We start from the raw sequence: 57671 nt of genomic DNA, 5'->3' as shown, positions 1-57671 counted from the left end.
TAGCGTTTTAATAAAGCTACACTGTTTATTTTACCTAAGGAACAAACCATGTTTTATGATCTAGCTCGCCGTTTTATGTTTACCCGTGATGCGGAGTGGGCTCATGAATTTGCACTTAATAATTTACGTCGATTTGCGCATACTCCATTGAGTGCAGCATGGTCACAAACAGTCCCTAATAAACCTGTTAATTTTCTTGGCTTAGAATTCAAAAATCCGGTGGGTCTTGCAGCTGGGCTAGATAAAAATGCCGAGTGTATTGATGCTTTTTCACAAATGGGATTTGGTTTTGTTGAAGTCGGTACAGTGACACCTCGTCCACAAGCCGGTAATGACAAACCACGTATTTTCCGCTTACCTCAATCAAATGCGATCATTAATCGTATGGGCTTTAATAATAAAGGAGTCGATAACCTTGTTAATAATGTTAAAGCTGCAAAGTATGATGGCATTCTAGGTATCAATATTGGCAAAAATAAAGACACACCTAACGAGCAGGGTAAAGACGACTATATCCACTGTATGCGCAAAGTATTCGAATATGCATCGTATATTACGGTCAATATCTCTTCGCCAAATACGCCAGGATTGCGTGATTTACAGTACGGTGAAGCGCTAGATGATTTATTACAAAGCCTGAAAAATGAACAGTTGGATTTGGCTGCAAAACATAATAAGCACGTGCCAATGCTTGTCAAAATAGCGCCTGATCTTGATGCAGTACAGATTTCACAAGTCAGTGACTCATTGATCAATAATAAGATCGATGGTGTTATTGCGACAAACACCACACTTGAACGTGCAGCAGTTCAAGGACAACAGTATGCAGATGAAGCTGGGGGCTTATCGGGGCAACCTGTACGTGCTCGCTCAACCCACGTCGTTAGTGAGATAAAGCGTCTAACTGAGGGTAAGTTACCTATTATTGGTGTTGGTGGAATTGATGATGCAGAATCAGCAAAAGAGAAGTTTGCTGCCGGTGCAGACCTCGTTCAAGTTTACACGGGTTTCATTTATAAAGGCCCAGAATTGGTAAAAACGATCCTAAAAGGCTTGTAAGGATCGGTTATCTAAGCAATTGATCATTAATAAAATGTTCTAAAAAATCATTTTATTAATGGTCTGCTTTAGTTATACTTATGTGCTAAGTATGCAGGAATTTTTATTTTTAGTAGAGGGAGGAGTCATGTTACAAGCATCAAAGCAATGGAAATGGCTTGCTTGTTCTAAAAATAATCGTCTTTTGGTTGACCTTGACCAAAATATGCAGCTGTGCACGCCTTACAAACTTCGTCAGCTCACTGATGCTGTCTTGTGTGAACCAAATTTTAGCCTCGAAGACGCTGATTTTTACCAACAAGTCTATCAATATCTTGAGACATTCTCGCTCTGGAGCCCTGCGCAGCTTTGCCAAATTGCTTTGAACGCGACTGCGGTTAAATTCCATTTAAAACCAGTGCTTGCTAAAAGTTGGTTTTTTCATGAGTACCATGGCAGTGAACCAAGTGTTGAAGCGGTTGTTAAACTTTGCTCACACGCCCAAGAAGGTGAGTTTTTAATTGTTGATCATTGCAGCGATACGTCTGTGTGTATTAACTTAAGTGAGCACTTTCAGTTAGATGAAAATCTATCGTTGCAGCAATTTGAAGCTATCAAAGTGCTAAACAATCGTATCTTTCCTGTTTATATCCAACAAAAACAGTTTAAATCTGCTTAATATCCCTTTAAATGATGGCGTTTTTGTTCGCTAAGCTATGCTATAATCCTGCGCAATTAGCATTTAAGGGTTTTTACTTTGCAATTTATCGCACTTACTTCTATCGGAATCGAAAATTTACTTGTTGAAGAGTTAACAGAACTTGGCGCAGAAGTCTCAAAGCAAACTGTTGGTTCTGTCCGTTTTGAAGCTGACAGCTTATTAGCACAAAAAATTTGTTTATCGAGTCGGTTTGCGACGCGAATTCTAATGTTGATAGAAGAGAAAGAAGGCGTTAAAGACAAAGACAGCCTGTATAATTTTGCACGATTGCAGCCATGGCAAGAATGGTTTGGGCCAAAACAGACATTCGCTGTTGATTTTACGGGTACGAATGATTGCTTAAAAAACACGCAGTTTTCTGGTTTAGTAATAAAAGATGCAATTGTTGATTACTTTGCTGACTTGTTCGAACAGCGTCCAAATGTTGATAAATACAATGCTAATGTGCGTGTTGTTGCACGATTAAACCGTCATGGTGTGGCGTTGTATATTGATTATTCTGGTCCTCGTTTGTCTGAACGTGGATATCGTCAAGATCAAGGCAAAGCCCCCATAAAAGAACACTTAGCAGCTGCACTTGTAAAACGCAGTGGCTGGCTTGAAAATGTTCAACAACCATTATTCGATCCATGTTGTGGCTCTGGTACTATTTTGATTGAAGCGGCTAGTATGGCACGAAACGAAGCACCTGGTTTATTCCGCGAAGGCTTTGCATTTGAGCGCTTACCTAGTTTTCGAATTCAAAAGTATAAAGAATTAAAAGCAGAGTTAATGGCACAAATTACAGAACCTAAATTGTGGTTAATTGGTCATGATATTGATGCCTCTGTTATTGCAAAAGCACAAGAAAATGCTGAGCGAGCAGACCTTGCAAGCGTGATTAAGTTCAAGCAAAGTGATGCTACAAAATTGACTAGTGTTGCTAAGTTACCCGGTGTTGTGATTTCGAACTTACCTTATGGCGAGCGACTCGGCTCAATGGCTGAGCTGGTTAACTTGCATCGTAGTTTAGGTGTGGGCTTTAAAAAGCACTTTAATCATTGGAAGTTAGCTTTATTAGGCACAGATGAAAGCTTATTTAAATTATTGAAGTTAGTAAAACTCAAACGCTATAAGTTTAAAAATGGCCCATTAGATGTCGTGCTTAATCTCTATCAACTGGACGATAAACAAGTTGAATTAAGTAAAGAAGATAAACCTGCACTTAACTATGAAGGCTCAACAGCATTTGCTAATCGTTTAAAGAAAAATAAGCAGAACCTAAAAAATTGGCTAAAACAAAACGAAGTAAGTTGCTATCGTGTTTACGATGCAGATATTCCTGAATACAACGTCGCTGTTGATGTATATGATAACGCCGCGGTTATTTTCGAATACGCCGCCCCGAAAGAAATTGATGACAGTACAGCGCAAAAACGTTTGCAAGATGTCATAAGTTTAACCGCTGAGCAATTAGATATAGCCGCTGAAAATATTGCAGTAAAAGTTCGCAAAAAACAAAAAGGCGAAGAGCAATACACCAAAGTTTCAAAACAAAATCGCACCCAAGTGGTTGAAGAATTTGGCGCTAAGTTTAAAGTGAATTTGTTTGATTATTTAGATACGGGTTTATTCCTTGACCACCGCTTGGCTCGTCGCTACATTCAGCAAAATGCGAAAGATAAACGCTTTTTAAATTTATTCGCTTATACCGGTAGTGCATCTGTTCATGCTGCATTGGGTGGCGCAAAAGCGATTACCACGATTGATATGTCGAAAACCTATTTAAAATGGGCACAAGAAAATTTTGACCTGAATGGTATTAGTAATACTCGTTATCGTTTTGAACAAGCCGATTGTTTAAAGTGGTTAGAGTATGCGCAGGGCCAATATGATCTTATCTTTTTAGATCCGCCAACGTTTTCGAATTCAAAACGCATGAAAGATGCTTTTGATGTTCAACGCGACCATATTAAATTATTGACTTGGGTAAAGAAAATTCTAAGTCCAAATGGCACATTAATTTTCTCTAATAACAAACGCGGTTTCACAATTGATGAAGTGGGTCTGATGGGCTTAGGGTTAAAAGCAGAAAATATTTCAGCGAATACCTTATCTCCAGACTTTAAGCGTAATAAGCAAATTCATAATAGCTGGCTAATTACTCATGGCTAAGTTTACTTTGTATCACACAGATGGTTGTCATTTGTGTGAATTGGCCGATGAATTATTAGTGGCTGCCAAGGTAAATTTTGTAGCGCACGATATTATGGACGATGAACAGTTAATCAGTGCGTATCAAACGAGTATTCCAGTTGTTAAAAAAGAAAATGGTGAAACACTATATTGGCCATTTGATGAATTACAGTTAGCAAAATTTATTGCTGATAATTAAGAATAAGAGTAGTAGTCACAATGGATTTAATCAGAATTGCCAAAGCACAGCTTGCTTACGGTACACATCCTTTACTTGATGATGCTGATGCGGTTATTGAGTCAGGTGAACGAGTGTGTATTGTAGGGCGCAATGGTGCCGGTAAATCAACGTTATTAAAAGTGTTAGATGGGCAAGTTACCCTAGATGATGGTGAGATAAACCAGTTAGGTGGTATCCGCATTTCTCGTTTAGAGCAAGATCCACCAAAAGGTGCTCAAGGTACTGTATTTGACTACGTAGCCCAGGGTATGCCAGATATAGCTCAGCTATTAATTGATTATCATCAGGTCAGTAATCAAATGCAAACCGACTGCAATGACAAGTTGCTGAATAAACTTGAACGTTTATCAAATCAACTTGAAACAGTGGATGGATGGCGGTTTGATACGCGTATTCAACTGGTTTTGTCACGTTTAGAGCTCGAACCTGAAGCTAAATTAGAGTCATTATCTGGCGGGTGGCTTCGTAAAGTTGCCTTAGCACGAGCCTTAGTAAGCGAACCCGATTTGTTATTGCTTGACGAGCCAACCAACCACTTGGATATGAACAGTGTTATTTGGCTTGAGCAATTTTTAAAAGAGTTTAAAGGTGGCATTGTTTTCATTTCTCATGACCGTGCCTTTATACGTGCTGTTGCAACGCGGATTCTTGATTTAGACCGCGGTAAACTTGTCTCTTATCCTGGGGATTATGCCACCTACTTAGAGCAAAAAGCACATGATTTAAAAGTAGAAGAAGCACAGAATGCCCTTTTTGATAAACGTTTAGCAGAAGAAGAAACCTGGATCCGTCAAGGGATCAAAGCCCGAAGAACACGTAATGAAGGACGTGTGCGTGCGCTAAAAGCGCTTCGTAAAGAACGTCAACAACGTGTTGAGCAAGTGGGTAAAACAGACTTCAATATAGAAACGTCAGAGCGCTCTGGTAAGTTAGTCTTTGAAGCGAAGCATATTGCCCACGCTTTTAAAGATAAAGTGATTGCTAAAGACTTCTCTACACTGGTCATGCGTGGTGATCGTATTGGTCTTGTCGGTCCTAACGGTATCGGTAAAACAACATTATTAAAAATTCTTTTTGGTGATTTACAACCGGATGCAGGTACTGTTAAGCAAGGTGTAAACCTTGAATTTGCTTATTTTGACCAATATCGTGAGAAATTGGATGAAGAAGCCACAGTGCAAGATAACGTAGCAGAAGGTAAACAAGAAGTGATGATGGGCGGTCGTTCACGTCATGTGTTGGGTTATTTACAAGATTTCTTATTTCCGCCAGCTCGTGCACGCACGCCTGTTAAAGCACTGTCAGGTGGTGAGAAAAACCGTTTATTACTCGCGAAGTTATTTTTAAAGCCTTCAAATATTTTGGTTCTGGATGAACCGACCAATGATTTAGATATTGAAACACTTGAGCTATTGGAAGATATTATTAACCAATACCAAGGAACGGTTTTGATTGTAAGTCACGACCGTGAGTTCATTGATAATACATGTAACTCTGTGTGGGCCTTCGAGGGTGATGGTAAAATAAGTGATATTGTGGGTGGTTACAGCGATTATGAAGCCTACACCGCATATTTAGCCGAACAGCAAAAACAACAGCAGCAACAAGTGAAACCAGAAAAGTCTGCTGGTGTGAGCAATGATAAAACGCAAAAGAAGAGCAATAAACTCTCTTACAAATTAAAACTTGAATTAGAAGAATTACCCAGTAAAGTGGAACAACTTGAAAAAGCGCTCGATGCTCAGCAACTTGTGGTTAGTGATCCGGACTTTTTTAAGCAAGATGCAGCAATTACAACAGAAGCATTGAACCATTTAGCCCAGTTAGAGTCTGAGCTTGAAGCCGCATTTGAGCGCTGGGAAGAACTCGAAGATTTAAAGAATCAGTAGTAAGGATTAAAATGAAATATAAACTACTCGCTGCCAGTATTTTAGCCACCTTAAGTACCTCAGCGATGAGCGCGACCTATAAGCTAACAGAGCTTGGTGGCTTAGATGGCGCAAAACTGAATTATGTAACAGACGTTAGCGAAAATGGTCATGTTATTGGTTTAAGTAATGGTGTTTACAGATTACCAATTGATATTTCTTATATTGATTTTGATGACAATGCTATTAAGTCTGCTTACGAAAGCGAAAAAGACAGATTTGAACTAATTGATAAAGAAATTACGTTTACACTTGATGACATTGAAAATAACGATGCCGTAAATACCAATGCCGATGCGCATACGTTTATGATCCGTTTTTTAGCGAGTGATAGCCGTTCTGTGGATTCCGAGTATCAGAAATTAGCGAGTGCAATTGCCACTGTCTATAGCGCTGAGGGGTCAACTGAACAAGTTATTTTTGATGAACAATCATTGGATTATGATGGTTTAACACGCTCTACATCTAACTACTTAAGTGCGGTTGCTGAAGACGGTGTTATGGCGGGTTGGGGCAGTGCTCCTTACGAGAAAACATCTTTTACACAAGCTGATGAAGACGAAGCGGAGACACATTTCTTACGTGATTTTATTAGACGGGGAGTGGTGATTTCAGCTGATGGTGTAAAAGTGCCTCTTACGCCTGAGTTTGATGAATTTGGCGGTTTTAGTGCTGCTTATGATATTGTTAAAACAGAGCTTGGTTACGAAGTTGTTGGTACCGTGTCGACAGACATTGCAGAAGATCGCCAAGAAAATATCGACGACAGGTGTGATGGTGAAGACGAGCCTGTTTCAGATTGTGTTGAGAGTATTGAACGAAATAACAATAATGGAATATACAATAAACGTGCCGTTAAATGGACATTAGATAATAATTTCAACATCACGAATACTGAAATTTTGGGTATAGGTTTAACCCCCAAAGACGATGAAAAGTTCGCTTTTAAAAGTGGCGCTTATGCGATTAACAAAAATGGGTTAATTGCGGGTATGTCTGAAGTGCGATACAAAGACACAGATCGACGCACCACGATGCCGGTTATATTCGAAAACGGAGAAGTCAAAGAATTTATCAATCAGGACGATGATTGGCAATTAGGCCAAGTGCTGTCGATGAATGACAATGACATTATTGTTGGTTATGCTTCAAAGCGTATTGAGGGTAGAACAACAACTAAGTTTTATTATTATGACAAGCAAAATGACACTGTTGTATTCCCAAGCGACTACTTTGCAAGTTCAAACTCAATTGCTAATGATGTAAATGATAATGGTATTATTGTCGGTGAAGGTGAAACCGATATTTTTAATTCGTCTACACGTCGCCGTGAAGGTTTTATGTACACCATTGGTGAAGATAAAATTGTTAACTTAAATGACTTATTACCGTGCTATGAAGCGGATGGTGAAACACGTTTTGGTTATAAAATAGCTGAAGCGAAAGCAATCAACAACAATAACGAAATTTTCGGTGTTGCAACTAAAACGGTTGAGAAAACAGATTCGTTTGGTAATGTAGTGCGTGATGTTGATGGCAACATTGAACACGAAAGTGTTACGGTAGCTGTAAAACTAACACCTATTAGTGGCAGTGTAGAGGAATGCCCGGCGGAAGAAGTTGAGCAATATGAACGCCAATCTGCAAGCTTTCCGTGGTTTGCGTTTTTACTGTTGCCATTTGCTGCAGTGCGCCGCGTGTTCAGTAAGAAATAATTAACTACGCGATAATTAACAGAAAAAACCCAGCTTTAAGCTGGGTTTTTTGTCTATACTGAAAGGTATGTTTTTTAGTATTTTGTTGTTGCTTTATTTATGACGGTGTAGCCACGCTTTTCGCACTGAGCGCTTCCAAAGCATATCAATGGCAAAATAGCCTACAAGTGATGCCGCTGAAGCACAAATTAATGAGCCGACTAAAAAAGCGGGTCCAATCGTAGTGAGGCTATCTATAAACCATTGCCAACTTGGCTCAAAGTGGAAATGTTGAGTGGGTTGAGCAAGGGCTATAGTCCCAACAATGTATGAACAATAAAAGATAGGAGGCATTGTCAACGGGTTAGTGATCCACACTGTTGCAACAGAAATAGGCAAGTTAACACGTAATGGAATTGCCAAGGCGGCAGCTAAAACCATTTGAAAAGGAACAGGGATGAAAGCAAAAAACAAACCTACCGCAAAAGCACCCCGAGCGGAGCGTCTATTTAAGTGCCATAAGTTGGCGTCATGTAATAAACGACCAAAAATTCTTAAATATTTATGATCTCTTACCTTGTTATGATCGGGTAAAAACCGTTGGATCGTTTTTTTAGCCATCTAAAGCAACCATTTACATCTATTTGGTTATGCAGTGGCTTTGTGTTGGGGTGTTTTATAACCGTTTACACACTGAACACTGCGGCGTTCTATATAATGAGTTTTGCTGTCATTTTAGCGAGTCTCTATTTTAAGCCTTTTTTGTCGGTATTGTCAGGGTTTATTTGTGGTATTTTTATCGTAATCTTTCATTATCTTATTTTTTACTCAGCCAGTTTATGCCAAATAGAAATAGACAAACCCATTGACGCTCATTTACAGATTATTTCAATTCACTCTGCTGCATCGCCTTATTATGCCAAAGTACGCTTGATTAATATTCAAGGCTGCTCGCTGCCTCGGTTTATAGCTCCTTTAGCGATGCTAAGTATTACGACTGAAAAGCAACTAGATGTGGGAAGCTTGTTAACAAGCCAAATTAAATTAAAAGCATTTCGAACTGTTAAAAACTTTGACAGCTTTAATCGTGAGCGCTTTGCGTTCACAGAGCGAATTATTTATAAGGGCAGAACAGTTGGCAAAACACATCATTTAAGCAGTACAAGTAGCGCTGCGATCAGGTCACACTATCAATCTTATATCAGTGATATTACCGCGGGTACGAAACTACAATGGATGTACTATGCCTTATTAACAGGGGACAGAAGTAAAATTTCGTCAGTCGATAAAACTCATTTGCGCGAACTGGGGCTCAGTCATTTACTTGCGATATCGGGACTACATATTGGCCTGATATTTACGCTCGGTTTTTATACCTGCAAATGGGTGTTTATGTGTACTCAGATTGCTATTAAACAAAGCATGCAACTTAGTAAACTTTTTGTGGTGTTTGGGTTCTGTTGTGCATTTTTGTATGTTTACTTAAGCGATTTTGTTGTATCTGCAACCCGAGCGTTGGTGATGTTGGGTTGTTACTTAATAATTTACCTTTTAGCTAAAAATCCCCTGCAGTGGCGAAGTATCTTATTTGCTTTATCAGTGGTGTTGGTCATGAATCCATTTTCACTACTCAATCCTGGTTTTTATTTTAGTTTTACTGCTGTTGCCATTATTTTTTTAGTGATTAACCAGCCTCTAACTATAAAAAACGGTTTAATAAAGCACAGTGTTCAGCTGTTTATGATCCAAGGAGCGCTTTTTGTGGGGCTTTTACCTTTGTCGTTATATTTTTTCGACGGAGTCAGTGTCATTGGCCTTTTAGTTAATTTGATAGCTGTGCCATTGATTAGTTTAGTGGTTATGCCGCTCTTAGTAATGTATTCGCTGTTGTCTATGATTGTTGATACAAGTTACGTTTTTAAGCTGTTCGATGCTGTATTTTACAGCTCCTTTGAGTTTATTATTTCAACGCCTCATGATTGGCGTTGGATTGATGTGAGGATTAATGGTTTTAAATCGTTGTTGTACTTGTATTGTACCTTGTTAATTGGGCTGTTTAGCCCATTTAAACGCTTTAGTATAATCCCGAGCTTTATTTTTATTATAGACTGGTTGTTGACACCAAAACCTTTATTTCAATTAGATTTATTTGACGTAGGGCATGGTCTAATGGCGATGATAAGCACCAATAACAAAGCCATTGTGTATGATTTAGGTCCGCAATACTTTGCGCGTTATGATTATGTAAATTCAGTACTCGTTGCAAATATTCGACAACAAAACTTAGAAGTTGTGGCGACTATTATAAGTCATCAAGACAATGATCACGCGGGAGGACTGACGAGTTGGAAACAAGCAGGTTACACTGCTACGTTTGAAAAGTTTCATCCCAGTGGAATCAAACTGCCATGTTTGTCTCAGCATTTTAAATTTGAAAACCTCAATATCACTTCGCTTACAGCCGACTCGAATCATGATAATAATAATGACCGCTCCTGTATTTTAAAAATAAGCAATCCCCAGCATAGCGTGTTATTGACTGGCGATATTTCTAAATTCATTGAACAGCAGTTAGTGAGTCAGGAAGTTGATTTAAATGCGACTATTCTTATCAGTCCCCATCATGGTAGCAATACATCTTCAAGTGGCCTATTTATAGATGCTGTAAATCCTGAGATTGTACTTCATTCATCTGCCTACCAAGGGCAATGGTCGTTTCCTCATTCTGATGTCGTTAAGCGATACAATGACCGTGACATACCACAATACACCACAGCTGAGTATGGACACATAAGAATAAAATTTTACCCGCAGTCATACCGTTTAGAATTCGCCCGTGAGCAGGAAAGTTACTGGTTTGAATAAGATTGGCGTTTTGTTTTTACTGTCATAAGGCTACAATAGTCGAAGTCTATGAATAAGAGAGTGTTATGGATCAAACTACAACCCAAATCTATAAGCGATTAGTGAGTTATGTCGGTGATTACAAATTAATCGCGTTTTTTGCAATCGTGGGCATGATTGGTTATTCAGCAATGGACGCCTTGTTTATCAACTTAATGAAACCTTTCATTGATGAAGGGTTAAATGCCCGTAATTCGAAGGTGTTAACATATGCTCCATTTGTCGTTGTTGCACTGGTATTGGGACGTGGGATGTTCAACTACATGTCATCGTATTGTTTGAGTTATGTTGGCTCACAAGTCGTGCGTACATTACGCCAACAGTTATTTGAACATATTTTACATTTACCCGTTTCTTTTCATGATAAAAATTCGAATGGTGATTTAATATCAAAGATCACATTTGATACAGAACAAGTACAGCAAGCGATTACCAAAGCATTATTAATTGTGGTGAGAGAGGGCGCCTTTGTTGTTTTCTTATTGTTTAATATGTTTTATACCAGCTGGAAATTATCACTTATTTTCTTAGTGATTATTCCTCTCGTTGCAGTGATTGTTGCGTTTGTATCTAAACGTTTTCGAATGATTTCAAAAAAAATTCAATCGGCAATGGGTCAAGTTACCCGTACTTCAGAGCAAATGTTGTCAGGCCATAAAGTGATCCATGGTTTTGGTGGACAACAACAAGAAATCGCTCAGTTTTCTGCAATTAACAACCACAACCGCCAGCAACGCATTAAAATGGATGCGACGAAAGCTTTAAGCGTGTCGATTATACAAATATTAGCAGCCAGTGCGATGGCGGTTATTTTATGGGTTGTATCGATGCCGTCGATGATTGACACGATAAGCTCAGGTGATTTTGTGTTATTAATTTCATCTATGATGATGCTGTTAAGACCTTTAAAGCAACTTTCTAATGTGAACAGCGACCTTCAGCGAGGTATTTCGGCTGCACAAAGTATATTTTTAGTACTTGATGAAGAAATCGAAAAAGACACAGGTACATATACAGTAGATAAGGTAACAGGCCGCATTGAAATTAAAAACGTGACATTCTGTTACCCTACTAAAGAAGAGCCTGTTCTTAAAAACTTAACACTCAGCATTGATGCCGGTGAAAGTATTGCATTGGTCGGGCGCTCAGGCTCGGGTAAATCTACAATCTCTAATTTATTACCTCGTTATTATGAATTAGAAGGTGAAAGCGAAATATTACTCGACGGTGTGTCACTTGCCGATTACAAGCTAACGGATCTTCGTAAACAGTTTGCATTGGTCTCTCAGCAAGTCGTGTTGTTTAGCGACACGATAGCGAACAATATTTGTTATGGGTTAGACAGAAGTTTGACTGAAGATGAATTAATTGCTGTTGCCAAGCAGGCCCATGTTTGGGAGTTTGTAAAAGACTTACCTGAGGGTTTAAATACCCTGGTAGGAGAAAATGGTGTGATGTTATCGGGTGGTCAACGTCAGCGTATTGCCATTGCGCGAGCCATCTTAAAAGATGCACCTATTTTGATTCTTGATGAAGCAACTTCAGCGCTTGATACCGAGTCAGAGAAACTGATCCAACAGGCACTTGATACTTTAATGAAAGAGAAGACATCAATCGTGATTGCGCATCGTTTATCAACGATTGAAAACAGTGATTGTATTTATGTTATCGATAATGGCCAAGTAATCGAAAAGGGCACTCATAACGAGCTGCTAGAAAAAAACGGTACTTACTCTGCGCTTTGTAAGATGCAATTTGGTGAACAATAGTGAGTATGATTGAACAAAGCTGGTACAAACAGCCCCGCTTTTTAACGGTGCTGCTTTTACCTTTGAGCTGTATCTTTTGGCTAATTTCAACCTTACGAGTTAGTCTCTATAAGCTCAAAATACTCAAGGCGTTTAAGGCCAATGTTCCTATCATTGTCGTTGGCAATATTAGCGTAGGTGGTAATGGTAAAACCCCCTTTGTTATTTGGCTCGCTGAGTACTTACAACAGCAGGGTTTAAAGGTCGCGGTAATCAGCCGTGGATATGGCGGTAAGTCTTCGAGTTATCCGCTGTTAGTCACACAAAAAACAACCCCAAGTGAAGCGGGTGATGAACCTGTACTTATTCAACGTCGGCTAGGATGCGTGGTGATGGTAGGACCCAATCGCCAAGCGAGTATTGAAAAGCTGCAACAAGAACACGCTATTGATATCATCATTTCAGATGATGGTATGCAGCATTATAAAATGGCGCGTGATATTGAGTGTTGTATTGTCGACAGTGAACGCCAGTTTGGCAATGGATTTTTGATGCCTGCAGGCCCGCTAAGAGAAACTAAAGCGCGTTTAAAGTCAGTTGATGTTGTGGTAGAGAATGGTGGGGCGACAAACTACCGCTATGACTTAGTACCCAGCCAATTTAGATCGGTTGCATCCTTTGAACGCGTATCAGATACGCTAAATACCGGGCACGCTATCAGTGCAATTGGTAATCCTTTACGCTTTGAGTTAAGCCTTAAGCAACAAGGCATAGACCTGCTTTCGACACACCATTTTCGAGACCATTATAACTATCAACCGACTGATTTTTCGGACTTTGAAAATGATGCCGTGTTCATGACTGAAAAAGACGCAGTAAAGTGCTTTAGTTTTGCTAAACCTAATTGGTATTATCTACCTGTTGATGCAAGGCCGACTGCCGCTGTTATTGAAAAATTACATTCATTATTAAAACAAAAAGGGATCCTTCATGGCCTTTGATACAAAATTACTTGAAATAATTGCTTGCCCAGTATGTAAAGGTAAGTTGCGCTTAGATAAAGAAAATCAAGAGCTTATAAGTACTGCTGCAAAATTAGCTTACCCAATAAAAGATGATATCCCTGTGCTTCTTGAAAACGAAGCGCGTGAATTAAGCCAAGAAGAGGTTGATAAGTGGAATTCGTAGTTGTCATTCCTGCACGCTATGCTTCTAGCCGCTTACCGGGTAAACCCTTAGCTGACATATGTGGTAAACCCATGATCCAGCATGTTTACAACAAAGCGGCTGCATCAGGTGCAAGTGCTGTGTATGTTGCCACCGATCATCAAGCGGTGTTTGATGTTGTAAAGGGCTTTACAGATAACGTATTAATGACACGTGAAGACCATCAATCGGGTACAGAACGACTTGCCGAAGTGGTTGAAAAGCTAAACCTTGCCAGTGACACGATTGTCGTCAATGTACAAGGTGATGAGCCATTATTGGCCAGTGAAAACGTCAGTCAGGTGGCAAAGTTACTGGCTGAATCTGATGCACCGATGGCAACGCTCAGTGCTAAAATAACTGACTCTGATGATATATTTAACCCGAATTGTGTCAAAGTTGTCAGTGATACTGAGCAAAACGCACTGTATTTTTCACGGGCGCCTATTCCTTATCATCGCGATGCAATGATGAACGACGATAACAGCACGCTAAATCTGGCTGATTATGCGCGTCATATTGGTATCTATGCGTATCGTGCTGGCTTCATTCAGCAATATATCGCATTGCCTGAATCGCGTTTAGAACAACTTGAGTCACTTGAACAGTTACGTGTTTTATACCACGGCTATAGCATTAAAATTGCAGGAGCTGTGTGTGAACCTCAAGCCGGTGTTGATACACCCGACGATCTCACACGTGTAATAGCCGCTTTGAGCAACGAGTGCAATGACTGATGTTCACGCTGTTCACCTTCACGCTAGCGAAGATGACTTTTTTGTTTTTTACAAACCTGCGGGCGTTAGCTTTCACAGTGAAGACTGTGCAGGGTTTGTTGTACTTGCAGAGCAACGAGTGAATGAAAAGCTGTTTCCTGTTCATCGGCTAGACAAAGTAACGTCAGGGTTAATTATTTTAGCCAGAAACAAGCAGGCAGCAGCAGAATTTACATCGCTTTTCACTGCGCACCAAGTGAATAAATTTTACCTTGCTGTGAGTGATGAAAAACCTAAAAAAAAGCAAGGCTGGATCAAAGGTGATATGCAAAAAAGTCGCCGAGGTGCGTTTAAGTTGCTAAAAAGCCAAGAAAACCCAGCTATCACGCGCTTTTATTCAAAAAGTATTCGCCCCGGCCTGCGCGCATACTTATTAAAACCTTTTTCTGGCAAGACGCATCAATTAAGAGTGGCAATGAAAAGCATTGGTGCGCCTATATTGGGTGACGTTACTTATGCTGGTACGCCAGATGAACGTACTAATTTGCATGCATATGCCCTGCAATTTATGTATCAAGGTCAACTAAAAGAATATCGCTGTGCGCATACGACAGGCGCATATCTCAATGAAGTTTTTAACGCAGACGAATTCAAAGAGTGGCTGACTCCTTGGACGTTGGATTGGTAAATGAAAGAAACAACACAAGACATTCGCTTTGGTGGTATCAAGCGCTTATATGGCCATCAACAATTTGATTGGTTACAGCAAGCACATTTTTGTGTCATAGGTATTGGTGGCGTTGGAAGCTGGGCTGCTGAAGCATTAGCACGCACCGGGGTAGGTCAATTGACGTTGATTGACTTAGATGATATTTGCGCAACGAATGTTAATCGTCAAATACATGCTTTAACTGGCACGATTGGTGACGCTAAAGTAGACGCGATGAAAGCGCGTTGTGAATTAATTAATCCAGATATTAAAGTCAATGTCATTGATGACTTTATTACTCTAGATAACATTCGTGAGCACATTCAGGGCTTTGATTATGTAATTGATTGTATTGACGCAGTAAAAGAAAAAGCGGCACTGATAGCCCATTGTAAGCGAGTCAAGTTACCTGTTATTACAACCGGTGGTGCTGGGGGGCAAACGGATCCTAGCCAAATTAGTTTTGGTGATGTTGCTAAAACAACCCATGACCCATTGCTTGCAAAAGTCCGTTATATTCTCAGAAAACAGTACAACTTTAGTAGCAACCCTAAGCGAAAATTTAATGTTGATTGTGTTTATTCAACCGAACAATTAGTGTATCCAACGTCCGACGGTGAAGTGTGTCAAGCAAAACAAGGCGCAGATGGCTCGATGAACATGGATTGTAACAACGGTTTTGGCTCAGCAACCATGGTAACGGGTAGCTTTGGCTTTTTTGTTGCAGCCAAAGCAATTAGAAAATACCTGGATAAAAAACAGCGAAGTTTAAAATAGCGCTTTTTAGCGCTTTTCCTGAGCCATAGTTTGAATTTTATCAACCATGGCTTTTATGCCGTTGCCGCGTGATGGGCTTAAATGGCTAATTAGACCAAGTCGTTCAAATTCGTTATAGGCATTAATTTGAGTTGCTTGCTCGGGTGTTAGACCATTGTATAAGGCCAAAATTAAGGCCAGTAACCCTTTAACAATACGTGTATCAGAATCACCCGCAAGCACTAGGCTGTTTTCGGAGTGGTCAAAATCAATATAAAGCCATACCTTACTTTCACAGCCTTTTACAAGCGCATCATCAACTTTTAAAACATCGGGCATGACCGGTAGCTTTTTACCTAACAGCATAATTTGACGATATTTTTGTTGCCAGCCATTTGCATTCTCGATGTCTTGAGTCACGGTGTGAAAAGGTGAATTCATAATATATCCAACATTAATCTAATAGTTCTATACAGTGCTTGAGTGCTTTAATAAACGCATCAACATCGTCAAGTGAATTATACAGTGCGAAGCTCGCTCTTACAGTGCCAGGAATGCCTAATTTGCTCATAATTGGTTGGGTACAGTGATGGCCACTACGAACAGCTATGCCGTAACCATCCAGTAGCGTTGCTAAATCAAATGGATGCTCATCACGATAATTAAAACTGATATTGCCAATGTTATTTTCTTTATGCGAATAAATAGTAATCCCCGCAATGGTTGATAATTGTTTTATCGCATAATTGAAAATTGTATGCTCATGTTGACGCATTCCATTGAAATCAAGTGCTGTTAAATAAGCGATTGCTTCGGCAAAGGCGATTACGCCTGCAATGTGTGGCGTACCCGCTTCAAATTTGCCTGGCGCATCACGAAATGTACTGTGTGTTAAGCTTACAGTCTCAATCATTTCGCCACCTGTTTGATAGACATCAAGCGTATTTAAGCGTGAGTAACGACCATAAAGCCCCCCCAATCCTGTTGGGCCCAGCATTTTATGTGCAGAGAAAACATAAAAATCACAATCGAGTTTATTTAAATCGGGTCTTAAATGCATCGCCGCCTGTGCGCCATCAATAACAGAAGTCGCATTAACTTCTTTGCAAGCAGTGATAATTGGCTCTAAGTCAGTGATATTTCCTAATGTATTCGAAGCATGGGTTACAGCAACAACGCTCGGTTTATGCTCGCGAATAAATGCAGCACATTCATTACTATCCAAGACTAAATCAGCTGTAATGGGCAAAATAATGAGCTCTGCATTTACTTTTTTTGCAAGTTCTTGCCACGGAACGATATTAGCGTGATGCTCAATCGCTGAAATCGCTATTTTATCGCCTGATTTTAGGTGTGAAGTTAGGCCGTTTGCAATTAAGTTTAGTGATTCGGTTGCCCCTTTAGTCCAAACAATTTCGGTACGCTGTACATTGAAATACTCTGCGATTGCTGTTCGTGTATCTTCATAGCGACGTGTCGCATGCTCACTGAGAAAATGGCGACCGCGATGAACATTGGCATTTTCAGCACTGTAATAGCTTTCTAAGGCTTTGATAACTGATAGAGGCTTTTGCGAGGTAGCTGCTGAGTCTAAATACACTAATGGGTATTCATTTACTGTCTGTGTGAGTAAAGGAAAGTCGGCGCGTATAGTTTCGAAATCAAACATGGATAAGCCTAAACAACAAGAATGCGACGATTTTAATTACTTTGCACAAATAGACAAGTGGTGGGCAATAAAAAAGGCCGCTTAGCGGCCTTTTTTAAACACGAAATCGTATTAACGCTTGTCTGTTGGTACGTAATCGCGTGATGTTTCACCAGTGTATAACTGACGTGGGCGGCTGATCTTGTGGCCAGGTTGAGATAGCATCTCATCCCAGTGAGAGATCCAACCAACAGTACGAGACATAGCAAAGATTACTGTGAACATGCTAGTCGGGATACCGATTGCTTTTAAGATGATACCTGAGTAGAAATCTACGTTAGGGTATAGTTTCTTCTCTACGAAGTACGGGTCTTCAAGCGCGATTTGTTCAAGTTTCATTGCGATATCAAGCAATGGATCTTGAATGTTTAGCTCTGCTAATACTTCATGACATGTTTGACGCATTACCGTCGCACGTGGGTCGAAGTTTTTGTAAACACGGTGACCAAAGCCCATAAGACGGAATGGGTCTGACTTGTCTTTCGCTTTAGCAACGTATTCGTCGATACGGTCAACAGAACCGATTTCTTCTAACATGTTAAGACATGCTTCGTTAGCACCGCCGTGTGCAGGGCCCCACAGTGATGCGATACCAGCAGCGATACATGCGTAAGGGTTTGCACCAGATGAACCCGCTAAACGAACCGTAGACGTTGACGCATTTTGCTCGTGGTCAGCGTGAAGCATGAAGATTTTGTCCATTGCTTTAGCTAAAACTGGGCTCACTTTGTATTCTTCAGCAGGCACAGAGAACATCATGTGTAAGAAGTTTTCAGCAAAGCTTAAATCGTTGCGTGGGTAAACAAACGGTTGACCAACGTTATATTTGTAAGCCATTGCTGCGATTGTCGGTAACTTAGCTACTAACTTAATCGCGCTAGTTTTACGCTGTGTTGCATCAGTGATGTCTAAATCTTCATGGTAGAAAGAAGAAAGTGCACCTACTACACCACATAGCATTGCCATCGGGTGAGCATCAAAGCGGAAACCTTGGAAGAAGTTTGCAATTTTAGTATCAAGCATTGTGTTGTGCGTGATTTCTTGTGCAAACGCATCGTATTGTTCTTTAGTCGGTAACTCACCATTAAGTAACAAATAGCAAAGCTCGATGTAGTTTGATTCATCAGCTAATTGTTCAATTGGGTAACCACGGTGTAAAAGAACACCTTTACCGCCATCGATGTAAGTGATTGAAGATTCACATGAACCCGTTGACATGAAACCTGGGTCGTAAGTGAAATAACCATGAGAACCTAACGTACGTACGTCGATTACGTCTTGGCCAGCAGTGCCTTGGTAAATTGGAAGTTCGATTGGATCAAGACCATCAATATGGACCGTGGCTTTCTTATCCGCCATCTATTTATCTCCTATTAAGATAACAACTCTGATTGTTATGTTCTGAATCTGTTTAAGCACATTCTTTTCATTTTAACGTGAAAGAGGGGTGTAAAGTCAATTTTTATAAATAGTATGCATAAAAGGATAATAAATATTCTGTCAGGATTAAATATTATACCATTGGCTAATTCGCAAACGTCTCTTACTAAACAAGAATTGTAAAAAGACCATTGGCTATATATACTATCCAAGGTTTTATACCGTATTGTCTGTAGGTAAACTTTATTTTTACATTTGAGTTTTGCACCAGTGTGAACTTTTTGTGTATTAACACGGTTTACTTAGATAGTTCCATCGAAATTCATTTTGATGGGTTTTAGAAAAACAAGTAGATGAGCCCCTAAGTGGGCAAGATGGGCAAGTAACTGTGAAAAAGCAAAGACCTGTAAATCTAGATCTAACAACTATATCTATGCCGGCTACGGCTAAAGCATCAATTCTTCACCGCGTCACCGGTGTTGCATTATTTTTTGCTTTAACGTTTGTCATTTGGGCGTGGTCTGAGTCTCTTTCTTCTCCTGAAGGTTTTGAATTCGTCAAGGGTCTGTTCAGCGGATTCATTGCCAAATTCATAGCGTGGGGTACCATTTCTGTATTGGCGTATCACCTAATTGGTGGTATCCGTCATATCATTATGGATATGGGTCACTGGGAAGAACTTGAATCAGGTAACTTCAGCGCTAAAGTTGCAATGGCTTTAGGCGTTGTTGCTGCAATTCTAGCAGGAGTGTGGATATGGTTTTAAATCAAGCAACTCTTAAACGTGATGGTGTACAAGATTACGTATCACTTCGTACAACCGCTTTAATTATCAGCGCTTACGCGATTTTTATTGTTGGCTATTTTTTATGTACACCCGAAGTCACTTTTGAAGCCTGGCAAGGCCTATTTTCAAACCTAGCAATGAAAGGGTTTACACTAATTACCCTTGTTTGCATCATGGTTCACACCCGTATTGGCCTTTGGCAAGTATTAACTGACTATGTTAAATGCGCTAAATTACGTGCTGTTTTAGGCTTTGTATTAAACCTTATGGCCGTTGCTTACGTAGCAATAGGTCTAATCGTTTTATGGGGTGTTTAAGTGAATTATTCTGTTCGTGAATTTGACGCTGTAGTGATTGGTGCCGGTGGTGCAGGTATGCGCGCAGCACTTGCAATCACTGAGTCAGGCAAAACCTGTGCACTTATCTCAAAAGTTTTCCCTACACGTTCTCACACTGTGTCTGCACAGGGTGGTATTACGGTGGCTTTGGGTAACTCACATGAAGATAACTGGGAATGGCACATGTACGATACGGTTAAAGGTTCCGATTTCATCGGTGACCAAGACGCTATCGAATATATGTGTAAAACAGGCCCAGAAGCTATTACTGAATTAGAAAACATGGGCTTACCATTTTCTCGTTTTGAAAATGGCCGTGTTTATCAACGTCCTTTCGGCGGTCAGTCGAAAAACTTTGGTGGTGAACAAGCTGCACGTACTGCAGCCGCAGCTGACCGTACTGGTCACGCATTATTGCATTGTCTTTACCAACAAAACGTTAAAAACAAAACAAATGTATTCTCTGAGTGGTATGCATTAGACCTTGTTAAAAACAGCGACGGTCACGTTGTTGGTTGTACAGCAATCGACATCGAGTCAGGTGAAGTTGTTTATTTCAAATCTAAAGCGGTTGTTTTAGCAACAGGTGGTGCAGGTCGTATCTTTGCATCAACAACTAACGCGCACATCAATACAGGTGACGGCGTTGGTATGGCAACACGCGCGGGTGTTGCAATGCAAGATATGGAAATGTGGCAGTTCCACCCAACCGGTATTGCTGGTGCGGGTGTACTTGTGACGGAAGGTTGTCGTGGTGAAGGTGGTTACCTTCTAAACAAAGACGGCGAACGTTTCATGGAGCGTTATGCACCTAATGCGAAAGACTTAGCATCGCGTGACGTTGTTGCTCGTTCAATGATGACAGAGATTCGTGAAGGCCGTGGTTGCGATGGTCCTTATGGTCCACATATCAAGCTTAAGCTTGACCACTTAGGTGAAGAAACTCTAAACCTTCGTCTTCCAGGTGTTTGTGACCTTGCGAAAACATTCGCACACGTTGACCCTGCTAAAGAGCCAATTCCAGTTATCCCAACATGTCACTATATGATGGGTGGTGTTCCAACTAACGTAAATGGTCAAGCATTACAAATTGATGCAAATGGCCAAGAAAAAGTTGTTGAAGGCTTATTCGCTGTTGGTGAAATTGCGTGTGTATCTGTACACGGCGCTAACCGTCTTGGCGGTAACTCACTACTTGACTTAGTTGTATTCGGCCGAGCTGCTGGTAACTTCTTAGGCAAATACCTAAACGGTGTTGAAGCGGGTAAAGATGCGTCTGATTCAGACCTTGAAGCATCGCTTGCACGCTTTAATCGTTGGGAAAGCTCTAAAGCTGGCCAAGGTGAAGACCCTGTTCAAATCAAGAAAGACCTGCAAATGTGTATGCAACTTAACTTCTCGGTATTCCGTGAAGGTGATGCAATGGCAACAGGTCTTAAAGAGCTTAAAGAAATCCGTGAACGTCTTCAGTATGCGCGTCTTGATGACAAATCAACTGAATTCAACACAGCACGTATTGAATGTTTAGAGCTTGATAACTTGATGGAAACAGCTTACTCAACTGCAGTAGCTGCAAACTTCCGTACAGAAAGCCGTGGTGCTCACTCTCGTTTCGACTACCCAGATCGTGATGACGAAAACTGGCTATGTCACTCAATTTTCAATCCTGTAACGGATGAAATGAGCAAACGTGAAGTAAACTACGCGCCGAAACTGCGTGAAGCTTTCCCACCTAAAGCACGTACATACTAGGAGCGAGACGATGGCACAAGTACAATTTTCCGTTTATCGTTACAATCCAGATATTGATAACGCACCACGTATGCAAGACTTCTCGCTAGAAACGCAAGAAGGCCAAGATATGATGGTGTTGGATGCGCTTATGAAATTAAAAGAGCAAGATCCAACGTTATCATTCCGTCGTTCATGCCGTGAAGGTGTGTGTGGTTCAGACGGTATCAACATGAATGGTAAAAATGGTTTGGCATGTATCACGCCTTTATCAACGCTACTTAAAGGTGGCAAAGGTAAAATCGTAATTCGTCCATTACCTGGTTTACCTGTGGTACGTGACCTTGTTATTGACATGAGTCAGTTCTACACTCAATACGAAAAAGTAAAACCTTATCTTATCAACGACACGCCAGCGGCGGGTGAGCGTCTTCAGTCAATCGAAGAACGCGATAAGCTTGATGGTTTATATGAGTGTATTTTATGTGCATGTTGTTCAACATCGTGTCCTTCGTTCTGGTGGAATCCAGACAAGTTCATCGGTCCAGCAGGCCTTCTTCACGCATATCGTTTCTTGGCTGATAGCCGCGATACAGCGACAGAAGAGCGTCTTGCTGACCTTGACGATGCGTTCAGCGTGTTCCGTTGTCACAGTATCATGAACTGTGTTAGCGTGTGTCCAAAAGGTCTTAATCCGACCAAAGCAATTGGACAAATCAAGTCAATGCTTTTAAATCGTTCGGTTTAAAATATTGAATATGTAAGGTGGTTAATTTATTAACCACCTTGTTTTTACAACAATTAATTTCTGCGCTAAAGAAAAGGGCTTATAAATGCACGAAGGTGTGATGAAGGCATGGCTAGAATCTTCTCACTTAAACGGCGGTAACGTTGCTTACGTAGAAGAGCTTTATGAAGCGTACTTAGATGATGCGACTTCTGTGCCAGAAGAATGGCGAGAAGTGTTCGAACAATTACCAAAAGTTGATGGTGTGGATGTTGACGTAAAACATTCTGAAGTTCGTGCACAATTTGCGGAGCTTGCTAAAAACAAGCATAGAGAAGTGGTGGTAGCAGAGGGTGGCTCTGGTGATCCTAAACAGGTCAAAGTGCTACAACTTATAAATGCTTTCCGTTTCCGTGGTCACCAAAATGCCAACCTAGATCCATTAGGTATCTGGCAACGCGAACGTGTTCGCGATCTTGAATTAGAGTACCACGATTTATCTGAAGCTGATTTTGACCGTGAATTCAATGTGGGTTCGTTTGCAGTCGGTCGCGAAACCATGCCTTTAGGTGAGTTATATCAAGCACTTAAGACCACGTACTGTGGTTCTGTTGGTGCTGAGTATATGCATATCACATCGACTGAAGAAAAGCGTTGGTTACAACAGCGTTTGGAATCAGTGCAATCACGCCCAACTTTTTCTAAAGAAGAAAAGCTGCGCATCCTTAAAGGGTTAACAGCAGCGGATGGTCTTGAAAAATATTTAGGGGCTAAGTTCCCTGGTGCAAAACGTTTCTCACTTGAAGGTGGTGATGCGTTAGTACCAATGCTTAAAGAACTGATTCATCGTGCAGGTGAAAGCGGACAAAAAGAAGCTGTTATTGGTATGGCTCACCGCGGTCGTCTGAACGTACTAGTGAACGTTTTAGGTAAAAACCCATCAGATTTATTTGATGAGTTCGCTGGTAAACATAAAGATACATTAAGCTCAGGTGACGTTAAATATCACATGGGTTATTCATCTGACTTTGCGACTAAGGGTGGCAATGTGCACATGGCACTTGCATTTAACCCGTCTCACCTAGAAATCGTAAACCCGGTAGTGATGGGTTCGGTTCGTGCGCGTCTTGACCGCTTAGGTGATAAGTCAGGTATTAAAGCACTGCCTATTACAATTCATGGTGACTCTGCGATTGCAGGTCAAGGTGTTGTACAAGAAACATTTAACCTATCACAAACTAATGCATTTAGTTGTGGTGGTAGTATCCGTATTGTTGTTAACAACCAAGTTGGTTTTACAACGTCTAAACAGGCTGATGTGCGTTCTACACCATACTGTACAGATATTGCGAAGATGGTTCAGGCACCTATTTTCCACGTTAATTCTGATGATCCAGAAGCCGTTGCATTCGTAACACAAATTGCGCTTGATTTCAGAAATCAGTTTAAACGTGATGTTGTTATTGATTTGGTCTGTTATCGCCGTCATGGTCATAACGAAGCGGATGAGCCTAATGCGACTCAACCACTTATGTACCAAAAAATCAAAAAACACCCTGTTCCTCGTTTAATCTATGCTGATCAGCTCGTGGCTGAAGGTTCATTCACTGAAGACGAAATTAAAGTACTCGCAGATGATTACCGTAATGGCTTAGACCGTGGCTCGTGCGTTGTTGAAGAAATTCAACCTGAAACATCTCATTCATCTGATTGGGCTAAGTTCGTTGGTCACGATTGGGATGTAGAATACGACGCTAAAGTGTCGGTAGAGAAACTTAAAGAACTTGGCGAGAAAGTCGCAAGTTACCCAGAAGGTCATAAAGCACAGTCTCGTGTTAAGAAAATCTACGACGACCGTAAACTAATGGCATCAGGTGAAAAAGCACTTGATTGGGGTATGGCAGAAACACTGGCTTATGCAACACTTGTTGATGCAGGTACTGATATCCGTTTAACGGGTCAAGACTCAGGCCGTGGTACATTCTTCCATCGTCATGCTGTTGTTCATAATCAACAAGATGCATCAACTTACTTACCGTTGCAAAATATCAGCGAAAAGCAAGGTGCATTTGAAGTATACGATTCAGTGTTATCGGAAGAAGCGGTGCTTGCGTTTGAATATGGTTATGCGACTGCAGAACCTACATCATTAGTCATGTGGGAAGCCCAATTTGGTGACTTTGCGAACGGCGCTCAAGTTGTATTTGACCAGTTCTTAAGTTCAGGCGAGCAAAAGTGGGGCCGTTTATGTGGTCTAACGTGTTTGTTACCGCATGGCTATGAAGGTCAAGGTCCTGAGCATAGTTCAGCCCGTTTAGAGCGTTTCTTACAACTGTGTGCTGATCACAACATGCAAGTGTGTGTGCCATCAACACCTGCGCAAGTTTACGCAATGCTACGTCGTCAATCAGTTCGTCCACTGCGTCGTCCTTTGATTGTTATGACACCGAAGTCATTATTACGTCACCCATTAGCAACATCAACACTGGAAGAGTTATCTGAAGGTGTGTTCTATAATATGATTGACGAGATTGATGACATCCCAGCAGAGAAAGTTGAACGCGTTGTTTTCTGTAGCGGTAAAGTTTACTACGAACTACTTCAAGAGCGTCGTAAGCAAGAGCTTAATAATGTTGCAATTGTTCGTGTTGAACAACTTTATCCATTCCCACACGATGAGATGGATGCAATCATGCAGCGTTATCAACACGTTAAAGACTTCGTTTGGTGTCAAGAAGAGCCACAAAACCAAGGTGCTTGGTATTGTTCTCAACACCACTTTGTCGATGCAATTCCACAAGGCGCTAAATTAAAATATGCTGGCCGTAAAGCATCAGCATCGCCAGCATGTGGTTACATGTCAGTGCATACTAAAGAACAACAAGCGCTCGTTGCAGATGCGCTTACTATTGAAAATAAAGGATAAGCAATGAGCACAGAAATTAAAGTTCCTGTACTTCCTGAGTCGGTTGCTGATGCTACCGTAGCAACATGGCACGTAAGTGTTGGCGACAAAGTAAGCCGTGACCAAAACTTAGTTGATATTGAAACAGATAAAGTTGTTTTAGAAGTAGTTGCACCAAACGACGGTGTCATTACTGAAATTTCACAAGAAGAAGGTGCAACCGTACTTGGCGAACAAGTAATTGGTTTACTTGGTGATGCAGATGCTGCACCAGCAAGTGACGATTCTGCTAAAGAATCAGCACCAGCAAAATCAGAAGACGCGCCAGCGGCGCAATCAGCACCAGCATCAGAAGGTAAAGAAGTGGACATTAAAGTACCTGTACTTCCAGAATCAGTCGCAGACGCGACAATAGCTACTTGGCATGTTCAACCAGGTGAAGCGGTAACGCGCGACCAAAACCTAGTTGACATCGAAACTGATAAAGTTGTTCTTGAAGTTGTTGCTCAAGAAGACGGTATCATGGGCGAGCACATCCACGCAGAAGGCGAAACAGTGCTTGGCGAACAAGTGATTGGTACTGTTAAAGCGGGTGCAGCACCTGCTAAAGCAGAATCGAAAAAAGAAGAAGCGGCACCAGCAAGCGATTCAAGCGATAGCTCAGACGTATTAACACCGTCAGTGCGTCGTCTAATCGCTGAAAAGGGCCTTGATGCATCAAAAATCAAGGGCACGGGTAAAAATGGTCGCGTAACGAAAGAAGACGTTGATACATTCTTAAAAGCGCCTGCGGCTGCACCTAAAGCAGAAGCGGCAGCACCTGCTGCACCTATGGGTGACCGTACTCAAAAACGTGTTCCAATGACGCGTTTACGTAAGACTATTGCAAATCGCCTTCTTGAAGCGAAAAACTCAACTGCAATGTTAACAACATTCAACGAAGTAAACATGAAACCTATCATGGACCTTCGTAAGCAGTATCAAGAAGTATTCGAAAAACGTCATGGTATTCGTTTAGGTTTCATGTCTTTCTATGTGAAAGCAGTAACAGAAGCGCTTAAACGTTTCCCTGAAGTGAATGCATCAATCGATGGTGATGATATTGTTTATCACAACTACTTCGATATCAGCATCGCGGTATCAACACCACGTGGCCTAGTTACACCAGTACTTAAAGATTGTGACAAGTTATCAGTTGCAGAAATTGAAAAAGGTATCCGTGAATTAGCGCTTAAAGGTCGTGACGGCAAATTAACACTTGATGATATGACAGGTGGTAACTTCACTATCACTAATGGTGGTGTATTCGGTTCGTTACTTTCTACACCGATTATCAACTTACCTCAGTCATCAATCTTAGGTATGCACAAAATCCAAGATCGTCCAATGGCTGTAAATGGTAAAGTTGAAATCTTACCAATGATGTATTTAGCGTTATCGTACGATCACCGTCAAATTGATGGTAAAGAATCTGTTGGTTTCTTAGTGACAATTAAAGAGTTACTTGAAGATCCAACACGTTTATTACTAGATGTTTAATCTAGTTGTATAAAATGTAAGCTGTGGACTGCGTTCACAGCTTTTTTTTTGCGCCTTTGGTCTAACTGGGGTTTTCATGTTGAGCCTTGGGATTTATACTAGGTGCGCAATTTGGGATAGCTGTTTATTTGCATAAATATTCAGCTCTTTTAGTATAAAAAATTGGATAAAGCATCATGAATTTGCATGAGTATCAGGCAAAACAACTTTTTGCCGAATATGGTTTACCAGTTTCTCACGGTTACGCTTGCGATACACCTGAAGAAGCTGCAGCAGCTGCTGAGAAAATTGGCGGTGATATGTGGGTTGTTAAAACACAGGTTCACGCAGGTGGCCGTGGTAAAGCTGGCGGTGTTAAGCTAGTTAAAACAATCGACGAAGTTAAAGAGTTCGCTGCGAACTGGTTAGGTAAAAACTTAGTTACTTACCAAACAGACGAAAATGGTCAGCCAGTAGCTAAAATCCTTGTTGAGAGCTGCACTGACATCGCTAACGAATTATACCTAGGCGCTGTAGTAGATCGTGCTTCTCGTAAAGTTGTTTTCATGGCATCTACTGAAGGTGGTGTTGAAATCGAGACTGTTGCTGAAGAAACGCCAGAGCTAATCCACAAAGCTGAAATCGATCCACTTGTAGGTCCTCAAGCGTATCAAGCTCGTGAATTAGGCTTCAAACTAGGTTTAAACCCAACGCAAATGAAACAGTTTGTTAAGATCTTCATGGGTCTTGCGAACATGTTCAACGATTTCGATTTCGCATTATTAGAAATCAACCCGCTTGTTATCACAGACGAAGGCAACCTTCACTGTCTAGATGGCAAAATCGGTGTAGATGGTAACGCGCTTTACCGTCAACCTAAAATCCGTGAAATGCACGATCCATCTCAAGAAGATGCACGTGAAGCTCACGCTGCAAGCTTCGAGCTTAACTACGTTGCACTAGACGGTAACGTGGGTTGTATGGTTAACGGTGCAGGCTTAGCAATGGGTACGATGGACATCGTAAACCTACACGGTGGCAAGCCAGCTAACTTCCTAGATGTTGGTGGCGGCGCGACGAAAGAGCGTGTATCTGAAGCATTCAAGATCATCCTTTCAGACGACAACGTAAAAGCTGTTTTAGTTAACATCTTCGGTGGTATCGTTCGTTGTGACATGATCGCAGAAGGTATCATTGGTGCAGTTAAAGAAGTAGGCGTAAACGTACCAGTAGTAGTACGTTTAGAAGGTACTAACGCTGAACTAGGTCGTGAAGTACTTGCTAATTCTGACCTTAACATCATCGCTGCTGAATCACTAACAGACGCAGCTGAAAAAGTTGTTGCTGCTGCGGAGGGCAAATAATGTCTGTATTAATCAATAAAGATACAAAAGTTATCTGTCAAGGTTTCACTGGTGGCCAAGGTACTTTCCACTCTGAGCAAGCGCTTGAGTATGGTACACAAATGGTTGGTGGTGTTAGCCCAGGTAAAGGCGGTCAAACGCACCTTGGTCTTCCAGTATTCAACACAGTACGTGACGCTGTAGAAGCAACTGGCGCAACTGCATCAGTAATCTACGTACCAGCACCTTTCTGTAAAGATGCAATCTTAGAAGCTATCGATGCTGGCATCGAGCTTATCGTTTGTATCACTGAAGGTATCCCAACACTAGACATGGTTGACGTTAAAGTTAAGCTTGAGCAAACTGGTGTTCGCATGATCGGTCCTAACTGCCCAGGTGTTATCACTCCGGGTGAAACTAAGATCGGTATCATGCCTGGTCACATCCACAAGCCTGGTAAAGTAGGTATCGTATCACGTTCTGGTACACTTACTTACGAAGCGGTTAAGCAAACTACTGATGCTGGTTTCGGCCAATCAACATGTGTTGGTATCGGTGGCGACCCAATCCCTGGCACTAACTTCATCGACGTTTTAGAAATGTTCGAAAAAGACGAGCAAACTGAAGCAATCGTTATGATCGGTGAAATCGGTGGTACAGCAGAAGAAGAAGCTGCTGAATACATCAAGCACAACGTAACTAAGCCTGTTGTTTCTTACATTGCGGGTGTAACTGCGCCTCCAGGTAAGCGTATGGGTCACGCGGGTGCAATCATCGCAGGCGGTAAAGGTACTGCTGATGAGAAATTTGCTGCATTAGAAGCTGCTGGCGTTAAAACAGTACGTTCACTAGCTGACATCGGTGCTGCACTTAAAGAGAAAACAGGCTGGTAATCGGTCCTTAATCTCTTAAAAAGAGGCTCGCTTATGCGGGCCTTTTTTATTGCTAAATTCACTGTCAATTTTTATTCATAAATAAAGAATAAAAATTCTTTATTTATGAATAAAAATTCCTTACACTAATTCCTCTGTTTCCGTTTTAATAAAAAACGCTTGAATTTAAAAGGTAATTAGCACGTGCGTACTACAGAATTAGTAGACGGATTTCGTCAGTCGACTCCTTATGTAAATGCCCATAGAGGCAAGACTTTCGTTGTAATGCTGGGTGGTGAGGCGATAGACCAGCCAGGCTGTCGAAGCATTATTAATGATGTTGCTCTATTAACAAGCTTAGGTATTAAGATTGTTTTGGTGTTTGGCGCACGGCCACAATTTAATGCCGCTTTGAATGAGGTTGGCATAACTAGTCATTTTCATAACGAGATCCGTGTTACCGATAACACCACTTTTGAAGTGATTAAAAAAGTGGCCGGAGCAATGCAATTTGACATCACCGCACGTTTATCCACGTCATTAAGTAGCACCCCCATGTCGGGCTCATTTTTAAATGTAGTCAGTGGTAATTTTGTTATAGCGCAGCCTTTAGGCGTTGATGAAGGGGTTGATTACCACCACTCGGGGCGTGTTAGGCGAATTGATGTTGAGGGAATACGCCACCAACTCAATAACAATAGTATTGTGCTCCTAGGTCCGATTGCTGCCTCAGTGACGGGTGAGAGCTTTAATTTAACCGCAGAAGAAATTGCGACTCAGGTTGCTTTAAAGCTCAGAGCAGACAAAATGCTAGGGTTTAGCCAAGATGCAGGTATTTTAGATGAAAATGGCGAAGCGATAGCAGAATTAATGCCAAACGAAGCCGAGCGAGTGTTAGAGCACTATCGCACTCATACACCTTCATGTTTGAGCGCCCCTGTCTTTTTGCAAGCTGCTATTGATGCATGTCGGGGCGGGGTGCATCGGTGTCACCTTGTCAGCTACAAAGAAGATGGTGCCTTATTGCAAGAGCTCTTCTCTTTGGATGGTATCGGGACCCAGATTGCGCCGCAAAGTTCTGAACAACTTCGTAGTGCAACGATCAGTGATATAACCGGTATCTTAAACTTAATTAGACCACTTGAAGAGCAGGGCTATTTAGTGCGTCGCTCAAGAGAGCAATTAGAGATAGAAATTGAGCAATTCACAGTGATTGAGCGTGATGGACTTATTATCGCGTGCGCTGCCCTTTACCCATTTGATGAAGAGCAGGTTGGTGAATTTGCAAGCCTTGCTGTTCACCCTCAATATCGTGATGCAGACCGTGGCAGTAATTTATTACGTTTTATAATTAATAAAGCCAAACGGTGTGGTTATCATGGGTTATTTGCGTTAACAACGCGCAGTATTCATTGGTTTATTGAACAAGGTTTTGAATTGGTGACGGTCGATGAACTGCCCGCGAAGAAAAAGTCGCTGTATAACTACCAGCGACGCTCAAAGGTATTACGCTTAGACTTATCTAAATTACCAAAAAATCGTTAAGGTAAAAGGGGTGACACATCGCTGTCACCCACGTAAAACCTGTTTAATATTGATAGTTAATATGCTGATAAAAGCGCACGCGTAAGTCTTGGCGTGTTGGATTAAACGCAAGTTCGTCTGTCACCTCATTAATGGCACTTTGTACTTGGTTCATAAATCGGCCGTAACCGATATCGTGTTTATCTTTTTCTGCTGCTGCAATAACAAAGTGCAGCACATCGACCAACGTATCCGCATTCCAAAATTGCTGTATTTGTACTTGCTCGCTGGCGCAGTCGAAAGTCAGTTTTTGTAACTCGCTATTGCTCTGTGCATTGTCAATATTACTATTACGCACAATCGGGCGTGTGCCATTTGCGATAAAGGCAGCTAAGTTAAGTTGACGCTTATCACATGCACGTTTAAACGCATCAAAAATATAGTGATAAAACTGACTGTAGTTTTCTTCATTTAGCATATGCTGAAATTGTGTCTTAATTGCGCGTGTGACAGGAATTGAAAAGCCTGCATAGGTCATTTCGCTGTGATCGCTTGGCAAATGGCATTGGCGCGATTGATAACGCGGATATAAACTTCGCAACTTATAGCCATAGCTTTCTTTGTGGCCTTTGGCTTTGGCAAATAAGTCATAGGTTAAGTGTTGATGATCTCGAATCTTAAGCGGGGGTTGGTTGCTTAAAAGCTTGTCTTGTAATGTATTGATTACCCGTTGCACTTTATGGTGGAACTGTGCCGCATTTGCACGAATATCGTCACCGGTTGCTAAGAATAATAAGCGAATTTTTTTGCATCTTTCTTCGCCATTAGCAAATACATTGTGTGCTTCGTGGTATTGTGGATTATAGAAAAATAATATTTGTTTTGTTGTTTCTAAACTGTACGCCTCATCATGGTAGCGTACGACAGGTAGTTTATCATTCGCAATGAGATGTACGTTATGAAGTTCATACTCATCGCACAGCGCAAATAATTCCCTTGCAAGACGCTTGTAACCGCAGCTAATGTTCGTAAACTGGGCAAAAAACTCATCATTGGGTTTAAATTCAACTAACACATACTGGTTTGCACGTGCAGAGCTAGGAATATAGACTCGGTGTTGATTGAGTGAAGCCATCTCTTTTCCTTATTAAATAGTGAAACTATCGGCACTATATCGTCAGTCAATGATCATTTTATTGCGTTAGAACAACTTTTTTACCGATTTGACCGTAGGGTTTTAACAATCGCATTATTATCTTCGATAAACACACATCAACTACTGTATGTTAGCGCTTCTTTTTGTAATAATGCAGTAGTTTTGTCACCATGCAATATTCAGAGGATTATGCTCCTATGGCGGAAATTGAGAATCGCCCAAGTAACTTTATAAGAACGCGTATCGACGAAGATCTCGCAAGCGGTAAACACGCGACTACGCATACACGTTTTCCACCAGAACCAAATGGTTTTTTACACATTGGTCATGCAAAGTCTATATGCTTAAATTTTGGTATTGCCCAGGATTACAATGGCCTTTGCAACTTACGTTTTGATGATACAAACCCAGAAAAAGAAGATATCAACTACGTAAACTCTATTAAAGAAGATGTGCAGTGGCTCGGTTTTCAATGGGATGGTGAAATTAAATATTCATCAAACTACTTTGATGCACTTTATGGCTATGCCGTTGAACTTATCGAAAAAGGGCTTGCGTATGTGTGTTTCTTGTCAGCAGACCAAGCACGTGAGTACCGTGGTACGCTAAAAGAGCCAGGAAAAAATAGCCCTTATCGTGATACACCTGTTGAAGAGAACTTAGCCTTATTCGAAAAAATGCGTAACGGTGAGTTTAAAGAAGGCGAGTGTGTACTGCGTGCTAAAATTGATATGGCAAGCTCGTTTATTGTATTACGCGATCCTATTTTGTACCGTGTACGTTTTGCTCACCATCACCAAACAGGTGATAAGTGGTGCATTTACCCAATGTATGACTTTACACATTGTATTTCGGATGCGCTTGAAGGTATTACACATTCTTTATGTACGCTTGAATTCCAAGATAACCGACGTCTCTATGACTGGGTGCTTGATAACATCAGCCTAGAATGCCATCCACAGCAAATCGAGTTTTCACGTTTAAATCTTGAATACACCATTATGTCTAAGCGTAAATTAAATGACTTAGTGGTTAATGGCCATGTTGAAGGCTGGGATGACCCACGTATGCCAACGATTGCTGGTTTACGTCGTCGTGGTTATACACCAGCTTCAGTACGTGAGTTCTGTTCACGCATTGGTATTACTAAGCAAGAAAACATGGTTGAAATGGGCATGTTGGAAGCGTGTATTCGTGAAGATTTAAATGAACATGCACCACGTGCTATGGCTGTACTTGACCCTGTTAAAGTGGTTCTAGAGAACTATGATGCAGATAAAGTAGAAACGTTATCAGTCGCTAATCACCCGAACATAGAAGAAATGGGACGCCGTGATGTGCCATTTACTCGCGAGCTTTATATTGAACGCGAAGATTTCCGTGAAGAAGCAAACAATAAGTTTAAGCGTTTAGTGCTGGGTAAAGAAGTGCGTTTACGCGGAGCTTATGTGATAAAAGCTGAACGCATTGAAAAAGACGCTAATGGTGAAATCACCACGATCTTCTGTTCTTACGATGATGAAACGCTGGGTAAAAACCCAAGTGATGGTCGCAAGGTGAAAGGGGTAATCCATTGGGTATCTGCTAGCGAGTCTATTACTGCAGAAGTACGTTTATACGATCGTCTATTCAACGTACCTAACCCAGCAGCTGCTGAAGACTTTAATGCAACGCTTAATCCAGAGTCGCTTGTGGTGTTATCAAATGCGAAGTTAGAACCTTCACTTGCAAATGCACAAGCAGAGCAGGGCTTCCAGTTTGAACGTACAGGGTATTTCTGTCGCGATAATAAAGCACAGACACTTGTGTTCAACCAAACGGTGGGTCTTCGTGATTCATGGGCTAAAATCGAACAAAAAGGTTAAACAGCGCGTTTAACTTTTTTAAAAGTTAATAAAAAACCCTTTCACTTATTAAAGTGAAAGGGTTTTTTATATTCGTTACTTTTTAGAAGTAACCGCGGATACCTAGGCTGAAGTTTCTGCCCGGTAGTGGCGCTTTTTCTTTAATAAACGAGCTGTGAACAAAGCCAAGTTCGTCTGTTATGTTATCAACGTTGATATAAAGCTGTGTATCTACTGGGCCTAAGTCAAGTTGATAATTCGCTGACGCATCAAACAAAGTGTACCCTTCTGTTTTTGTTTCGTAGGCAGTGATGTCTGACTGCTCAAAGTAATGTGTACCTGTTAGGCTAAACTGCCAATCAGAGACGGTATACTGTAACTCTGAACCCAATTTATTCGCTGGGATTCGTGGTAAGTAGTTATTGTCATCTTTTAATTTAGCTGTCGTCGAATCACCAAACACTTTCACTAAGGTGCTAGGTGAAACTTGATAGTGCACATCAAATTCTAACCCATACAATTTGGCATCTTTACTGGTAAATTGGTAAACCGCCATGGCATCATCGTGTACTTCTTCTGCCATTTCTAAGCCATGTTCTTCATCAAAGAAATAGCCCGTATTTTGTTGGTAATAGAAGTTTTCAATGTCGTTATAGAAAAAGTTGATTGTATAACCAAAGTCACCAATGAAACGACGGAAACTTAAATCAAAGTTTGTTGCAGTCTCTTGTTTGATGTCTTCAGGTTCAAAGTGAATTTCACCTTCTTCAATATGATAACCTAAGCCTAATTCATAAGTACCTGTTGCAATGTGAACACCATTCGAGAGTAGTTCTGCACTTAATGGCGCACGTTCCGAGTGAGACACGCTAAGCGCAATGCTTTGGCCTTCTTGATATTGCCAAATAGCACCCGCAGATAAGCTTAAGTTAGTGAAATCGGCACTGTAGTTAATTGTTTCAGCTTCTTCCTCTTCATCATGCGCTTCTTCTGCATGATCATGATGATGTTCAGCCAATGTGACAGCAGAATCGATTTGGTAATCTTCGATGCGCGCACCTAGTTCAACAGTGACATCACCAAATTGTTTTTCCTCAAGTAAAAATAGCGCGTTTGATTTTGTTACACTAGCCGGTGTGAACGCTTCTTCGCCATCGGCATCATAGTCAGACTCTGTATAGTGGTAACCAGCCATACCGTGCCAAAGACCAAGTTTATGCTCGACTGTCGCACGCGCTTCAGTTGTTTTGTTACTGAACACCGTTCCAACTTCACCGTCTTCAATTTCAGCATGTTTATAATCTGTATAACCTACGCGCAACGAGATGTTTTCAATCCAGTTATTATGAAGAGCGTAACTCATGTAGCCTTGCCAACGATCTTGCTCTAACTGAGCAAATACAGATTCTTCATGGGCTTCTTCGCCATGTCCAGCTTCTTCATGTTCAGCTTCTTCTTCATGAGCGTGGCCATGATGTTCATGGGCAGGAATGCCATAATCTGTTTCAATACGGCCATATGACACGCCTAACGTTAAATGTTCACCAACGTAGCTAGTTCCAAAGTTAACGGTTTGGCTGTCTATAAAGGTATTTTCTACGCTGTTAGCAGTCTCGTGCTCAGCGTGTTCTTCACCTTCGTGTTCTTCATGCTCTTCTGGAAGTTCAAACGTGGGAGTTTTGTAGTCGTCACCCGTGCGTTTTGTGCCATCAAAATGGAAGTTGAAACCGTTGTTACCTGTTTCTAACTTAGCTGCATAGGTATTCGTATTTGATACTGTGTCGTGTGTGTATTGAGCCGCACCTGTCAATGTCTCGATGTTATCGGTAGGAATACGGTTATCAACAACGTTTACAACACCCCCAATTGCGCCTGAACCATAAAGTAGGGTAGCTGGGCCACGAAGCACTTCAATTTGCTCTGCTGCTAAACTGTCATTTGAGGTGGCATGATCGGGTCCGATACGAGATGCATCACTACTGTCTAAACCATTTTGTGTAATTTTAACACGCGGGCCATCTAAACCACGAATAATAGGGCTTGATGAAACGGGACCAAAATAACTGGCATTAACACCCGGTAAGCCTTTTAAAGTTTCACCTAGAGTCGGTTTCGCTTTATTTTTTAAATTGTCACCTGATAACACATTAACCGGTGAGATCATCTCTAAGCTGTTTTTGTGTAAGGCTGACGCATACACAACAACGGTTTCTACGGATGTAGGCGTCAAAGTAACAACAACAGATTGATCATCACCATTAATATCAACACGCTTATCAATGAAATTATCTTTGCTTACATGAAGTTGACCTTTGCTGTCGACATCAATTTTAAATTCACCTTGCGCGTCAGTCATTACAGCCTGTGATTTACCATGCACATGGACTTGTGCATTAACAACGGGTTGTTGATTTTTATCTACTACTTGGCCTGTGATAACAGCAGCAATGCTTGATTGAGAAAACAGTGCAGCGGCAACAGCACTAGAAATAATTGAAAATTGCTTCATTGTTACTACTTTTTACGTTGGTTGTTGAGTGTTGTGATATAATATAACACCACCATTTTTCAATGGCAATAACGTTATACTATAACTTATAAACTGTCGCGATTTAAATTTCATACACTATACTTAGATTATTTAATCGGTATGGCCCGTGGTTATGTCTGATAAAAATAGAGTATTTAAGGCGCAGTTCACCATCGCAGATTTACGTGAGCATTGTAATCATCAGGAAACCTTCACCACCGCCTGTGACAGAGGGGAAAGTTATCAGCATTTTGTGCTCAAATTGCTGAGCTATTGTTTGTTTTCGCATAATAAGCAGGCAACTATCAATGCTCGGCTAAAAAACAATCAACCCGATGTGTCAATAAAAGCGCTCGATGAGCATTATGAGACGTGGCTGTCTGTTGATCAGCCTGATATATCCATGTTAACTAAAATTGCTAAGCGTGTTGATGAACTGTGGGTTGTCACCACGCTTGAAAGTGACTGGTTAAATGAGTATCAACGTCAGCTTGCGTTGATCAGCAACAGTCACCTTATTGCTTTCGATAGCCAGTTTATTGAACAACTCGTTACTCATCTAAGTAAAAATTTGCAGTGGGATATTACCATTGATCAGCAAACGATTAGCGTGGCAGATAAACACCATTTTTACCAAACACGTGATCTTGTATGGCATTAAAGTTCAATAGTGATTTTACCGTTAGGTTTGCTACAACACAGTAATACTTCACCTGGACGCACAAAGGCAAGGGGCTCTTGATTATAACGTACGTCGCCTTCTACAAGCTGAGCACGACAAGCACCGCAATATCCTTCGCGGCATTGATAGGGGACATCTATTTTATGTTGTTCAAGGCATTCAAGGAGAGATGAACAGCCAGAGTCAAAATCTATACTCTGGCTGTCTGTTCCTGCAAGGATAACCTGTGCAGTGTGTTTAGTGCTCATTACAGATCGAAATCACCAAAGTCTGATGCATCAACTTGAGAATCGATTTGACCAACAAGGTAAGAACTTATCTCGGCTTCTTGCGGTGCAACTTGCACGTTATCAGAGACTAACCACGAATTGATCCATGGAATCGGGTTGCTCTTACTTTCAAACTGAGCAGGTAAGCCTACCGCAGTCATTCGCGCATTTGTAATGTATTCAACGTATTGGCATAAAATATCTTTGTTTAAGCCAATCATTGAGCCATCTTTAAACAGGTATTCAGCCCAGTCTTTTTCTTGCTCTGCGGCATCAACAAACATTTTAATTGCTTCATCTTTACATTGCGCTGCAACAATCGCCATTTCAGGATCGTCTTTACCGTCTTGCATAATGTTTAAGATGTGTTGTGTGCCTGATAAATGAAGAGCTTCATCACGCGCAATTAATTTAATGATTTTTGCATTGCCTTCCATTAGCTCGCGTTCAGCAAACGCGAATGAACATGCAAAGCTGACATAAAAACGAATTGCTTCCAGAATATTAACCGACATCATCGCAAGGTAAAGCAACTTTTTAAGGTCGAACAAGCTCACTTTAACTTCTTCACCATTAATCACATGTTTACCTTCACCGTAAAGGTTGTAAATCGAAATCATGTTGATTAATTCATCGTAATACTTTGTCACCGCATCGGCACGTTCACTGATTTTTTCGTTACTCACGATATCATCAAAAATAAGCTCAGGTGACTGCGTTACGTTACGAATAATGTGCGTGTAAGAACGGCTGTGAATTGTTTCACTAAATGCCCATGTTTCAATCCACGTTTCAAGTTCAGGAATTGACACAATTGGCAGTAAGGCAACGTTAGGCGAACGACCTTGCACACTATCAAGTAATGTTTGGTATTTTAAGTTACTTAAAAAAATGTGTTTTTCATGGTCAGGTAAAGCTTGAAAATCAAGACGGTCTTTACTTACGTCAACTTCTTCAGGACGCCAGAAGAAAGATAATTGCTTTTCAATTAGCTTCTCGAAGATAGGGTACTTTTGTTGGTCGTAACGTGACACGTTTACCGTCTGGCCGAAAAACATCGGTTCTAGTAATTGGTTATTATGGTTTCGGCTAAAAGTTGTATATGACATAGTGAATACTCAAAAAACAGTCAGGACAAAGCGGGCTAAGGAGCCCGCTTGTGTATGTTATTAATTTAATTAGATTTTACAAGCACCGCCTGCACAACCATCATCTTCCACCTCAGGTGTAAGCTCATCTTGAGCATCTGAAGCGCCATCACGGGTGTTATGGTAATACAACGTTTTAACACCCAGTTTATATGCTGAAAGGAGGTCTTTTAAAAGCACCTTCATAGGTACTTTACCGCCTTCGTACTTAGATGGATCATAATTTGTATTCGCAGAGATCGTTTGGTCAACGAACTTCTGCATGATGCCCACTAATTGCAGATAACCATCGTTTGATGGGATATCCCAAAGTAGCTCATAATTGTCTTTTAGGCGCTCATACTCTGGTACTACTTGTTTCAAGATACCATCTTTACTTGCTTTAACACTGATGTGTCCACGCGGTGGCTCAATACCATTTGTTGCATTAGAGATTTGTGATGAAGTCTCTGATGGCATTAATGCCGACAATGTTGAGTTACGCATACCATGTTCTTTAATGTTTGCGCGCAGTGTATCCCAATCTAAGTGAAGAGGTTCATCACAGATTTGGTCAAGGTCGCGCTTGTACGTATCTGTTGGCATAATACCTTGCGAGTACGTTGTTTCATTAAATTTAGGGCAAGCACCACGTTCTTTAGCAAGCTCATTTGATGCTTTCATTAAATAATATTGAATTGCTTCAAATGTTTGGTGCGTTAATGCATTTGCACTACCGTCAGAATAACGTTTACCGTTTTTAGCAAGGTAGTATGCGTAGTTGATGACACCAATACCTAACGTGCGACGACCCATGGTTGCGTTTTTCGCTGCAGGGACAGGGTAGTCTTGGAAATCAAGTAAGTTATCAAGCGCACGTACTGCAAGTTCAGCAAGCTCTTCTAACTCATCAAGTGACTCAATTGCACCTAAGTTGAATGCAGAAAGTGTACACAGTGCGATTTCGCCTTCTTCGTCCATTACGTTACTAAGTGGCTTAGTCGGTAATGCAATTTCTAAACATAAGTTAGACTGACGGATCGGTGCTACCGTTGAGATAAACGGGCTATGAGTATTACAGTGGTCAACGTTTTGTAAGTAAATACGACCTGTACTAGCACGCTCTTGTGCGAACATTGAGAACAGCTCAATCGCTTTAATACGTTTTTTACGAATCGACTCATCTTGCTCGTATTTTACGTATAGCTCATCAAATTTAGCTTGGTCTTCGAAGAATGCATCGTAAAGACCCGGTACGTCTGATGGGCTGAATAAAGTAATGTAGTCGTCTTTAATTAAACGGCTGTACATTAATTTGTTGAACTGTACACCGTAATCTAGATGACGAACACGGTTGTCATCAACACCACGGTTATTTTTAAGGACTAATAAGTTTTCAACTTCTAAATGCCACAGCGGGTAGAATAGGGTTGCTGCACCACCACGGACACCGCCTTGAGAACAGCTCTTAACCGCCGTTTGGAAGTGTTTATAAAATGGAATACACCCAGTATGGTATGCTTCACCGTTACGGATTGGGCTACCTAAAGCACGAATACGGCCCGCATTAATACCAATACCTGCACGTTGTGATACGTATTTTACAATCGCAGATGATGTCGCATTAATTGAATCAAGGCTATCACCACACTCAATCAGTACACATGAACTAAATTGACGCGTAGGTGTACGCACACCAGCCATAATAGGAGTCGGCAATGAAATTTTGAATGTCGAAACCGCGTCATAAAAGCGCTTGATGTAATCAAGGCGTGTTTCTCGAGGGTAGTCAGAGAATAAGCTCGCTGCCACTAAGATATATAAAAACTGCGCGCTTTCGTAAATTTCACCCGTTACACGGTTCTGTACTAGGTATTTCCCTTCAAGCTGCTTTACAGCGGCATAGCTGAAGTTTAGATCACGGTTATGATCAATATACGCATCTAACTCGTCAATTTCTTGCTCAGTGTAATCAACGAGTAAGTGTTGATCATAACGTTTGTCTTCAACCAGTTTTGTAATGTGGTCGTATAAACGCGGCGGCTCAAATTGACCATACGCTTTCTTACGTAAATGGAATACAGCTAAACGAGCAGCAAGGTATTGATAATCAGGGGTATCTTTAGAGATCTGATCGGCTGCTGCTTTAATGATAGTTTCGTGAATGTCGTCAGTACGAATGCCATCGTAAAATTGAATATGTGATTTCAATTCAACTTGTGACACAGACACATTATTTAGACCTTCGGCGGCCCAAGCGATGACGCGATGGATCTTATCTAGATCAAGTGACTCTTTACGGCCGTCACGTTTGCTTACAGATAGCTGTTGGTTCATAGTTTTGCCTGTATTCCTTGGGAAATTATATTTTTAGTGACAAAGGTATTCTTAATTATAATTATTATTAGCACCAGCATGAGTCAATTGAATAACATTTAGCCACAATATCTGGTGTTCTTTAAAACGCAGATCACAAGATAGTGTGGTCTGCGATCATTTGCAAGGGATAGAAATGCCCCATTTTGTGGATAACTATTGGATAAACGAATTGTGTTAGTGAGCATTAACCTTTGATCATTCATTGATGATGAAATTTGTAAAAATCAACTCAAGATCTACAAAAATTATCGTTTTTAAAAATAATTTCTGACTGTTTTTTTTATCAACAAAGTTTGCTTAAAACTCAACCCAATCACAATATATGGTGTTTTAACTTAAAACTAACACTATATATGGATAAATCCATCAGTTGGAGATTGCCAGTTAAAATCTGCGCCCCAGCTCAGTGCGGTATCCACACTTGGTATATAACCCCAAAGTGCAGTTGCACTGTACATATTGGCAGCTTTTGCTGCTTGTATGTCGCGTTCGGCATCACCTATGTATAAGCAACGCGTTGGATCAACATCGAGCATGTTTGCAGTATGAATAAGTGGCTCTGGCGATGGTTTAGCAACTGCTAAGGTATCACCACTCACGACAGCCATGGCATTAGCAAGGCTTGGGATAGCTTGCACCAATGGCTCGGTTAAAAAGCCGGGCTTATTGGTCATGATCCCCCATTTAATGCTGTTTTGCTCAAGTGAGGCGAGAAGTTGCTCAATGCCATTAAAGCACTTGCTATGAATCGCAATGTCTTCTGCATAATAGTCGAGCAGTTGCTGCCTTAATGCTAATTGTTCAACGTCGGGCCATTTATCACCAAAGCCGACCTCTAATAATGCATTGGCCCCATTTGACGCTGCTGGGCGATAAATGCTTTTATCAACAGGCGCGATATTCGCATCTGCTAATACGCGATTTAATGCGCCGCCAAGGTCATCCGCAGTATCGAGTAATGTGCCATCTAAATCAAAAATAAAGGCATCAAAAGCGATATCAGGATTACAACCAGCCATTAGGCAAGTTTCTCAAAATGAAGAATGTAATTAACACTCACATCGTCATTTAAACTGTATTGCTTAGAAAATGGATTATAGCTGAGGCCTGTGCTTGCTCTTACTTTTAAGCCTGCGTCTTCTGCCCATGCAATTAATTGGGCGGGTTTTATAAACTTTTTGTGGTCGTGCGTGCCTTCGGGCACCATTTTTAATAACTTTTCAGCACCCACAATGGCGTATAAATACGCTTTAGGTGTTTTATTTAATGTCGAAAAGAATACATCTGCGCCAGGTTTTGCAAGCTCAGCGACCGCACGGATGATAGAAGCAGGGTCTGGCACGTGCTCTAACATTTCCATACAGGTGATTACATCAAAGCGAGCAGGGTGCTCTTTAGCAAACTCTTCAGCCGGTACTTTCATATAATCAACAGGGATACCGGTTTCTAAACTGTGTAACTTAGCAACGGTTAATGGCTCTTGACCCATATCTATGCCTGTTACTTTAGCTCCCATGCGTGCCATGCTTTCACTTAAAATGCCGCCACCACAGCCAACATCTAAGGTTTCTTTATCAAATAAGCCGCCAACTTTGTCGGCAACAAAATCCAAGCGAAGAGGATTTATTTCATGAAGAGGTTTGAACTCTCCGTCGCGGTCCCACCAACGTTCAGCGATGGCTTCAAACTTTGCAATTTCTGCATTATCTACATTTTGATGTTCGGTCATAAAAAACTTCCTCGTCAATCTGAGGCCATTATATAGGGGTAAATTAATAAATCGCAAAGATTTAGCGCCTGTAAATCTAAATTAATTGTGGTAGCATGGTCATGAAATAATAACTAAAGCTCTAAAGGCGGCGCTTTGCCTCTTTATGAGTCAATACTGAAGGAATGTGAAATCAAATGACTGATCTCGCCAATGAAATTCTGCCAGTCAATATTGAAGATGAATTAAAAAACTCCTACCTTGATTACGCAATGAGCGTAATTGTAGGACGTGCATTGCCAGACGTACGTGATGGTCTAAAACCTGTTCACCGTCGTGTTTTATTCGCAATGAACGAACTCAATAATGATTGGAATAAGCCTTACAAAAAATCAGCACGTGTTGTTGGTGATGTAATCGGTAAGTACCACCCACATGGCGACAGCGCGGTATATGACACCATCGTACGTATGGCGCAGCCTTTCTCGTTACGCTATATGCTTGTTGATGGCCAAGGTAACTTTGGTTCAGTTGACGGTGACTCTGCGGCAGCAATGCGTTATACGGAAGTCCGTATGGCAAAAATGTCACATGAGCTATTAGCCGACCTCGAAAAAGAAACGGTTGATTACGTACCTAACTATGATGGTACGGAGCAAATTCCTGACGTATTACCGACGAAAGTACCTAACTTATTAGTGAATGGTTCATCGGGTATTGCGGTTGGTATGGCGACGAACATTCCGCCACATAACTTAACTGAAGTTATTAATGGGTGTTTGGCACTGATCCAAAACCCAGATATGACAATTGCTGATCTGATTGAATATATCCCAGGTCCAGATTTCCCTACAGCCGCGATCATTAATGGTAAGAAAGGCATAGAGCAAGCTTACCTAACGGGTCGTGGTAAAGTGTACATCCGCGCACGCGCAGAAATTGAAGTAGACGAAAAAACGGGTCGTGAAACGATCATCGTCCACGAAATTCCGTACCAAGTTAACAAAGCACGCTTGATTGAAAAAATCGCTGAACTTGTTAAAGACAAAAAAATTGAAGGCATTAGCGCACTCCGTGATGAATCAGATAAAGACGGTATGCGTATCGTTATCGAGATTAAACGTGGTGATGTAGGTGAAGTTATTCTGAATAACCTTTATGCACAAACACAGTTACAAACCGTGTTTGGTATGAATATGGTTGCACTTGATAACAACCAGCCTAAGTGTTTCAACTTAAAAGAAATGCTTGAAGCATTTATCATTCACCGCCGCGAAGTAGTAACCCGTCGTACGGTATTTGATTTACGCAAAGCCCGTGACCGTGCCCATACGCTTGAAGGCTTAGCGATTGCCCTTGCGAATATCGACCCAATCATTGAGTTAATTCGTAAATCACCTACGCCTGCTGAAGCAAAAGCAGCTTTAACAGCAAGGTCTTGGGAACTAGGCACTGTTAAAGCCATGCTTGAAAAAGCCGGTGAAGAAAATGTAGCGCGTCCTGATTGGCTAGCACCAGAGCTAGGTATTCGTGATGGTGAGTACTATTTATCTGAGCAACAAGCACAGGCGATCCTTGACCTACGTTTACACAAACTAACGGGTCTTGAGCATGAGAAGATCTTAGACGAGTACCAAACACTACTCGATCTTATTGCTGAACTACTTTATATCCTTTCAACCCCAGATCGCCTTATGGAAGTTATTCGCGACGAACTAGTTGAAATTAAAGAACAATATGGCGACGAGCGCCGTACAGAAATCAGTGCAGCAGCTCACGATATCAGCCTTGAAGACTTAATTAATGAAGAAGACGTTGTCGTAACGCTTTCTCATGAAGGGTATGTGAAGTATCAGCCATTATCAGACTACGAAGCACAACGTCGTGGTGGTAAAGGTAAATCAGCAACGAAGATGAAAGATGAAGATTTCATTGAACGTCTCCTTGTTGCAAATACACACGATACGATTCTGTGCTTCTCGACTGCTGGTCGTTTATACTGGCTGAAAGTATACCAATTACCACTTGCCAGCCGTGCAGCGCGTGGTAAGCCAATTGTGAACTTACTGCCACTTGAAGCTGACGAACGTATTACTGCAATTCTACCTGTACGTGAGTACGAAGAAGATAAATACATCTTCATGGCTACAGCATTTGGTACAGTTAAGAAAACACCATTAACAGCTTATAGCCGTCAACGTGCAAGCGGTATCATTGCGGTCAACCTAAATGAAGGCGATAGCCTAATTGGTGTTGATATCACTGATGGTACAAACGAAATCATGCTATTCACAGACGCAGGCAAGGTAGTACGCTTTAAAGAAGCGGAAGAGTCGACCGTCGTTGATGAAAATGGCAATCCGGTACTTGATGAAGAGGGTAACCCTGAAATCCGCTTCAAAGGTGTACGCCCAATGGGTCGTACTGCAACCGGTGTGCGTGGTATTAAGATGGCAGACGACCAACGCGTTGTGTCGTTAATTGTGCCTAAGACAGACGGTGCAATCCTCACCGTGACTGAAAATGGTTATGGTAAGCGTACAGCACTTGCCGATTACCCATCGAAGAGCCGTGCAACACAAGGTGTTGTATCAATCAAAGTAAGCGAGCGTAATGGCGCAGTGGTTGGTGCAGTACAAGTTGATGAAAACGACGAAATCATGATTATCTCTAATCGCGGTACGCTTGTTCGTACTCGTGTTAATGAGGTTTCTACGGTTGGTCGTAATACGCAGGGCGTTATTTTGATACGAACTATTGACGAAGAGCAAGTAGTTGGTTTACAACGTATCGAAGAAATCGAAGTTGATGAGCTTGAAGCCATCGAAGGCGAGGGCGTTGAAGTAGTCGATACACATACTGAAGAAACGGTTGATAACCCACCTTCAGAGTAACATTGATTTAAAAAGCGGCTTCGGCCGCTTTTTTTATCCGCACTATAATTACTGGAATGAGGCAAAGTAATGACTAAATATAATTTTTGTGCAGGACCGGCAATGTTACCGCCGGCAGTAATGCAAAAAGCACAAAAAGAATTTATAGATTGGCAAGGTTTAGGCGTATCTGTGATGGAAATCAGCCATCGTAGTAGCGACTTTTTAGAGCTTACAGCAAAATGTGAAGCAAGCTTACGTCGTCTAATGAATATCAGTGACGAATTTGAAGTTTTATTTATGCATGGCGGTGGCCGAGGCCAATTTAGTGCTGTACCACTAAATTTGCATTTAGCAGATAAGCCCGCGGTGTATTGTGAAAACGGTGTGTGGTCAAAAGGCGCGACACAAGAAGCCGAAAAGTTCACTGCAGTGACAAGTATTAATGTTCGTAATGACGAGCAGCAAAATGGCCAGTTTTCAATTAAACCAGCGACAAGCTGGGAATTACCAGCTGATGCGTCATACATTCACTATTGCCCAAATGAAACGGTTGATGGTATTGAGATTTTTGACGTGCCTTCACACCCATCTGCGCCAATAGTCGCCGATATGTCATCAACAATTTTGTCACGCGAAATTGACGTAAACCAGTTCGATGTCATTTATGCAGGCGCACAAAAGAACATCGGCCCATCGGGTTTAGCAATTGTTATTATTCGTAAAACGTTGCTTGAGCGCGAAGGTCTCGAAAAACCAGGTATTCTTGATTACGCATTAGAAGCAAAGCAAGGCAGCATGTACAACACGCCACCGACATTTGCATGGTACTTAGCAGCAGAAGTGTTTGAATGGTTAGAAGCAAACGGTGGCGTAAAAGCCATGGAAGAGCAAAATATTGCCAAAGCAGAATTGCTGTATAACTTTATCGACAATTCAGATTTTTATAATAATAAAGTTGCTAAGCATTGCCGATCGCGTATGAACGTACCATTTTGGTTAAACGATGAATCGTTTAATGACCAGTTTATTAAACAATCGAAAGAAGCGGGTTTACTGGCGCTCGAAGGCCACCGCATTGTAGGTGGTATGCGCGCAAGTATTTATAACGCAATGCCACTTGCTGGTGTACAAGCCTTGGTTGATTTTATGGATAAATTCGCCAAGGAGAATAGCTAATATGGAACAGCTTCGTCTTGAACCTATCTCAAAGGTAAATGGCAGTGTCACGCTGCCGGGCTCAAAGAGCTTATCAAATCGTATTTTACTTTTGGCGGCGCTTGCACAGGGCACCACGGTCGTTGAAAATTTGCTAGACAGTGATGATATTCGTCATATGTTAGGCGCACTTAAACTATTGGGTGTGAATGTTACCTTAAATGACGATAAAACCGTTGCGACCGTTGAAGGGGTAGCAGGTAAATTCTTAACACCTAGCGAGCCGTTATTTCTCGGCAATGCTGGCACTGCTTATCGGCCTTTAACAGCGGTTCTTGCCGCTGTAGAGGGCGAGTATGAGCTTGTCGGTGAGCCACGTATGGAAGAGCGTCCTATTGGGCATTTAGTGGATGCTCTGCATGCGCTGGGTGGTGATGTTGAATATTTAAAACATAAAGACTATCCACCACTGGCCATTAAAGGCGGTAAAATTAATGGCGGCCAAGTTGAAATTGACGGCAGTATATCTAGTCAGTTTTTAACGGCCTTATTAATGGCAGCGCCATTATTTAATGGTGATACAGAAATCCGTATTAAAGGTACGTTAGTATCAAAACCTTATATTGATATTACCTTAGATGTTATGCAGCGTTTTGGTGTGTTAGTTAAACACGACAACTACGAAGTATTTTATGTAAAAGGGTGCCAACAATACCAAGCACTAGAGCGCATTATGGTCGAAGGTGATGCATCGAGCGCATCATACTTTGTTGCAGCTGCCGCAATAGCGGGTGGTGAAATAGAAATTAACGGTGTTGGTGCTGCGTCTGTTCAAGGTGACATTGGCTTTGCTAAAGTGATGGAACAAGTGGGCGCTAAGATTGATTGGTACGATGAAAAGCTGGTTGTGCGTAAAGGTGAACTTAACGCGGTTGATATCGACGCAAACGCTATTCCTGATGCGGCCATGACACTGGCCACTGTTGCGTTATTCGCAAAAGGTACAACTGCAATCCGCAATATCTATAACTGGCGTGTAAAAGAAACAGACCGCTTGTACGCCATGGCGACAGAACTTCGTAAAGTGGGCGCTGAGGTAGTCGAAGGTGAAGATTTCATCGAAATTACACCGCCAAAAACATTTAATGATGTAGCGATAGATACATACAATGATCACCGTATTGCCATGTGCTTTGCGATGGTGGCCGTTGGCGGTAAGCCAATAACCATTAATGATCCTAAGTGTACATATAAAACTTTTCCAACGTTTTTCAAGGTACTAGAGTCTGTCTCAAGTCAATAAAACAGAAGAAAATATAAAAAGTTACATTCAAAGTGCGGATCTATTACGAGAACTGACGTATAATGTTGCGGTTTTATTTTGGTGTGCATTGCAGGAGGTTATAAATGCAGGCGTTATTAATGCCCGTAATCACCATTGATGGCCCAAGTGGTTCAGGTAAAGGAACTGTTTGTCGCTTGTTAGCCGAGAAATTAGGTTGGGATGTATTAGACAGCGGGGCGATTTATCGTGTGCTGTCACTTGCTGCACTTCATCATCAAATTGAATTAGACAATGAAGATGCATTAGTGCCGCTGGCTGCAAACTTAGATGTACAGTTTTTGGTAGATAGCCAAACACACACGTCTAAAATTGTACTAGAAGGCGAAGACGTCACAACAACAATTCGCAACGAAGAAGTTGGTGCTGCAGCCTCAAAAGTCGCTGCTTTACCACGCGTAAGAGAAGCATTATTGCGTCGTCAACGCGCGTTTCGTACTGAAAGCGGATTAATTGCAGATGGTCGCGATATGGGCACGGTTGTGTTTCCAGACGCGCCATTAAAAATATATTTAACAGCGACTGCTGAGGAGCGTGCGCGTCGTCGCTTTGCTGAGTTGAACGATCGTGGACTAGATGTTACACTAAGTGGTCTACTTGAGGACATAAAAGCACGCGATCACCGTGATATGACACGTGAAGTTGCGCCGCTTGTGCCTGCAAAAGATGCCATTGAAATCGATACTAGCGAGTTCAATGCAATGCAAGTGTTTGATAAAGTTATTACTTTAGTCGACGAAGCCGTACTTGCGGGTAAGCTCCCTAAAGCTAAAAAGTAAACTTTTTAATGTGCCGGCAGGATGCCAGCGCTATTTTAACAACCCCATGCAGCATGGTTGCTAATTGGTTATTTAATTATTTAGAGACGTATAATGTCAGAAAATTTTGCGCAGTTATTTGAAGAAAGCCTAAAGGGTTTTGAAGCAGAGCAAGGCTCTATCGTTAAAGGTACAGTTATCTCAATCGAGAACAACATCGTACTTGTTGATGCTGGTCTTAAATCTGAGAGTGCAATCCCTGCTGAGCAATTCAAAAATGCTGCTGGTGAACTAGAAGTTGCTGTTGGCGACGAAGTAGATGTTGCGTTAGATGCAATCGAAGACGGTTTCGGTGAAACTATCCTTTCTCGTGAGAAAGCGAAGCGTCACGAAGCGTGGATCCGCTTAGAAAAAGCATGTGAAGAGCAAGAAACTGTTACTGGTGTTATCAACGGTAAAGTTAAAGGCGGTTTCACTGTTGAAGTTGATTCAATCCGTGCTTTCCTACCTGGTTCACTTGTTGATGTTCGTCCAGTACGTGACACAACTCACCTTGAAGGTAAAGAGCTTGAGTTCAAAGTAATCAAGCTTGACCAAAAACGTAACAACGTTGTTGTTTCTCGCCGTGCAGTTATCGAATCAGAAAACTCACAAGAGCGTGAAGAACTTCTTGCTAACCTTGTTGAAGGTCAAGAAGTTAAAGGTATCGTTAAGAACCTTACTGATTACGGTGCGTTCGTTGACCTTGGTGGTGTTGACGGTCTACTACACATCACAGACATGGCGTGGAAGCGTGTTAAGCACCCTTCAGAAATCGTTAATGTTGGCGACGAAATCGCAGTTAAAGTTCTTAAATTCGACAAAGATAAAACTCGTGTATCTCTAGGTCTTAAACAACTTGGCGAAGATCCATGGGCAGCTATCGCTGGTCGTTACCCAGAAGGTTCTAAGCTTTCTGGTCGTGTTACTAACCTTACAGATTACGGCTGTTTCGTTGAAATCGAAGAAGGCGTTGAAGGTCTAGTACACGTTTCTGAAATGGATTGGACTAACAAGAACATCCACCCTTCAAAAGTTGTTTCACTAGGTGACACTGTTGAAGTTATGGTTCTTGAAATCGACGAAGAGCGTCGTCGTATTTCTCTTGGTCTTAAGCAATGTATTGCTAACCCATGGCAAGAATTTGCTCGTCTACAAAACAAAGGCGACCAAGTTACTGGTAAGATCAAATCAATCACTGACTTCGGTATCTTCATCGGTCTTGAAGGCGGTATTGACGGTCTTGTTCACCTTTCAGACATTTCTTGGAACACGCCAGGCGAAGAAGCTGTACGTGAATTCAAGAAAGGCGACGAAATCACTGCTATCGTATTGCAAGTTGACCCAGAGCGTGAGCGTATCTCTCTAGGCGTTAAGCAAATCGAAGCTGACCCTTTCAATAACTACCTGGACGCAAACAAAAAAGGTGCTATTGTTAAAGGTAAAGTGACTGAAGTTGATGCGAAAGGCGCAACTGTTGAGCTAATCGAAGGCGTTGAAGGTTACATCCGTGTAGCTGATATCGCTCAAGAGCGCGTTGAAGATGCTACTACTGTAGTTTCTGCAGGCGACGAAATCGAAGCGAAATACGTTGGTGTTGATCGTAAGAACCGCACTTTAAGCTTATCTGTTAAAGCTCTTTTCGAAGCAGAAGAGAAAGAAGTACTAGAGAAGCTTAAGAAAGAAGAGCCAGCGTTTGAAAACGCAATGGCTGCAGCATTCAAAAATGCTCAAAAAGACTAATCTATAGTCTTTAATTGGAAGGGCAGTTTTGCCCTTCCTTTATCTCTTTTTAAGGAAACGTTATGACTAAGTCAGAATTGATAGAACAACTAGCTGAACAACACGCACACATTCCAGTGAAAGATGTTGAAAATGCCGTTAAAGAAATTCTTGAACAAATGGCCGGTTCATTATCTAGCTCAGATCGTATCGAGATCCGTGGCTTTGGAAGTTTCTCATTGCATTATCGTTCTCCGCGCACAGGTCGTAATCCAAAGACTGGCGAAACAGTTGAGCTAGACGGTAAGCACGTACCACATTTTAAACCAGGTAAAGAATTACGTGACCGCGTAAATGCGAGTATTGCCTAGTTTTATACAGGAGTAGTTACTTGTTTAGGGTATTAAAAATTGTATTAATAGCGCTGTGCTTATTTATTGCATTTGTACTTGGTTCACAAAATCCACAACTTGTGCAAATCAATTATTTAATTGCCAGTAATACGTTGCCCTTAGCTGTTGTAATAAGTATCTGCTTTATTTTAGGTGTCGCCATTGGTTGTTTTATAAGCTTGACACTGTTTTCGCAGTTAAAGTGGCAAAATTATCGCTTAAAGAAAAAGTTAGCGCCTGAAAAAAACAATAAAAAGCTTGTTGCTAATAAAGACACCTAATCATGATTGAGCTTCTGTTTTTACTTTTACCCGTTGCAGCCGGTTACGGCTGGATAATGGGTAAAAACAGTGCTAAAAACCAAGCTCATCAGCTTAATCGCCAAATCACCTCTGAATATTCTAAAGGCCTAAAGTTTCTCTTAGACAGAGAAGAAGACCAAGGCTTAGAACACTTAATTAATCTTCTTGAAGTTGCAGCAGACTCCGTTGAACACTATTCAACATTGGCGACCATGTTTCGCCGTCGTGGCGAGTTAGACCGTGCAATTAAAATTCATGAGCTGTTATTAAAACACCCCAGTTTAGATGAACAACAAGCAGCCTCCAGCCGTTTAGAGCTTGCCGAAGATTATATTATGGCAGGGCTGTTAGATGGTGCGGAAGAGCATTTAGTCTGGCTTGTGAAAGCCGGATACAAAGAAGCCTTAGAGCCTATTATTAACCTATATTCGCAAACGCGAGAGTGGGATAAAGGCATTAACATGTACGAGGCGCACAGTGAGCTATTTACAAAACCGCAGCATGTTAAAGCCATTGCTAATTTTTATTGTGAAGCCGCTTTACAAGACAACGATACACAAATTATGCGCAAGGCGATTAGCTTAAACCACAAAGCTATTCGCCCTTTGTATGAGCTCGGCCACAGCGCTTTTACCAAAGAAGATTATGTGAAAGCAATTTACTATTGGCGTGAGCTAATTAGCCAGTTTACCTTTTTTGCCCCTGTGTTTATTGAAGAGCTGGCGATGAGTTATGACAAACTTAACTTAACGCATCAATTTCATGATTTACTGAATGAACTGCTTGAAAAAGGCGGGGTATTAATAAAAATAAAGCATTGCCAAGCACTCCTTGAACAAGGGCATATTGAGCAAGCCATTAAATTTTTAACCGACAGTTTAAAGCGTCATCCCACGATCCGTGGCTTTAGCTTTTTATTACAACTGCTCGCGAAACAAAATAACGATATTAAAGATGTATTAGATCAAATTGATAAATTGGTTACCTCTTATATCGCAACCAAACCTGATTTTCAGTGCCAGCATTGTGGCTTTACCAGTCATACCATCTATTGGGTGTGTCCATCTTGTAAACACTGGGAAACAATTGTTCCAAGCCGTGGCATAGACGGTTTTTAATTCATATTAGTCCATTAGTTTTTTAGGAAAGTTATGTCTGTCGAAGATTCAAAAAAAGTATTAATTGCCCTTGATTATGACGATCAACAAACAGCGCTTACGTTTGTAAAGCAATTATCGCCTGAAACGTGTCGCCTTAAAGTAGGCAAAGAAATGTTCACGTATTTTGGCCCTAGCTTTGTAAAAGAACTAATAGATCTTGGGTTTGATGTTTTCTTAGACCTGAAATTTCATGATATTCCAAACACCGTTGCAAAAGCTGTTACAGCAGCTGCAAAAATGGGTGTATGGATGGTTAACGTGCATGCTTCTGGCGGCGTTGAAATGATGACCAAAGCAAAGCAAGCATTAGAGCAGTTTGGTGATGACGCACCATTATTGATTGCAGTAACAGTATTAACCAGCATGGATGCCGCCGAACTTACTCGCTTAGGTGTAGATAAAACACCTGAAGAGCAGGTTATCTACCTAGCAAAACTAGCTAAAGAATCAGGCCTTGATGGGGTAGTGTGCTCAGCGCAAGAAGCGAAAAAGTTAAAAGCAGAGCTAGGCGCAGACTTTAAACTGGTTACCCCAGGTATTCGCCCTGCAGGTAGCGATGCTGGTGACCAAAAACGCATTATGACACCAAAGCAAGCTGTTGAAGATGGCAGCGATTATTTAGTCGTTGGCCGCCCAATCACCCAATCTGCAGACCCAGTGGCAACACTAAAAGAAATTAATGACTCGCTAAAATAACCTGCGTTATTTAATCTGAATAAAGAGCAAAGTTTTTACTTTGCTCTTTTTGTTTAGGGCTTAATTATCAGGGGGATATTTGCTTACAGTTTGTGCAAAGTAAATACATGACTAATAAAAACCGTGCATTTATTGATTTTATGAAACAAAAGTTGCTTAATAATTAGCCTAATTCATAAATAGTGATTTTACTCATCTATTGACTCACTTCATTTCAAAATTATTCAGTCTTGCTCTTAAACTCCAAAGTCTCCGATGATATAAGCCTTTAATTACTATTGCGTGCTGTATACACGTTGTGACCATGCAGAATTAACAAGTAGTGTACGTCTACTTTAAACTACACATGAACAACAAAAATGAACCAACACCTCGGCAGAAACAACAAACAAAGACTAGAAAATTTTCTACTCCTTTATGTTATTCGTAGTCTGAAGCGTAAGTATCTTCGTAAGAGTGAGAGTAAAACTCAAATAGGTTGCCAAATGGATCTTCTAGGTAAACCATTTGCGCTTGCTTTAGTTCATCTTCAGGATGATAACGGTGGATATCCATGCGAACTTTGCCACCATACTCTTCAACACGTTTAATTGCTGTTTCAAACTGCTCCTTTGGCAACTGTAAACAGAAATGGAAGATACCAAGGCGCGAGAAATCAACGTTGTGGCAATCTTCGCGGTCAACCATTTCGAACAGCTCAACACCGATACCATCAGTAGTTACTAAGTGAGCAATATTAAAGCTTTTGAAGCCTTCACCGAATACCGCAATACACATGCGACCGATTGCTGATTTTCGCTCTTCTATAACTCTGGTGTTATTCATTACAATTCTAAGGCCTAGCGCTTTAGTGTAGAACTCAACCGCTTTGTCCATATCGCCAACCATAATACCAACATGATTCATTTTCATAATTTTCTCCTAGATATTGCTGAAATATAAAATCTAATTAATGAGTAAATTATATGAACGCTTATTGATAAAATGAAATTATCGATTATTATGAAAATGATAATTTAAAGTTATTAAGTGATGGTATGCTAAATCCTGTTTGGTTAGAAACGTTCATAACGCTTGTTGATGTTGGGCACTTTACACAAACCGCCGAAAAACTTTATATGACTCAACCGGGAGTTAGCCAGCACATCAACAAACTCGAAGAGGCGTGTGGATGTAAGTTAATTAAAAGAGAGAAGAAGTCATTTTCAATTACTGAGCAAGGTCGGTTGGTTTACAACCATGCGAAAGCGTTAATAAGGAATGAAAAGTTTCTCTTTGAGCAACTAAGCTTTGATGACCCTTTATCAGGAGAATGCACCTTAGCATGCTCTGGTTCAGTGGCGTTACTACTTTACCCAAGGTTATTACCACTTCAAAATCAACATCCCAACATTCACATTAATATTAAAGCAGCCCCTAATCATCAAATTTTGGCTGATATCAAAAACGGACATATTGACCAAGGAATTGTGACCAATATACCCAATGAAAGTTTCTTTGATTTTGAAGTGCTTGGCAAAGAAGAGCTGTGTTTGATTTTGCCCCAAAAAGCTAATGTTAATAATAGCTGGGAGCGATTATTTTCAGAGTTAGGGCTAATCAATCATCCAGATGCCGAACATTATTTGTCTTTGTATTTTAAGCAATCATTAGAACAAGAATTAACACAACTAGATGTTAGCAAAATTCCTGTTGTCGGTTCAATTAACCAAATTAGCCAAATCTTAGAACCAATCGCTCAAGGCATTGGCTTTACCGTATTACCCAAAAGTGCCGTTGACAGTTTTTATCTCCCTAAACGTTTAAAGGTTTTCAAACCTAAACAACCAGTAATAGAAAGTTTATATTTGGTCTGTAAAAAAAACAGAGTATTACCTGCTCGTTATGATACTTTTAATTCAATCATTCGGCAGACATGGGCTTAGGTTCGCTATTCACTCAAAGCCAACCTATAGAGCATTTACTCAGTGGTTTTTGGACAAAAACGTTTCAGCCAGAATAGTTGAAACGAAGATGGACATTTTCGTGTCAGTGACATCACTAAATTAGTAACGTACGGATTACTAAAAGTATGGAAAATCACTCAATCTAATGTGTAGCTCTGGTGATAAGGAAGAGCTACATGAACTCATTATTATCAATTTTAAGGTTACTTTTGATAAACTCGATAAATGATGAAATTCGCAGAGATGTTGCTGAGTTTTTATAGTAAATGGCATGAATAGGTTGCTCTATTCTGAGAGAAGAATCCTTGAACAGCTCTACCAAACTGCCATTTTTCCTATCTCTATATGTCATAAAATCAGATAAGCATGCGATGCCTGCTCCACTTAACGCTAAATGTCGAATTACCTCACCATTATCTGCTTGCAAGTTACTCGTTGCTTTAAAAACCTTATCGTTTTCATTCATGAGTGGCCAATTTTTCAAAATCTCAGGCTTACTAAATCCCAATAGCCTATGGCTGGATAGTTCATCAATACAACTTGGCGCACCAAATTTCTCTAGATACTCAGGGCTAGCAACAATGCGTATTCTGCTGCTACCAATAAATACAGCTCTCAATGTTGAATCTTTAAGTTGACCAATACGGATAGCAATATCCGTTTGTTTTCCGACTAAATCAATATTCTCTTCACTTGTATTCAGTTCGATTTCAACGTCAGGGTACAGCGTTTGGTAATGGGTAATACAAGGTGCAAGTCCGTGAATTGCGAAGGGCGTTGCTGCATTAATTCGTAAAAGACCTGAAGGCTTATCTTTTTGGACTCTTAATTGATCCTCTGCGAAATCAACTTCTTCGAGTATTTTTCGAACTCTTTTTAGGTAAATTCTTCCTTCTGACGTAACACTTAACCTACGAGTAGTACGACTCAATAACGTAGTTTCTAGTTTTGTTTCCAGTCTTGAGATAGTTCTGCTCACTGCAGCTGGTGTAATAGAAAGAATTTCTGACGCCCCTCGTACCGTTCCTGTATCTACAACAGCGACTAGTGCCTTCATCTCATCCAAAGTCGATTTCATTCGTTACCTTTTGTAAATTAAAAATTGATTAATATTAACTTTAATGAATCAGTCCTGCCAAGTAAAGTTAGTACTCACAGCAATAACATAAAAACTTTGGAGACGTTATGACAGTACCTTCATTTGGTGTAGGCACTTTTCGCTTAGAGGGCGAGGTGGTAAAAAGTTCAGTATTAAACGCATTAGAAGTTGGCTATCGCGCGATTGATACTGCTCAAATCTATGGTAATGAAGCGAGCATTGGAGAAGCATTAGTGGATTCTGGCATACCTAGAGAAGAGTTGTACATCACAACCAAAATCTGGGTAGACAATATGTCTAAGGCTGAACTCATCCCAAGCCTCAAGGAAAGTCTAGAGAAACTGAAAATGGACTATGTGGATCTAACACTAATTCACTGGCCTGGTGAGAGTGAAAATATCGAAGAGTATATGCAGGCTCTGCTAGAGGCAAAATCCCTTGGGCTAACTAAAGAAATTGGGGTGTCAAATTTCAATATTGAGTTGTTACACAAAGCCTTCGATGCAGTAGGCAAAGAAAATATTGCTACAAACCAAATTGAGCTAAGTCCATACTTGCAAAACCAGAAATTAGTCTCATATATGCGAGAAAACGGTATACAAGTAACCTCTTACATGACATTAGCCTATGGTGAAGTTTTAAAGGAATCTTTGATTATTGATATTGCAGCTAAGTACAAAGCAACACCAGCGCAAGTAGTGTTGGCGTGGGCATTAGCCAAGGAATTTGCCGTGATCCCATCGTCAACCAAACGCGAAAATCTCATCAGCAACCTGCAAGCAAAGCAACTCGGATTGACGATTGAAGACATTGATTTGATCGATGGTCTTGAACGCAATGGGCGTCAAGTGAGCCCTGATGGTCTTGCTCCAGAATGGGATGATTAAAATGAGTAATGTATTAATTATCAACGGCGGTAAAAAGTTTGCTCACTCTGAAGGAACACTTAATCGTAGGTTGGTAGAACTAGCACATGGATGTTTAATCGAGTTAAACCATGATGTCAAAGTTACTGAAGTCGATAGTGGCTACGATATAGAAACTGAAATTGAAAAATGGTTATGGGCAGATGTCGTAATCCACCAAAATCCTGCATGGTGGATGGGAGCCCCTTGGATTGTGAAAAAGTATATTGATGACGTGTTTACCCTTGGTCATGGTCGTTTGTATCAAAGCGATGGGAGAACAAGAAGTGATAGCGACAAAAAATATGGTTCTGGTGGGTTGCTTCAAGGCAAAAAGTATATGCTTTCGGTTACATGGAATGCCCCACAAGATTCGTTTACTGATCCTTCTCAGTTTTTTGAAGGGGTAGGTGTTGACGGTGTGTACTTGCCATTTCATAAAGCTCATCAGTTTTTGGGCATGTCTCCTTTGGGCACCTTTATGTGTAACGATGTCATTAAAAACCCTCAGGTAGAAAACGACTTTGATAGGTATAAAGCACACTTGAAAGAAGTGTTTTCAAGTTAATCTAGAACAATACAGTCACCTCTTGGCTGCACCTGATTGTACAGGATTACAATCTATCCATCCTCTTATATACAGAGAGGATGGGGGTTAAGCATGAGATAATCTGTACACATTACTCGATGTATTGGTGATAGTAAAAGTAGGTCAAACTTCAAACCATACTCTGAGGTAAAGCGCAGTCGAAACACATAAAGGGGCATTATAGTGTTAGAAAATTTACCGCGCCTATTTGTTACAGCTATCAAAACCAATAAAAAAAGAGTAAAGCTTTCACTTTACTCTTTTTCATATATATCAATAATCTTGTTAGCTCGTAGCTCGTAGCTCGTAGCTCGTAGCTCGTAGCT

General features: G+C 41.0%; 49 protein-coding genes. 36 read left to right on the top strand and 13 right to left on the bottom strand.

Annotated features, from left to right (window positions below; genetic code table 11):
* Positions 1-48 precede the first annotated feature (48 nt).
* The 6 genes from pyrD (at position 49) to BM378_RS00715 (ending at position 7818) form a co-directional block, all read left to right on the top strand.
* On the top strand, positions 49-1059 hold the full coding sequence (gene pyrD, locus BM378_RS00740) for a quinone-dependent dihydroorotate dehydrogenase (RefSeq protein ID WP_065979872.1): 1011 nt from the start codon (positions 49-51) through the stop codon (positions 1057-1059).
* A gap of 127 nt (positions 1060-1186) precedes the next feature.
* Positions 1187-1717 carry a cell division protein ZapC domain-containing protein gene (locus BM378_RS00735; protein WP_074988261.1) on the top strand — a complete coding sequence of 177 codons (531 nt, stop codon included), beginning with the start codon at positions 1187-1189 and terminating at the stop codon, positions 1715-1717.
* Positions 1718-1795: 78 nt separating this feature from the next.
* Entirely contained in the window at positions 1796-3913 is a 2118-nt protein-coding gene (gene rlmKL, locus BM378_RS00730; protein ID WP_074988260.1) for a bifunctional 23S rRNA (guanine(2069)-N(7))-methyltransferase RlmK/23S rRNA (guanine(2445)-N(2))-methyltransferase RlmL, read from the top strand.
* Positions 3906-4133: a glutaredoxin family protein gene (locus BM378_RS00725; protein ID WP_036968675.1), complete on the top strand. Its 228-nt coding sequence runs from the start codon at positions 3906-3908 to the stop codon at positions 4131-4133. The genes rlmKL and BM378_RS00725 overlap by 8 nt, the downstream gene beginning before the upstream one ends.
* 20 nt (positions 4134-4153) lie before the next feature.
* Positions 4154-6064 carry an ATP-binding cassette ATPase Uup gene (uup, locus tag BM378_RS00720; RefSeq protein WP_065979874.1) on the top strand — a complete coding sequence of 637 codons (1911 nt, stop codon included), beginning with the start codon at positions 4154-4156 and terminating at the stop codon, positions 6062-6064.
* A gap of 11 nt (positions 6065-6075) precedes the next feature.
* Positions 6076-7818, top strand: coding sequence for a DUF3466 family protein (locus tag BM378_RS00715; protein WP_074988259.1), 1743 nt, complete (start codon positions 6076-6078; stop codon positions 7816-7818).
* Positions 7819-7911: 93 nt separating this feature from the next.
* Here the strand turns inward: BM378_RS00715 and BM378_RS00710 are convergent, their stop codons facing one another.
* The gene (locus BM378_RS00710; protein ID WP_065979876.1) at positions 7912-8418 is read right to left on the bottom strand and encodes a DUF2062 domain-containing protein; all 507 of its coding nucleotides are present in this window, start codon (positions 8416-8418) and stop codon (positions 7912-7914) included.
* 96 nt (positions 8419-8514) lie between these two features.
* On the opposite strand from BM378_RS00710, the gene BM378_RS00705 reads away from it, so the two are divergent.
* The 7 genes from BM378_RS00705 to tcdA all read left to right on the top strand — a co-directional run bounded on the left by BM378_RS00705 (position 8515) and on the right by tcdA (position 15857).
* Positions 8515-10662, top strand: coding sequence for a DNA internalization-related competence protein ComEC/Rec2 (locus BM378_RS00705; RefSeq protein ID WP_143104551.1), 2148 nt, complete (start codon positions 8515-8517; stop codon positions 10660-10662).
* A 65-nt stretch (positions 10663-10727) separates the two neighbouring features.
* Positions 10728-12470: a lipid A export permease/ATP-binding protein MsbA gene (msbA, locus tag BM378_RS00700; RefSeq protein WP_065979878.1), complete on the top strand. Its 1743-nt coding sequence runs from the start codon at positions 10728-10730 to the stop codon at positions 12468-12470.
* Positions 12470-13450 carry a tetraacyldisaccharide 4'-kinase gene (lpxK, locus tag BM378_RS00695; RefSeq protein ID WP_074988257.1) on the top strand — a complete coding sequence of 327 codons (981 nt, stop codon included), beginning with the start codon at positions 12470-12472 and terminating at the stop codon, positions 13448-13450. Before msbA ends, lpxK begins: the two co-directional genes overlap by 1 nt.
* A complete protein-coding gene (locus BM378_RS00690; RefSeq protein WP_036968654.1) occupies positions 13440-13637 on the top strand; it encodes a Trm112 family protein in 198 nt (65 codons plus the stop codon). The genes lpxK and BM378_RS00690 overlap by 11 nt, the downstream gene beginning before the upstream one ends.
* Positions 13625-14392, top strand: a complete 768-nt coding sequence (gene kdsB / locus BM378_RS00685) for a 3-deoxy-manno-octulosonate cytidylyltransferase (protein WP_036968651.1) — start codon at positions 13625-13627, stop codon at positions 14390-14392. The genes BM378_RS00690 and kdsB overlap by 13 nt, the downstream gene beginning before the upstream one ends.
* Positions 14385-15059 (top strand): TIGR01621 family pseudouridine synthase, encoded by a 675-nt coding sequence (locus BM378_RS00680; protein ID WP_065979880.1) that lies wholly within the window; start codon positions 14385-14387, stop codon positions 15057-15059. Before kdsB ends, BM378_RS00680 begins: the two co-directional genes overlap by 8 nt.
* Positions 15060-15857, top strand: a complete 798-nt coding sequence (tcdA, locus tag BM378_RS00675) for a tRNA cyclic N6-threonylcarbamoyladenosine(37) synthase TcdA (protein ID WP_036968641.1) — start codon at positions 15060-15062, stop codon at positions 15855-15857. It begins immediately after the preceding gene.
* A 6-nt stretch (positions 15858-15863) separates the two neighbouring features.
* On the opposite strand, the gene BM378_RS00670 is transcribed toward tcdA, so the two are convergent.
* The 3 genes from BM378_RS00670 to BM378_RS00660 form a co-directional block, all read right to left on the bottom strand.
* Positions 15864-16277, bottom strand: coding sequence for a SufE family protein (locus BM378_RS00670; protein ID WP_074988256.1), 414 nt, complete (start codon positions 16275-16277; stop codon positions 15864-15866).
* Positions 16278-16290: 13 nt separating this feature from the next.
* Positions 16291-17505 carry an aminotransferase class V-fold PLP-dependent enzyme gene (locus tag BM378_RS00665; protein ID WP_074988255.1) on the bottom strand — a complete coding sequence of 405 codons (1215 nt, stop codon included), beginning with the start codon at positions 17503-17505 and terminating at the stop codon, positions 16291-16293.
* Positions 17506-17616: 111 nt separating this feature from the next.
* Positions 17617-18903: a citrate synthase gene (locus BM378_RS00660; RefSeq protein ID WP_036968634.1), complete on the bottom strand. Its 1287-nt coding sequence runs from the start codon at positions 18901-18903 to the stop codon at positions 17617-17619.
* Between the two features lie 409 nt (positions 18904-19312).
* On the opposite strand from BM378_RS00660, the gene sdhC reads away from it, so the two are divergent.
* The 9 genes from sdhC to argA all read left to right on the top strand — a co-directional run bounded on the left by sdhC (position 19313) and on the right by argA (position 30690).
* On the top strand, positions 19313-19690 hold the full coding sequence (gene sdhC, locus BM378_RS00655; RefSeq protein ID WP_065979883.1) for a succinate dehydrogenase, cytochrome b556 subunit: 378 nt from the start codon (positions 19313-19315) through the stop codon (positions 19688-19690).
* Positions 19681-20028 carry a succinate dehydrogenase, hydrophobic membrane anchor protein gene (gene sdhD / locus BM378_RS00650; RefSeq protein WP_036968629.1) on the top strand — a complete coding sequence of 116 codons (348 nt, stop codon included), beginning with the start codon at positions 19681-19683 and terminating at the stop codon, positions 20026-20028. Before sdhC ends, sdhD begins: the two co-directional genes overlap by 10 nt.
* A complete protein-coding gene (gene sdhA / locus BM378_RS00645; RefSeq protein ID WP_074988254.1) occupies positions 20029-21801 on the top strand; it encodes a succinate dehydrogenase flavoprotein subunit in 1773 nt (590 codons plus the stop codon).
* Positions 21802-21811: 10 nt separating this feature from the next.
* Positions 21812-22528 (top strand): succinate dehydrogenase iron-sulfur subunit, encoded by a 717-nt coding sequence (locus tag BM378_RS00640; RefSeq protein WP_065979885.1) that lies wholly within the window; start codon positions 21812-21814, stop codon positions 22526-22528.
* A gap of 85 nt (positions 22529-22613) precedes the next feature.
* Entirely contained in the window at positions 22614-25433 is a 2820-nt protein-coding gene (locus tag BM378_RS00635; RefSeq protein WP_065979886.1) for a 2-oxoglutarate dehydrogenase E1 component, read from the top strand.
* A 3-nt stretch (positions 25434-25436) separates the two neighbouring features.
* Positions 25437-26951 (top strand): 2-oxoglutarate dehydrogenase complex dihydrolipoyllysine-residue succinyltransferase, encoded by a 1515-nt coding sequence (gene odhB / locus BM378_RS00630; protein WP_036968619.1) that lies wholly within the window; start codon positions 25437-25439, stop codon positions 26949-26951.
* Positions 26952-27127: 176 nt separating this feature from the next.
* Positions 27128-28294 carry an ADP-forming succinate--CoA ligase subunit beta gene (sucC, locus tag BM378_RS00625; protein ID WP_036968617.1) on the top strand — a complete coding sequence of 389 codons (1167 nt, stop codon included), beginning with the start codon at positions 27128-27130 and terminating at the stop codon, positions 28292-28294.
* The gene (sucD, locus tag BM378_RS00620; RefSeq protein WP_036968616.1) at positions 28294-29166 is read left to right on the top strand and encodes a succinate--CoA ligase subunit alpha; all 873 of its coding nucleotides are present in this window, start codon (positions 28294-28296) and stop codon (positions 29164-29166) included. The genes sucC and sucD overlap by 1 nt, the downstream gene beginning before the upstream one ends.
* 183 nt (positions 29167-29349) lie before the next feature.
* Entirely contained in the window at positions 29350-30690 is a 1341-nt protein-coding gene (gene argA, locus BM378_RS00615) for an amino-acid N-acetyltransferase (protein WP_036968615.1), read from the top strand.
* A gap of 43 nt (positions 30691-30733) precedes the next feature.
* On the opposite strand, the gene BM378_RS00610 is transcribed toward argA, so the two are convergent.
* Positions 30734-31804 carry a DUF3083 family protein gene (locus BM378_RS00610; protein WP_074988253.1) on the bottom strand — a complete coding sequence of 357 codons (1071 nt, stop codon included), beginning with the start codon at positions 31802-31804 and terminating at the stop codon, positions 30734-30736.
* Between the two features lie 218 nt (positions 31805-32022).
* On the opposite strand from BM378_RS00610, the gene glnS reads away from it, so the two are divergent.
* Entirely contained in the window at positions 32023-33690 is a 1668-nt protein-coding gene (gene glnS / locus BM378_RS00605) for a glutamine--tRNA ligase (protein WP_036968612.1), read from the top strand.
* Positions 33691-33772: 82 nt separating this feature from the next.
* On the opposite strand, the gene BM378_RS00600 is transcribed toward glnS, so the two are convergent.
* Positions 33773-36178 carry a TonB-dependent receptor gene (locus BM378_RS00600; RefSeq protein WP_074988252.1) on the bottom strand — a complete coding sequence of 802 codons (2406 nt, stop codon included), beginning with the start codon at positions 36176-36178 and terminating at the stop codon, positions 33773-33775.
* A 154-nt stretch (positions 36179-36332) separates the two neighbouring features.
* On the opposite strand from BM378_RS00600, the gene BM378_RS00595 reads away from it, so the two are divergent.
* A complete protein-coding gene (locus tag BM378_RS00595; protein ID WP_065979888.1) occupies positions 36333-36860 on the top strand; it encodes a YaeQ family protein in 528 nt (175 codons plus the stop codon).
* On the opposite strand, the gene yfaE is transcribed toward BM378_RS00595, so the two are convergent.
* The 5 genes from yfaE to ubiG form a co-directional block, all read right to left on the bottom strand.
* Positions 36857-37129 (bottom strand): class I ribonucleotide reductase maintenance protein YfaE, encoded by a 273-nt coding sequence (gene yfaE, locus BM378_RS00590; protein ID WP_036968605.1) that lies wholly within the window; start codon positions 37127-37129, stop codon positions 36857-36859. The two genes, BM378_RS00595 and yfaE, sit on opposite strands and share 4 nt — an antisense overlap.
* The gene (gene nrdB / locus BM378_RS00585) at positions 37129-38259 is read right to left on the bottom strand and encodes a class Ia ribonucleoside-diphosphate reductase subunit beta (protein ID WP_036968602.1); all 1131 of its coding nucleotides are present in this window, start codon (positions 38257-38259) and stop codon (positions 37129-37131) included. Before nrdB ends, yfaE begins: the two co-directional genes overlap by 1 nt.
* A gap of 69 nt (positions 38260-38328) precedes the next feature.
* Positions 38329-40614 carry a class 1a ribonucleoside-diphosphate reductase subunit alpha gene (gene nrdA / locus BM378_RS00580; RefSeq protein ID WP_036968599.1) on the bottom strand — a complete coding sequence of 762 codons (2286 nt, stop codon included), beginning with the start codon at positions 40612-40614 and terminating at the stop codon, positions 38329-38331.
* Positions 40615-41003: 389 nt separating this feature from the next.
* Positions 41004-41675, bottom strand: coding sequence for an HAD family hydrolase (locus tag BM378_RS00575; RefSeq protein ID WP_074988251.1), 672 nt, complete (start codon positions 41673-41675; stop codon positions 41004-41006).
* A complete protein-coding gene (gene ubiG / locus BM378_RS00570; RefSeq protein ID WP_074988250.1) occupies positions 41675-42385 on the bottom strand; it encodes a bifunctional 2-polyprenyl-6-hydroxyphenol methylase/3-demethylubiquinol 3-O-methyltransferase UbiG in 711 nt (236 codons plus the stop codon). The genes BM378_RS00575 and ubiG overlap by 1 nt, the downstream gene beginning before the upstream one ends.
* A 176-nt stretch (positions 42386-42561) precedes the next feature.
* Here ubiG and gyrA point away from each other — a divergent pair, with 176 nt between their 5' ends.
* The 9 genes from gyrA (at position 42562) to pyrF (ending at position 52806) form a co-directional block, all read left to right on the top strand.
* Positions 42562-45258 carry a DNA topoisomerase (ATP-hydrolyzing) subunit A gene (gene gyrA / locus BM378_RS00565; protein WP_036968590.1) on the top strand — a complete coding sequence of 899 codons (2697 nt, stop codon included), beginning with the start codon at positions 42562-42564 and terminating at the stop codon, positions 45256-45258.
* A gap of 69 nt (positions 45259-45327) precedes the next feature.
* Positions 45328-46416, top strand: coding sequence for a 3-phosphoserine/phosphohydroxythreonine transaminase (gene serC / locus BM378_RS00560; RefSeq protein ID WP_074988249.1), 1089 nt, complete (start codon positions 45328-45330; stop codon positions 46414-46416).
* A 1-nt stretch (position 46417) separates the two neighbouring features.
* The gene (gene aroA, locus BM378_RS00555; RefSeq protein WP_074988248.1) at positions 46418-47698 is read left to right on the top strand and encodes a 3-phosphoshikimate 1-carboxyvinyltransferase; all 1281 of its coding nucleotides are present in this window, start codon (positions 46418-46420) and stop codon (positions 47696-47698) included.
* A 104-nt stretch (positions 47699-47802) separates the two neighbouring features.
* Positions 47803-48516 carry a (d)CMP kinase gene (cmk, locus tag BM378_RS00550; protein ID WP_036968581.1) on the top strand — a complete coding sequence of 238 codons (714 nt, stop codon included), beginning with the start codon at positions 47803-47805 and terminating at the stop codon, positions 48514-48516.
* 93 nt (positions 48517-48609) lie between these two features.
* Positions 48610-50277 carry a 30S ribosomal protein S1 gene (rpsA, locus tag BM378_RS00545; protein WP_036968578.1) on the top strand — a complete coding sequence of 556 codons (1668 nt, stop codon included), beginning with the start codon at positions 48610-48612 and terminating at the stop codon, positions 50275-50277.
* Positions 50278-50339: 62 nt separating this feature from the next.
* Positions 50340-50627, top strand: a complete 288-nt coding sequence (gene ihfB, locus BM378_RS00540; protein WP_036968575.1) for an integration host factor subunit beta — start codon at positions 50340-50342, stop codon at positions 50625-50627.
* A 20-nt stretch (positions 50628-50647) separates the two neighbouring features.
* Positions 50648-50929, top strand: a complete 282-nt coding sequence (locus BM378_RS00535) for a lipopolysaccharide assembly protein LapA domain-containing protein (protein WP_036968572.1) — start codon at positions 50648-50650, stop codon at positions 50927-50929.
* 2 nt (positions 50930-50931) lie between these two features.
* A complete protein-coding gene (lapB, locus tag BM378_RS00530; protein WP_065979890.1) occupies positions 50932-52068 on the top strand; it encodes a lipopolysaccharide assembly protein LapB in 1137 nt (378 codons plus the stop codon).
* 33 nt (positions 52069-52101) lie between these two features.
* Positions 52102-52806 carry an orotidine-5'-phosphate decarboxylase gene (gene pyrF, locus BM378_RS00525; RefSeq protein ID WP_036968566.1) on the top strand — a complete coding sequence of 235 codons (705 nt, stop codon included), beginning with the start codon at positions 52102-52104 and terminating at the stop codon, positions 52804-52806.
* Positions 52807-53226: 420 nt separating this feature from the next.
* On the opposite strand, the gene BM378_RS00520 is transcribed toward pyrF, so the two are convergent.
* Complete coding sequence (locus tag BM378_RS00520) at positions 53227-53718, bottom strand: VOC family protein (protein ID WP_065979891.1); 492 nt, start codon at positions 53716-53718, stop codon at positions 53227-53229.
* 125 nt (positions 53719-53843) lie between these two features.
* Between BM378_RS00520 and BM378_RS00515 the strand changes: the two genes are divergently transcribed.
* Complete coding sequence (locus BM378_RS00515) at positions 53844-54731, top strand: LysR family transcriptional regulator (protein ID WP_074988247.1); 888 nt, start codon at positions 53844-53846, stop codon at positions 54729-54731.
* Positions 54732-54924: 193 nt separating this feature from the next.
* Here the strand turns inward: BM378_RS00515 and BM378_RS00510 are convergent, their stop codons facing one another.
* A complete protein-coding gene (locus tag BM378_RS00510; RefSeq protein WP_065979893.1) occupies positions 54925-55830 on the bottom strand; it encodes a LysR family transcriptional regulator in 906 nt (301 codons plus the stop codon).
* Between the two features lie 107 nt (positions 55831-55937).
* On the opposite strand from BM378_RS00510, the gene dkgB reads away from it, so the two are divergent.
* Positions 55938-56738: a 2,5-didehydrogluconate reductase DkgB gene (dkgB, locus tag BM378_RS00505; protein ID WP_074988246.1), complete on the top strand. Its 801-nt coding sequence runs from the start codon at positions 55938-55940 to the stop codon at positions 56736-56738.
* A 1-nt stretch (position 56739) separates the two neighbouring features.
* Positions 56740-57324 (top strand): NAD(P)H-dependent oxidoreductase, encoded by a 585-nt coding sequence (locus BM378_RS00500; RefSeq protein ID WP_065979895.1) that lies wholly within the window; start codon positions 56740-56742, stop codon positions 57322-57324.
* The last annotated feature ends 347 nt before the right edge of the window (positions 57325-57671 follow it).

This window comes from Pseudoalteromonas lipolytica, assembly GCF_900116435.1.
Taxonomy (GTDB): domain Bacteria; phylum Pseudomonadota; class Gammaproteobacteria; order Enterobacterales; family Alteromonadaceae; genus Pseudoalteromonas; species Pseudoalteromonas lipolytica.
Note: the sequence above shows the minus strand (reverse complement) of the source record. Positions and strands in the feature narration are given on the sequence as shown.

Excerpts from the sequence above, each read along its gene's own strand:
- BM378_RS00680 (WP_065979880.1), top strand. The coding sequence starts at position 14,385 with ATGACTGATGTTCACGCTGTTCACCTTCACGCTAGCGAAGATGACTTT.
- nrdB (WP_036968602.1), bottom strand. The coding sequence starts at position 38,259 with ATGTCATATACAACTTTTAGCCGAAACCATAATAACCAATTACTAGAA.
- dkgB (WP_074988246.1), top strand. The coding sequence starts at position 55,938 with ATGACAGTACCTTCATTTGGTGTAGGCACTTTTCGCTTAGAGGGCGAG.
- BM378_RS00610 (WP_074988253.1), bottom strand. The coding sequence starts at position 31,804 with ATGGCTTCACTCAATCAACACCGAGTCTATATTCCTAGCTCTGCACGT.
- BM378_RS00575 (WP_074988251.1), bottom strand. The coding sequence starts at position 41,675 with ATGGCTGGTTGTAATCCTGATATCGCTTTTGATGCCTTTATTTTTGAT.
- BM378_RS00710 (WP_065979876.1), bottom strand. The coding sequence starts at position 8,418 with ATGGCTAAAAAAACGATCCAACGGTTTTTACCCGATCATAACAAGGTA.
- BM378_RS00595 (WP_065979888.1), top strand. The coding sequence starts at position 36,333 with ATGTCTGATAAAAATAGAGTATTTAAGGCGCAGTTCACCATCGCAGAT.
- BM378_RS00660 (WP_036968634.1), bottom strand. The coding sequence starts at position 18,903 with ATGGCGGATAAGAAAGCCACGGTCCATATTGATGGTCTTGATCCAATC.
- rpsA (WP_036968578.1), top strand. The coding sequence starts at position 48,610 with ATGTCAGAAAATTTTGCGCAGTTATTTGAAGAAAGCCTAAAGGGTTTT.
- serC (WP_074988249.1), top strand. The coding sequence starts at position 45,328 with ATGACTAAATATAATTTTTGTGCAGGACCGGCAATGTTACCGCCGGCA.
- BM378_RS00520 (WP_065979891.1), bottom strand. The coding sequence starts at position 53,718 with ATGAAAATGAATCATGTTGGTATTATGGTTGGCGATATGGACAAAGCG.
- tcdA (WP_036968641.1), top strand. The coding sequence starts at position 15,060 with ATGAAAGAAACAACACAAGACATTCGCTTTGGTGGTATCAAGCGCTTA.
- nrdA (WP_036968599.1), bottom strand. The coding sequence starts at position 40,614 with ATGAACCAACAGCTATCTGTAAGCAAACGTGACGGCCGTAAAGAGTCA.
- glnS (WP_036968612.1), top strand. The coding sequence starts at position 32,023 with ATGGCGGAAATTGAGAATCGCCCAAGTAACTTTATAAGAACGCGTATC.
- BM378_RS00725 (WP_036968675.1), top strand. The coding sequence starts at position 3,906 with ATGGCTAAGTTTACTTTGTATCACACAGATGGTTGTCATTTGTGTGAA.
- BM378_RS00515 (WP_074988247.1), top strand. The coding sequence starts at position 53,844 with ATGCTAAATCCTGTTTGGTTAGAAACGTTCATAACGCTTGTTGATGTT.
- BM378_RS00670 (WP_074988256.1), bottom strand. The coding sequence starts at position 16,277 with ATGAATTCACCTTTTCACACCGTGACTCAAGACATCGAGAATGCAAAT.
- BM378_RS00500 (WP_065979895.1), top strand. The coding sequence starts at position 56,740 with ATGAGTAATGTATTAATTATCAACGGCGGTAAAAAGTTTGCTCACTCT.
- BM378_RS00640 (WP_065979885.1), top strand. The coding sequence starts at position 21,812 with ATGGCACAAGTACAATTTTCCGTTTATCGTTACAATCCAGATATTGAT.
- yfaE (WP_036968605.1), bottom strand. The coding sequence starts at position 37,129 with ATGAGCACTAAACACACTGCACAGGTTATCCTTGCAGGAACAGACAGC.
- ihfB (WP_036968575.1), top strand. The coding sequence starts at position 50,340 with ATGACTAAGTCAGAATTGATAGAACAACTAGCTGAACAACACGCACAC.
- aroA (WP_074988248.1), top strand. The coding sequence starts at position 46,418 with ATGGAACAGCTTCGTCTTGAACCTATCTCAAAGGTAAATGGCAGTGTC.
- pyrD (WP_065979872.1), top strand. The coding sequence starts at position 49 with ATGTTTTATGATCTAGCTCGCCGTTTTATGTTTACCCGTGATGCGGAG.
- BM378_RS00635 (WP_065979886.1), top strand. The coding sequence starts at position 22,614 with ATGCACGAAGGTGTGATGAAGGCATGGCTAGAATCTTCTCACTTAAAC.
- BM378_RS00705 (WP_143104551.1), top strand. The coding sequence starts at position 8,515 with ATGAGTTTTGCTGTCATTTTAGCGAGTCTCTATTTTAAGCCTTTTTTG.
- lapB (WP_065979890.1), top strand. The coding sequence starts at position 50,932 with ATGATTGAGCTTCTGTTTTTACTTTTACCCGTTGCAGCCGGTTACGGC.
- gyrA (WP_036968590.1), top strand. The coding sequence starts at position 42,562 with ATGACTGATCTCGCCAATGAAATTCTGCCAGTCAATATTGAAGATGAA.
- pyrF (WP_036968566.1), top strand. The coding sequence starts at position 52,102 with ATGTCTGTCGAAGATTCAAAAAAAGTATTAATTGCCCTTGATTATGAC.
- sucD (WP_036968616.1), top strand. The coding sequence starts at position 28,294 with ATGTCTGTATTAATCAATAAAGATACAAAAGTTATCTGTCAAGGTTTC.
- msbA (WP_065979878.1), top strand. The coding sequence starts at position 10,728 with ATGGATCAAACTACAACCCAAATCTATAAGCGATTAGTGAGTTATGTC.
- uup (WP_065979874.1), top strand. The coding sequence starts at position 4,154 with ATGGATTTAATCAGAATTGCCAAAGCACAGCTTGCTTACGGTACACAT.
- BM378_RS00690 (WP_036968654.1), top strand. The coding sequence starts at position 13,440 with ATGGCCTTTGATACAAAATTACTTGAAATAATTGCTTGCCCAGTATGT.
- ubiG (WP_074988250.1), bottom strand. The coding sequence starts at position 42,385 with ATGACCGAACATCAAAATGTAGATAATGCAGAAATTGCAAAGTTTGAA.
- BM378_RS00735 (WP_074988261.1), top strand. The coding sequence starts at position 1,187 with ATGTTACAAGCATCAAAGCAATGGAAATGGCTTGCTTGTTCTAAAAAT.
- BM378_RS00665 (WP_074988255.1), bottom strand. The coding sequence starts at position 17,505 with ATGTTTGATTTCGAAACTATACGCGCCGACTTTCCTTTACTCACACAG.
- BM378_RS00510 (WP_065979893.1), bottom strand. The coding sequence starts at position 55,830 with ATGAAATCGACTTTGGATGAGATGAAGGCACTAGTCGCTGTTGTAGAT.
- sdhD (WP_036968629.1), top strand. The coding sequence starts at position 19,681 with ATGGTTTTAAATCAAGCAACTCTTAAACGTGATGGTGTACAAGATTAC.
- odhB (WP_036968619.1), top strand. The coding sequence starts at position 25,437 with ATGAGCACAGAAATTAAAGTTCCTGTACTTCCTGAGTCGGTTGCTGAT.
- BM378_RS00600 (WP_074988252.1), bottom strand. The coding sequence starts at position 36,178 with ATGAAGCAATTTTCAATTATTTCTAGTGCTGTTGCCGCTGCACTGTTT.
- BM378_RS00715 (WP_074988259.1), top strand. The coding sequence starts at position 6,076 with ATGAAATATAAACTACTCGCTGCCAGTATTTTAGCCACCTTAAGTACC.
- sucC (WP_036968617.1), top strand. The coding sequence starts at position 27,128 with ATGAATTTGCATGAGTATCAGGCAAAACAACTTTTTGCCGAATATGGT.
- cmk (WP_036968581.1), top strand. The coding sequence starts at position 47,803 with ATGCAGGCGTTATTAATGCCCGTAATCACCATTGATGGCCCAAGTGGT.